Consider the following 57,047-nt stretch of genomic DNA (forward strand, 5'->3'; position numbering starts at 1 on the left):
GGGGCCGGCCGCCGGGCGGGGGGGCGCGGGGCCCCCCCCGCGCCCCCCCGCCCCCCCCCCCCCCCCCCCCCCCCCCCCCCCCCCCCCACCCACCCGCACCCGAAAAGCAACGAACTCACCCGGTGAACGCCTCGGCGAAATCCCCGGCCCCCTGGTCAACCCCACTGCAATTCGTCGACGCGTCATCCGAAGACGCGTCGTCCCCCTCGCACGGCTGGTCCCGGAACGTCGACCACATCGACACCCACGCGACCCCCTTCTCCTCCGCGAACGAGCGAACCTGGGCCGCGTCGGACAGGGAGAACGTCTCGTTGTCCACGTCGTTGACGCCGATCATCGAGGTGAGGGCGAGCCCCTTCCAGGCCCCGTCGTCCGACAGCCCGAAGACGTCCTCCAGCTGATCGTGGGCGGCCTCGGCCGACGTCTCGGCGTAGTCGCCCATGTCCTCGTCGTACGAACTGCCGTAGTTCATGGTCATGATGTTGACCGTGGAGACCTGGACGCCGTTGTCGTTGGCGGACTCCAGCAGCGCCAGGCTGTCGTCGTCGAGCCCGGACGGCATCACGGGCAGCGTGAAGGTGACCGCGAGATCGGAGCGCTCCTTCTGGAGCAGGGCGATCGCCTCGGAGCGCAACGCGACCGAGTCGGAGTCGGTCAACTGCTTGCCCTCGATGTCGAAATCGGCCTCCGTCGCCCCGGCGGCGTCGAGCGCGGCTCCGTAGGCCTCGGCCAGCTCGGAGGCGCTGTCGCACGTCGAGGCCAGCTCCTTGCCGGAGGCGCCGCCGAAGGAGACGCGCACGGCACCGCCGGACTCCGTGAGCGCCGATATACGGGACTTGACCGCCGAGTCGCCGATGGCCGTCGTGCCGTTCCACTTCGGCGTGCAGCTGCTGCCGCCCGCGATGACGAAGGCCAGGTTGTACGTGGCCGGGGAGCCGGCCGAGTCGTTGTCGGAGGCGGTGGTGGCGCTGACGTACGGGGCGTACGTGGTGGCCGACACCGCCGAGGCCGAGGCCGACGGCGACTGCGAGGCCCCCGCCGCCGATGGCTGTGAGGACGACGATGACGACGACTCCGAGTCCGGTTCCGAGGAGCACCCGGCGCAGGTCAGGGCCGCCAGACAGACGAACCCTGCAGTCGGCTTGAGGAAACTCCGCATTGCGTATGCACCGCTCTCTGGTTCACGTCGTGGACTGAAAACGTCTCACAGGCGACCGCGGTCCACGAAGCCGAGCGGAACTCTCTCAGGGAAACGACAGGATCAGGCATTTCTCATGGCCCACTCACAAGGAAATCAGAGTTTCGGACACATAAAGGCTGCCTAATATCCGGGGAATGCATTCCGAGCCTGCCATCGAATCCCGCGCCGCTGGGCGTGGCCGCCGCCGCAAACGCGGCAACGGGTCCAACGGGTCCGAAGACGGTCCCGTGTTCGTTGACAACTCCGGGCGCAGAGCGAAGCTGCTGCGCCGGATCGGCCTCCTCCTGGGCGTCGTCTGCATCGGGTACGCGGTCGTGCTCGGCATGGCGTTCATGGGCTGGGGCCCCTCACTCTCCCCGTCCTCGCTGCTGCCCTTCGGGGGCGGCGGCCCGGGCAACCAGAACTCCCGGCCCGGCGGCGGTGCCCAGCCGCAGGGCGGCACCGGCAGCCCGCCCGCGCAGCCCACCGGCGTCCCGCCCACGGGCGTCGCCACCGGCGCCCCGCCGGCCGGAGCCGCGCCCACCGCCGCCCCGTCGGCATCCGCTGACCCCGCCTCCGTCTCCGCTCCGTCCGCATCCGCCTCGGCGGCCGCGGACGCCAACTGACCGGAACGCACTCACACTCATGGCTACCACGACGCCCTCGCGCGGCCGCAGGCGCGCCCCGTCCCGCATGACACGGGCTGCGGGCAAGGCCGCGGCGCTGCAGAAACCGCGTGTCATCCTCGCCCTGTTGCTCCTTCTCGCACTCACCAGCGTGATGCTGCTCGACGGCTATCTGCGTGCCGAGGTCGGCGGCGACGAGCGCGTACGCAGCAACGCCAGTTCGAGCAAGGTCCCCGACAAGGTCCTCGACGGCGGACCGATCCTCTCCTTCCGGGGCGGAGAGGCCCAGAGCCAGTCCGTCCCCGACAAGACCATCGCGCTGACCTTCGACGACGGTCCCAACCCCACCTGGACTCCGCAGATCCTCAAGATCCTGGAGGCGAACGACGTCCCGGGCACGTTCTTCGTGGTCGGCTCGATGGTCTCGCGGTATCCGAGCATCGTGAAGGACCTGGTGGACCAGGGCAACGAGATCGGCATCCACACCTTCACGCACGTCGACCTCTCCTACCAGAGCGACGACCGGATCGCCCGCGAGATGGACCAGACGCAGCTCGCGCTCGCGGGTGCGGCGGGCATCACGACCACGTTGTTCCGCGCTCCGTACTCCTCCGAGGCGGACGCCATCGACAACTACAGCTGGCCCGTCTACAAGAAGCTCGGCGAGGAGGGCTACACCAGCGTCTTCGTCGACACCGACAGCGACGACTGGAAGCGGCCGGGCGTCTCGAAGATCATCAAATGGGCCACGCCGTCGAAGAACAAGGGCGCCTCGGTCCTCTTCCACGACGCGGGCGGCGAGCGTTCCCAGACGGTCAAGGCGCTCGGGACGTACATCAAGAAGATGAAGGCGAAGGGCTACACCTTCACCACCATCAGCGGCGCGATCCGGCAGGGGAACGGTCAGAACGCCGAGAACGCCGAGAACGCTCAGAGCGGCCAGGCCGCCCAGAACGGTCAGCAGCCCGGCAGCGAGCAGAGTGAGCAGGCGGGCGGTCAGGTGCCCGGCGGCCAGCAGGGCCAGCAGGGTCAACAGCCGGGGCAAGAAGGTCAGTTGGGCCAGGCGGGTCAGGCGGGGGGAGTCAACAGTCTCCAGGCCGCCCACCGCACCGCCACCGGCACCACTCTCTACGAAGGCAAGGCCCTCGTCGCGGCCGTCGCCGTCGCCGAGTGGACCGTACCGGGGCTCGCGGCCGGGCTCGCCGTCGTCGGCGTCGCCGTCATGGGCCGCTTCGGGATGATGCTGATCCTCGCCCGCAGGCACTACCGGCAGCGCAACAAACGCCGGTTCAGCTGGGGGCCGACCGTCACACAGCCCGTCAGCGTGATCGTGCCCGCGTACAACGAGAAGGAGTGCATCGCCAACACCCTTGAGTCGCTGGCGAAGAGCACCCATCCGATCGAGATCATCGTGGTCGACGACGGCTCGACTGACGACACGTCCCAGATCGCGCGCGATGCGGCACGGTCCTTCGGCATGACGAACGTCCGGGTCATCCGCCAGGAGAACGCGGGCAAGCCCGCCGCCCTCAACAACGGTGTCCGCAGCGCCAGTTACGACATCGTCGTGATGATGGACGGCGACACCGTCTTCGAGCCGGACGCCGTGCACCAGCTCGTCCAGCCCTTCGCTGACCCGGAGGTCGGCGCGGTCGCGGGCAACGCCAAGGTCGGCAACCGCAACACGATCATCGGGGCCTGGCAGCACATCGAGTACGTGATGGGCTTCAACCTCGACCGCCGCATGTACGACCTGCTGCGCTGCATGCCCACCATCCCGGGCGCGATCGGCGCGTTCCGCCGGGACGCCGTCCTGGAGGTCGGCGGCATGAGCGAGGACACGCTCGCCGAGGACACCGACATCACCATCGCGATGCACCGCGGCGGCTGGCGGGTCGTCTACCAGGAGCACGCCAGGGCCTGGACGGAGGCGCCCGCCTCGCTCAAGCAGCTCTGGTCACAGCGCTACCGCTGGTCGTACGGGACGATGCAGGCACTGTGGAAGCACCGCAAGTCCCTTACGGACAAGGGCCCTTCGGGCCGCTTCGGCCGGGTCGGCATGCCGCTGGTGGTGATCTTCCAGATCGTCACGCCGGTCTTCGCCCCGCTCATCGACGTGTTCACCGCCTACTCGATGATCTTCATCGACTTCAAGGCCGCCCTGCTCGCCTGGCTGGCCGTCCTGGGCATCCAACTCGTCTGCGCGGCCTACGCGTTCCGGCTGGACCGCGAGAAGTACCGCTACCTGCTGATGATGCCGCTGCAGCAACTCGCGTACCGGCAGATGATGTACCTCGTCCTCATCCACTCCTGCATCACCGCCCTCACCGGCGGCCGTCTGCGCTGGCAGAAGCTGAAGCGCACGGGCGAGGTCGGCACGCCGGCGGGGGTCGGCTGATGAGCTGGGGGACGGATCAGCCGGGCTACCCGCAGGAGCAACCACAGGGACACGGCTACGGCTACGGCCACGGGTCCGGTTACGGGTCCGGCCAGCAGCAACAGCCGTACGGGCAGCCGCAGTACGGTGGGCTGCCGTACCCCCAGCAGTACGCCGGCCAGGAGCAGCAGGGGTACGCACCGGAGTACGTACCGGAGTATGCGTCGGCGGATTACGCGGCGTACCCCGCGCCGGAACCGGAACCGGAACCGGAACCGGAACCGGAACAGGTGTCGGGCGACACGGCGCAGCTGCCGCCGGTGGAACCAACGCCGTTGGAACCACCGCCGGTGGAACCGGAGTTCGCGGCCGCCCCCGAGGCACAGGCCAAGCCCCGCGATCGCTACTTCGACACCCTGCGCGCGGTCGCCCTGGTCCGCGTCGTCACGTACCACACCTTCGGCTGGGCCTGGGCGGGCATGGTCTTCCCCTCCATGGGGATCATGTTCGCGCTGGCCGGCACGCTGATGGCGAAGTCGCTGGAGCGGCCGGCCCTCAAGGTGATCAGGAGCCGGATCCGCAGGCTCCTGCCGCCGTTCTGGTTCTGGGGCTTCTTCGTCGTGGTCGCGATGCTGATCCACGACTGGATGCCCGGCTGGCAGATCGTCTACTGGATCGTGCCGCTCGGCGACCCGCCCGGCAACGCGTGGGGCGAGCAGGCCTGGGAGATCCTCTGGTACCTGCGGACGTACCTGTGGTTCGTCCTGCTCTCGCCCCTTCTCCTGAGGGTGTTCCGGCTGGCCCCGGTCGCGGTCCTCGTCCTCTCCCTCGCCCCGATCCTGGTCGTCCACTTCCTGTGGGAGCCGCCGGACAACCGCTTCGGGAGCGCGCTGACCGACCTGGCCACCTTCCTCTTCTGCTGGATCCTCGGCTTCGCGCACCGCGACGGCGTCCTGCAGCGGCTGAAGCCGTTCGCCGTCGTCGTCCTCTCGCTCGCCGCGATCGGCTACGCCGGCTGGTACGCCTTCACCCACCAGGCCGAGACGGGCTCGTACGACCTCGACGACATCCCGCTCGCGCAGGCCTTCTGGTCGGCGGGGTTCGTGACGCTCCTGATGTACGCGAAGGCGCACTTCCGGATCGACTTCGCCGGGCTGGCCCGCTTCAAACGCCTCGACCGGATCGTGACGATCTTCAACGCCCGCGCCGTGACCCTCTACCTCTGGCACGAGATCGCACTGATCCTGGCCGTCCCGCTGATCGACCAGTTCTGGAACGTGCCTGCCTTCGAGACGTATCTGCCGCTGGAGAGCCAGTGGTTCATGTTCGGCATCGGCTGGCTCCTCATCGCCGTGTTCATCCTGCTCTGCGGCTGGGTCGAGGACGTGGCGGCGAAGAAGAAGCCGAGGCTGCTGCCCTGAGGGGCTTGGGGGCTTGGAGGGCTTGAGGGTCTTGTGAGAGCCGTCCTCGCGGCGGCGTTCTGACCGGCGTACGGGCCGGGTGCTGGAGAGTCACCCGGCCCGTACTGCCACAATGGGGGCGTGACCCGCGCATCCCTGAACAAGCAGCCGCACGAAGTCGCCTCGATGTTCGACGACGTGGCGGAACGCTACGACCTGACGAACGACGTGCTGTCGCTCGGCCAGGACCGGGTGTGGCGCAAGGAGGTCGCGAAGGCGGTCGACGCGCGGCCCGCGCAGAAGATCCTCGACCTGGCGGCGGGCACGGCCACCTCGTCGCTGCCGTTCGCGCGCACGGGTGCGTACGTCGTTCCCTGCGACTTCTCGCTCGGGATGCTTCGGGTCGGCAAGAAGAACCACCCCTGGCTGCCGCTCACGGCCGGGGACGCCACGAAGCTGCCGTTCAAGGACGACACCTTCGACGCGGTGACGATCTCCTTCGGCCTGCGGAACGTACAGGACACGGACACCGCGCTGCGCGAGCTGTACCGGGTGACCAAGCCCGGCGGACGCGTCGTGATCTGCGAGTTCTCGCACCCGACCTGGGCGCCCTTCCGCACGGTCTACACCGAGTACCTGATGCGCGCCCTCCCACCGGTCGCCCGCGCGGTCTCCTCCAACCCCGACGCGTACGTCTACCTCGCCGAATCCATCCGCGACTGGCCCAACCAGCCCGCCCTCGCCGACCGCCTCACGAAGGCAGGTTGGTCGAGGGTGGCCTGGCGCAACCTGACGGGCGGGGTAGTGGCCCTGCACAGGGGCTACAAGCAGACCCCGTAAGCCGCTACTTCCAGGGGCACGGGGAGCTTTAAGGGGCGCGGGGAACGGCGCAGTCTTTTGTCTTTCAGGGGCGCGGGGAACTGCGCAATCTTTCGTCTTTTAGGGGCGCGGGGAACTGCGTGACCAGCCCCCACCGGCCCGCGGTGTCACCACAACCCGCAGCCCCCGGCAACTACCGCAGCACCACAAACGGATCCCCCGGCTCATCAAGCTCCCGATACAACCCCCCGGCCGGCGGCCCACCCCGCCGAGGCTCCCGCACACCCGCCCCGCCCCCGCCTTCCCCCTCGCCGAAGTCGAACCACACAGTGACGACCGCCCCCCGAGGCACCTCGGACCCCGGCAACGGATACTGCCGTACGACGTAATCGACGACGGTCAGATGGAAGTCGGGCCGATCCGGCGCGGCGAGCAGCACCCCACGGGCCTCGGCCGTCTCGCGCGCGTCCACGGCCATCAGACCGACGAGCCGCGGTACGCGCACTTCGGGTGTCTTGGGTGTTATGCGCACAGACGTCACCCCCAGCGGTACCGGCAGGGTAAGCCCTGCCGAGCCGTGCCGGAAGGTGTCGGAAAGCCCGGCCGAACGCCCCCGGCAGCCCCCGAGAACCGAACGGGACCCAGTCGGGAACCAGGCGGGACTCAGGCTGGAATCAGGCGGGCGCCCGGCCGGAAACCGTCAGAGAGCCAGCCGGTAGCAGTGCCCCAGCTGGTCCGACGTCTCCGTCGTGAACGTCTCGGCGAGTTCCATGCCGAGGCGTCTGGTCACCGCGATCGAGCGCTCGTTGCGGGAGTTGACCATGGCGACCACGCTGGGCACGCCCGTCGCGCGGACCCGTTCGAGCGTGATCCGCGCGGCCGCGGTGACGTACCCCTTGCCCCAGTGCCTGCGCCCGAGCCGCCAGCCGATCTCGATCTCGCCCTTCGGCCCCCACTCGCGCGGCCACGGCTGGGCGCCGGTGAAGCCGATGACCTGGCCCTCCTCGTCGAGCATGGTCCAGAAGCAGAATCCGTACTCGGCATCGTGCCGGCGCTGCCTGGCGGTCAGTTCCTCGTAGAAGGACAGCTCGGCCGGCTTTCCGCCGTGGAACTCCATCACGTCCGGGTCGTCGAAGACCCGGTGCCAGGCGAACGCGTCCTCGTCGGTCGGGACGCGCAGGTGTACCACGGGGAGAGCTCGGTTCACGGGGCAGCCCTTCAGCCAGGTGATCAGTACCGCTGCATAGACTGCCCATGTCGCGTGCCCCTCAGCACGCGGATTTCGAGACTTCGCACTTCGAGACCTAGAGACCTAGAGCCTTCGAGACTTGGGGAGAACCCGCCGTGACCGAGTCCCAGCCCCTCTCCGAACACACCGCCGATGTGATCGTCGTCGGGGCCGGGCCAGCCGGTTCCACCACCGCCTACTACCTGGCCAAGGCCGGACTGGACGTCCTGCTCCTCGAAAAGACCGCGTTCCCGCGGGAGAAGGTGTGCGGTGACGGGCTGACGCCGCGCGCCACCAAACAGCTCGTCTCCATGGGCATCGACATCTCGGAGGAGGCGGGCTGGCTCCGGAACAAGGGGCTCCGCATCATCGGCGGCGGCGTCCGCCTCCAGCTGGACTGGCCGGATCTCGCCGCCTACCCCGACTACGGACTCGTACGGAAGCGGGACGACTTCGACGAGCAGCTGGCCCGGCAGGCGCAGAAGGCGGGTGCGCGGCTGCACGAGCGCTGCAACGTCGGCGCCCCGATCATCGACGACCGCACGGGCCGGATCACCGGTGTGCACGCGAAGCTGGGCGACGCCGACTCCAAGGAGAAGCGCGAGGTCACCTTCCACGCGCCCCTCGTGGTCGCCGCCGACGGCAACTCGACCCGGCTGTCGCTGGCGATGGGCCTGCACCGCCGCGAGGACCGTCCGATGGGCGTCGCGGTCCGTACGTACTTCACGTCCCCGCGTCACGACGACGACTACCTGGAGTCGTGGCTGGAACTGTGGGACAAGCGCGGCCCGGGCGAGGACCGGCTGCTGCCCGGCTACGGCTGGATCTTCGGCATGGGCGACGGCACGTCCAACGTCGGCCTGGGCGTCCTCAACACCACGTCCTCCTTCAAGGAGCTGGACTGGCGCGAGGTCCTGAAGGCCTGGTGCGCCTCGATGCCCGCGGACTGGGGCTACACCCCGGAGAACATGACGATCCCGATCCGGGGCGCCGCTCTCCCGATGGCCTTCAACCGCCAGCCCCACTACACGAAGGGCCTGTTGCTCGTCGGTGACGCGGGCGGCATGGTGAACCCCTTCAACGGCGAGGGCATCGCGTACGCCATGGAGTCCGGCCAGATCGCCGCCGACGTCATCGTCCAGGCGCACGCCCGCGCGACCCCCGCCCAGCGCGAACTCGCACTCCAACGCTACCCGAAGGTCCTCAAGGACACCTACGGCGGCTACTACACGCTGGGCCGCGCCTTCGTGAAGCTCATCGGCAACCCGAAGGTCATGAAGATCGCCACGCAGCGGGGTCTCACGCACCCCGTTCTGATGAAGTTCACGCTGAAGATGCTGGCCAACCTGACCGACCCGACGGGCGGCGACGCGATGGACCGCATCATCAACGGCCTCTCCAAGGTGGCCCCGAGGGCGTGACCCACCGACAGGGTCGTACTGCCGCGCCCCGAAGGGGCGCGGGGAACTGCGCGATCAGCCACGACGGCGCCGCAGACGACAGCCGGCCTTCTTCGGTACTCCCAGCGGGGCCGGCCGCCCGCTGGGGCTGACGAGGCCCCTGAGGCGCGCCTGAGGGCCGCTTCCCCTTCTCGGGGAAGCGGCCCTCACGTTGCGCGGCCGAGAGCCGGAGAGGCCCGGCCAATGGCCTGGAGAGCCCGGCCGGAGGTCAGAGCACGCGTACCGCGCCGCTCGCCGGGTAGCCCGACAGGTCCTGGATGACGACACCCTTCGAGGGGTTCGCGGCGTCCAGGTACTGACCGTTACCGATGTAGACGCCCACGTGGTACGCCGAGCCCGCGCCACCCCAGTACAGGATGTCGCCGACCTGGACGTTGGACAGCGAGACCGGGGTGCCGGCCACGGACTGGTCCTGGGAGACGCGCGGCAGGTCCACGCCGACCTGCTTGTACGCGGCCTGCACCAGGCTGGAGCAGTCCCACGCGTCCGGGCCGCTGGCGCCCATGACATAGGCGTCGCCGAGCTGCGCCTTGAGGAAGTTGATGACCGTACCGACGCTGCCGCTCGCGGGGGCGGGGACGTCGCTGTCGGCCGACGTCGACGTGAGCGTGGTCCGCTCGGAGGACCGGGTGGCGCGCTCGGCGGCGGCCTTGCGGGCGTCCTCGGCCTTCTTCTTGGCCTCCGCCTTCTTCTTCGCGTCGGCGAGGTCCGCCTTGGCCTGCTTGGCGGCCTTGGCGGCGGCCGCGTCACGCTCGGCGCGCAGCTGGTAGTCGGCCGCGGCCTGCTGGGTGACCTCCGCGGACTCGGCGACCTGAGCGGTCATGTCGGACGTGAGGGTCGGCAGCTCCATGGTCTGGGTGACCGGCTCGGCAGCGTTCGCCGATCCGGCCGCACCCGCCACTGCCAGGGTGCTGAGGACGCCACCGGCAACTCCGGCGCGCATCGCGAGCGCTGAGCTGCTGCGAGGCCGGGGTTTCCGGTGGCTGCGTATGTGAGCGGTGTGGGACATAGGGACAACCGGTATCAGGGGCTCCTCCATACCTTCAAGAAACGTGTGGTGCGCCACAGTTGTTCAACGGGTCGCCCGAATCCCGGGCGTGGCGTTCCTTATTGACGCCGTAACGGGCATTGCGGACACCGGCCGTCAAGCCTGTGATCACGGCGTTTCCCTGTTACGCCCGAATTGCCCGCGACCTACCACTCGTTGGAGCGGTTGGCCAAGCCCGGTTGTTTCCCGGCTGTTACCAATGTGACGCACGTCACGGAACGGTTGCCCCTGCGGCGGTGTCGCGCGCGTGGGGCGGGGGAGCTGTGAAGGTCGGGCCGACGGGCGCGTTCCGCTCGTGAACGGATGCACGCGCGATGCGTGCACCCGGGTCGTCCACACCGGGCACTCCAACTCCCCCCGAAGTGTGAACGAGTTCCTCTACCAAGCGCCGATGTCCAAAGCCAATTTGCCTTGGATCTCGCCGCCTTGATAGTGCGCCGAAGCCCGGACCAGCGATGACGGGCGAAAATGTCACCTCTGGTGATCACTCGGACGCTTCTCGTGCGAAGATCGGCACTCATCCGACTTCATGATCCTTCGCCGGGTGGTGGAGATCACAAAGACGTTGTCGTACCCCGTGTCGCAGATCACAGACCCGCAGGCATAAGATGCGGGGCAGTTGGGCTTGTGACCTGCTTCACATGTTCGCGATCTTCGTGGAGCCGCACGAGGCTCGTGGGCCTCATGAGGTTCATGGGGTACGTGGGGCAGGGGGCAACGCCTGATGCAACCGCCAGCAGTCAATGCCGACTGAGAGGAGCGAGGAGCGGTGAACGCGTATGCGCCCATCCTCGTACTGGGAGCCCTCGGGGCAGGCTTTGCGATCTTCTCCGTGGTCATGGCCACGCTTATCGGTCCAAAGCGATACAACCGGGCCAAGCTCGAAGCCTACGAGTGCGGTATCGAGCCGACCCCCACGCCGGCCGGCGGCGGGCGGTTCCCCATCAAGTACTACCTGACGGCGATGCTCTTCATCATTTTCGATATCGAGATCGTCTTCCTCTATCCCTGGGCCGTCACGTTCGACGCACTCGGGGTATTCGGGCTCGTGGAGATGTTGCTCTTCGTGCTCACCGTCTTCGTCGCGTACGCGTACGTGTGGCGGCGAGGCGGCCTGGAATGGGACTGAAACCCGCATGGGACTGAACCCCGCAAGGGACTGAGCCCCGTATAGGGGACAGAGGAGCCACTGAGCATGGGACTCGAAGAAAAGCTGCCGAGCGGCTTCCTGCTGACCACCGTCGAGCAGGCCGCGGGATGGGTGCGCAAGTCGTCCGTCTTCCCCGCCACCTTCGGCCTCGCCTGCTGCGCCATCGAGATGATGACGACGGGCGCGGGCCGCTACGACCTGGCGCGCTTCGGCATGGAGGTCTTCCGCGGCTCGCCGCGCCAGGCCGACCTGATGATCGTCGCCGGACGCGTCAGCCAGAAGATGGCGCCGGTCCTGAGGCAGGTCTACGACCAGATGCCGAACCCCAAGTGGGTGATCTCCATGGGGGTTTGCGCCTCGTCGGGCGGCATGTTCAACAACTACGCGATCGTGCAGGGCGTCGACCACATCGTCCCTGTCGACATCTATCTGCCCGGCTGCCCGCCACGGCCCGAGATGCTGATGGACGCGATTCTCAAGCTCCACCAGAAGATCCAGTCCTCGAAGCTCGGCGTGAACGCCGAGGAGGCGGCCCGCGAGGCGGAGGAAGCGGCGCTCAAGGCGCTCCCCACCATCGAGATGAAGGGCCTGCTGCGGTGAGCGACGCGAACGGCAACGGGGTGAACCCCGAGAAGGACCTCGGCGCCTCCAACCTCCCGGGCCAGCGGGGCGACGGCGGCGAGGAGATCCGCGTCCAGCGCGGCATGTTCGGCGCCAACAACGGCGGGGACACCTCCGGCTACGGCGGCCTGGTCCGCTCGATCCGGCTGCCGGGACCGGCCTCCCGCCCGTACGGCGGCTGGTTCGACGAGGTCGCCGACGAGCTCGAAGGCGCCTTGGAGGAGCAGGGTCTCGTCCCCGAGAACGCGATCGAGAAGACGATCGTCGACCGCGACGAGATGACCTTCCACATCGACCGCGAGCACCTGCTCCAGGTCGCCCAGACCCTGCGCGACGACCCTGCCCTGCGCTTCGAGCTCTGCACCGGAGTGAGCGGGGTCCACTACCCGCAGGACAAGGGCCGCGAGCTGCACGCCGTCTACCACCTGCGCTCGATCACCCACAACCGGCTGATCCGCCTGGAGGTCAGCGCCCCGGACAGCGAGCCGCGCATCCCGTCCCTGGTGACGGTCTATCCGACGAACGACTGGCACGAGCGCGAGACGTACGACTTCTTCGGCATCGTCTTCGAGGGCCACCCGGCACTGACGCGGATCATGATGCCGGACGACTGGCAGGGCTTTCCGCAGCGCAAGGACTATCCCCTCGGCGGCATCCCCGTCGAGTACAAGGGCGCCCAGATCCCGGCTCCGGACCAGCGGAGGTCGTACTCATGAGCACGTCGCACGCATCTGCCGCATCTGCCCGCGAGACCACCGAGGGCACCGTCTACACCGTCACCGGCGGTGACTGGGACGAGGTCGTCCAGACCGCGGCCAAGGCCGACGACGAGCGCATCGTCGTCAACATGGGCCCCCAGCACCCGTCCACGCACGGCGTGCTCCGGCTCATCCTGGAGATCGACGGCGAGACGGTCACCGAGGCCCGCTGCGGCATCGGCTATCTGCACACCGGCATCGAGAAGAACCTCGAGTTCCGTACGTGGACACAGGGCACGACCTTCGTGACGCGCATGGACTACCTGACGTCGTTCTTCAACGAGACCGCGTACTGCCTGGCCGTCGAGAAGCTCCTCGGCATCGAGGACCAGATCCCGGACCGCGCGACGATCATCCGGGTGCTCCTGATGGAGCTGAACCGGCTCTCCTCGCATCTGGTGTGCATCGCCACCGGCGGCATGGAGCTCGGCGCCACCACGATCATGATCTACGGCTTCCGTGACCGTGAGCTGATCCTCGACATCTACGAGCTGATCACCGGCCTGCGCATGAACCACGCGTACATCCGGCCCGGCGGCCTCGCCCAGGACCTGCCCCCGGGTGCGGTGGACCAGATCCGCGAGTTCGTGAAGAAGATGCAGAAGAACCTTCCCGAGTACGACAAGCTCGCCACCGGGAACCCCATCTTCAAGGCCCGTATGCAGGGCATCGGCCATCTCGACCTGGCCGGCTGCATGGCCCTCGGCGCCACGGGCCCGATCCTCCGCTCGGCCGGCCTGCCGCACGACCTGCGCAAGGCGCAGCCGTACTGCGGCTACGAGACGTACGACTTCGACGTGCCGACCACCGACACGTGCGACGCGTACGGGCGCTTCCTGATCCGTCTGGAGGAGATGCGCCAGTCGCTGCGGATCGTCGAGCAGTGCCTGGACCGGCTGCAGCCCGGCCCGGTCATGGTCACCGACAAGAAGATCGCCTGGCCCGCCCAGCTCGCGCTCGGCCCCGACGGCCTCGGCAACTCGCTCGACCACATCAAGAAGATCATGGGCACCTCCATGGAGGCCCTGATCCACCACTTCAAGCTGGTGACGGAAGGGTTCCGCGTGCCGCCGGGACAGGCGTACGCGGCCGTCGAGTCGCCGAAGGGCGAACTCGGGGTGCACGTCGTGTCCGACGGAGGCACCCGCCCCTACCGGGTCCACTACCGGGACCCGTCCTTCACCAATCTGCAGGCCATGGCGGCGATGTGCGAGGGCGGCCAGGTCGCCGACGTCATCGTCGCCGTCGCGTCCATCGACCCCGTGATGGGAGGCGTCGACCGGTGACCACGACCCCCGAGGGCGTCAGCCTGGGCATGCCCCAACTGCCCGCGCCCGATTACCCGGACGACGTTCGAGCCAGGCTGGAGGCGGACGCGCGCGAGATCATCGCCCGCTACCCGGACTCCCGGTCCGCCCTCCTGCCGTTGCTGCATCTCGTGCAGTCGGAGGAGGGCCACGTCACGCGCACCGGGCAGCGGTTCTGCGCGGAGATGCTGGACCTGACCACGGCCGAGGTCACCGCGGTCGCGACCTTCTACTCCATGTACCGGCGCAAGCCGAGCGGTGACTACCAGGTGGGTGTCTGCACCAACACCCTGTGCGCGGTCATGGGCGGCGACGCGATCTTCGAGTCGCTGCAGGACCACCTCGGTGTCGGCAACGGCGAGACCACCGACGACGGCAAGGTCACCCTGGAGCACATCGAGTGCAACGCGGCCTGCGACTTCGCGCCGGTCGTGATGGTCAACTGGGAGTTCTTCGACAACCAGACCGTGGCGAGCGCGAAGCGCCTCGTCGACGACCTGCGCGCGGGAACACAGGTCGAGCCGACGCGCGGTGCCCCCTTGTGCACGTTCAAGGACACCTCCCGCATCCTGGCGGGCTTCCCCGACGAGCGCGAGGGCGCGGTCGAGGCGAGCGGCGCCGCGGGCCCCGCCTCGCTGATCGGCCTCCGGCTGGCCAAGGGGGAGACGGGCCCCGCGCGCGTGGTGCACCCACGAGGGTCCGGCGCTCCCCAGGACGAGCCGCCGCACGACCCGTCCCCGTCCGAGCACCTCAGTTCGCACGACGCGCCGCAGGACACGTCGGCCTCAGACCCGGACCACCCGGCCGGGCCCGTAGCCGAGGAGGGGGAGTGATGACCGTGTCCACTCAATATGGGGGCACCTCCCAGCCCGAGGCTGGGGGGGAGACGAGCCCCGAGAAGCTGCTCTCACCGGTGCTGTCGGCCTTCTGGGACGAGGACAAGTCCTGGTCGCTGGACGTGTACCGGAGGCACGACGGGTACGAGGGCCTGCGCAAGGCGCTCGCGATGTCGCCGGACGACCTCATCGCGTATGTGAAGGACTCCGGTCTGCGCGGCCGTGGCGGCGCGGGATTCCCCACCGGAATGAAGTGGCAGTTCATTCCCCAGGGGGATGGAAAGCCTCACTATCTAGTTGTCAACGCCGACGAATCAGAGCCGGGGACTTGTAAGGACATCCCGCTCCTCTTCGCGAACCCGCACAGCCTCATTGAGGGCATTGTCATCGCCTGTTATGCGATCCGGTCGTCGCATGCATTCATCTATCTGCGTGGTGAAGTCGTCCCCGTGCTCAGGCGGTTGCACGAGGCCGTACGCGAGGCCTACGCGGCGGGCTACCTGGGCGAGAACATCCTGGGCAGCGGGCTCGATCTCCAGCTCACCGTGCACGCGGGCGCGGGCGCGTACATCTGCGGTGAGGAGACCGCACTGCTCGACTCGCTCGAAGGCCGCCGTGGACAGCCGCGACTTCGTCCCCCTTTCCCTGCCGTCGCGGGCCTCTATGCCTGTCCAACTGTTGTGAACAACGTCGAGTCCATCGCGTCGGTTCCCGCGATTCTGCACAAGGGCAAAGAATGGTTCCGGTCGATGGGAAGCGAGAAGTCCCCGGGCTTCACGCTCTACTCCCTCAGCGGCCATGTCACCAGCCCCGGCCAGTACGAGGCCCCGCTCGGCATCACACTCCGTCAGCTCCTCGACATGAGCGGCGGCATCCGGAAGGGACACCGCCTCAAGTTCTGGACGCCGGGCGGCTCCTCGACCCCGATGTTCACCGACGAGCACCTCGACGTCCCTCTTGACTACGAAGGAGTGGGCGCCGCGGGTTCCATGCTCGGCACAAAAGCACTCCAGTGCTTCGACGAGACGACCTGCGTCGTCCGTGCCGTCACGCGGTGGACCGAGTTCTACGCCCACGAGTCCTGCGGCAAGTGCACGCCCTGCCGCGAAGGGACGTACTGGCTCGTGCAGTTGCTGCGCGACATCGAGGCCGGCAAGGGCGTCATGTCCGACCTCGACAAGCTGAACGACATCGCCGACAACATCAACGGCAAGTCCTTCTGCGCCCTCGGCGACGGCGCCGCCTCGCCGATCTTCTCCTCGCTCAAGTACTTCCGCGCGGAGTACGAGGAGCACATCACCGGCCGGGGCTGCCCCTTCGACCCCGCCAAGTCGACGGCCTGGGCCGACAAGGAAAAGCACACGGAGGTGAACGCATGACGGTAACCACGAGCGCTCCCTCCGGAGGCGGGGAGGCGGCCGTTCCGCCGGAGGATCTCGTCTCGCTGACCATCGACGGCGTCGAGATCAGCGTGCCCAAGGGCACCCTGGTCATCCGCGCGGCCGAACAGCTCGGCATCGAGATCCCCCGCTTCTGCGACCATCCGCTCCTCGACCCGGCCGGCGCCTGCCGTCAGTGCATCGTCGAGGTCGAGGGCCAGCGCAAGCCCATGGCGTCCTGCACGATCACCTGCACGGACGGGATGGTCGTCAAGACCCATCTCAGCTCTCCTGTCGCCGAGAAGGCCCAGAAGGGTGTGATGGAGCTCCTGCTCATCAACCACCCGCTGGACTGCCCGGTCTGCGACAAGGGCGGCGAGTGCCCCCTGCAGAACCAGGCGATGTCGCACGGCCACTCCGAGTCCCGCTTCGAGGGCAAGAAGCGTACGTACGAGAAGCCCGTGCCGATCTCCACCCAGGTGCTGCTCGACCGCGAGCGGTGCGTGCTGTGCGCCCGCTGCACCCGGTTCTCCAACCAGATCGCGGGCGACCCGATGATCGAGCTGATCGAGCGGGGCGCGCTCCAGCAGGTCGGCACCGGTGAGGGCGACCCGTTCGAGTCGTACTTCTCCGGGAACACGATCCAGATCTGCCCGGTCGGCGCGCTGACCTCGGCGGCGTATCGCTTCCGCTCGCGGCCGTTCGACCTCGTCTCGTCGCACTCGGTGTGCGAGCACTGCTCCGGCGGTTGCGCGACCCGCACCGACCACCGGCGCGGCAAGGTCATGCGGCGCCTCGCCTCCCCGGACCCCCAGGTCAACGAGGAGTGGCTCTGCGACAAGGGACGGTTCGGCTTCCGGTACGCCCAGCAGCGGGACCGGCTCCAGACCCCGCTGGTACGCGGCGAGTCCGGTGAGCTGGAGCCCGCTTCCTGGCCGGAGGCTCTGGAGGCCGCGGCCCAGGGGCTGCTGGCCGCCCGCTCCCGCGCCGGTGTCCTCACCGGCGGCCGGCTGACCGTCGAGGACGCCTACGCGTACAGCAAGTTCGCGCGCGTGGCCCTCGACACGAACGACATCGACTTCCGCGCGCGCGTGCACAGCGGCGAGGAGGCCGAGTTCCTGGCCGCCCGGGTCGCCGGACGCGGACGTGACCTCGACGGTACGGGCGTCACGTACACCGCGCTGGAGAAGGCACCCGCCGTCCTGCTCGCCGGATTCGAGTCCGAGGAGGAGGCGCCCGGAGTCTTCCTGAGGCTGCGCAAGGCCTGGCGCGGACACGGGCAGAAGACCTTCTCGCTGGCCACGCACGCGACCCGCGGCCTGGAGAAGGCGGGCGGCACGCTGCTGCCGGCCGCCCCCGGCACCGAGACCGAGTGGCTGGACGCGCTCGCCTCCGGGGCCGGCCTGGAGGGCGACGGGGCGAGGGCCGCCGAGGCGCTGCGCACCGAGGGCGCCGTGATCGTCGTCGGCGAGCGGCTGGCCGCCGTGGCGGGCGGGCTCACCGCCGCCGTACGGGCCGCCACCGCGACCGGCGCTCAGCTGGTGTGGATCCCGCGCCGGGCCGGGGAGCGCGGCGCGATCGAGGCGGGGGCGCTGCCCTCGCTGCTGCCCGGCGGACGCCCGGCCACCGACCCGCGCGCGCGGGACGAGGTCACGCTGGCCTGGGGACTCGCGGCTCTGCCGCACCGCCACGGTCGTGACACCGGACAGATCGTCGAGGCCGCCGCCACCGGTGAGCTCTCCGCGCTCGTCGTCGCGGGCGTCGAGGTCGCCGACCTTCCCGACCCGGCACGCGCGCGTGAAGCACTGTCCGCGGTGGGCTTCCTGGTGTCGCTGGAACTGCGCCCCAGTGAGGTCACCGAGCAGGCGGACGTCGTCCTCCCGGTGGCCGCGGTCGCCGAGAAGGCGGGCACCTTCCTCAACTGGGAAGGCCGCGCACGCCTCTTCGAGTCCGCGCTCAAGCCCGAGCAGCTGACCCGCCGGGTGTCGCCCACCGACGGGCGCGTCCTGCAGATGCTGGCCGACGCCATGGATGTACACCTGGGGCTGCCGGACCTGCGCACCGCGCGCGTGGAGCTGGACCGGCTCGGCACCTGGGACGGGGCGCGGGCCGGCGAACCCATGGAGACCGCGGCTGTGCTGCCGCGGCCCGCCTCGGGTGAGGCCGTGCTCGCCGGACACCGGCTGCTGCTCGACCAGGGCCGTCTCCAGGAGGGCGACGAGGCACTCGCCGGTACGCGGCACGCCGCACACGCGCGCGTGTCGGCCGCCACGGCCGCCGAGGCGGGCGTCAAGAACGGCGACCTGCTCGCCGTGACCGGCCCCTCCGGAGTGGTCGAACTCCCGCTGCAGATCACCGAGATGCCCGACCGCGTGGTCTGGCTCCCGCTGAACTCCGCCGGGGGAGGCGTCGCCTCCGACACGGGCGCGCTGCCCGGCGCACTCGTCCGCATCGGCCCGGCGACGCTCGCCGCCGAGACCCCCAAGGAGGTGGAGGCATGACCGGAAACCTCGCCGCGCCCGTGTACCTGGCCGCTGAGGACCTCTCCATGTTCGGCCGCGACCCCTGGTGGCTCGTCGTCATCAAGGCGGTCTTCTGCTTCGCCTTCCTGATGCTCACCGTGCTGTTCTCCATCGTGTGGGAGCGCAAGGTCGTCGCCTGGATGCAGCTGCGCATCGGCCCCAACCGGCACGGCCCCTGGGGCATGCTCCAGTCGCTCGCCGACGGCATCAAGCTGATGCTCAAGGAAGACCTGATCGTCAAGCGCGCCGACAAGGTCGTCTACATCCTGGCGCCCATCGTGGCCGCCATCCCGGCCTTCATGGCGATCGCCGTGATCCCCTTCGGGCCGGCCGACAACCAGATCTCGATCTTCGGCCAGCGCACCACGATGCAGCTCACCGACCTCCCGATCGCGATGCTCTACATCCTCGCGGTCGCCTCGGTGGGCATCTACGGGATCGTGCTCGCGGGCTGGTCCTCCGGGTCGACGTATCCGCTCCTTGGCGGTCTGCGCTCCTGCGCGCAGATGATCTCGTACGAGATCGCCATGGGCGCCGCGTTCGCGTCGGTGTTCCTGTACTCGGGCTCGATGTCGACCTCGGAGATCGTCGCCCAGCAGCAGGACCGCTGGTACATCATCCTGCTGCCGGTGTCGTTCCTGATCTACATCGTGACGATGGTCGGCGAGACCAACCGCGCCCCCTTCGACATGCCGGAGTCCGAGGGCGACCTGGTGGGCGGTTTCAACACCGAGTACTCGTCCATCAAGTTCGCGCTGTTCATGCTCGCCGAGTACGTGAACATGGTGACCGTCTCGGCGGTCTCCGTGACGCTCTTCCTGGGCGGCTGGCGGGCTCCCTGGCCGGTCAGCACCTTCTGGGAGGGCGCGAACCACGGCTGGTGGCCGATGCTCTGGTTCGTCATCAAGGTGCAGCTGCTGCTGTTCTTCTTCATCTGGCTGCGCGGCACGCTGCCCCGCGTCCGCTACGACCAGCTGATGAAGCTCGGCTGGAAGGTCCTCATCCCGGTCTCCGTGGTCTGGCTGATGTGCGTCGCGACCGTACGGACCCTGCGGAACGAGAACTACGACTTCGCCGACATCGCCCTGTACGTGGCGGGCGCGGTCCTTGTGCTGCTGTTGCTCTCCTTCATCGCCGACATGTACCGCGACCGCAAGGACGCCCAGGAGACGCCGGACGAACCCGTCGCCTTCGACCCGATGGCGGGCGGATTCCCCGTACCGCCGCTGCCGGGACAGGAGCTGCCGCCGGTGCCCCGGCGACGTCCGCGCCGGGAGCGGGAGTTGATTGTCAGTGGTGGCGTGAATACTGACAGTGACGGATCCGATGGACCTCGTGACGGAAAGGAGGCGTCCGATGGCTGATGAGCAGAAGGAGACCAAACCCGGTTTCCAGAATCCCGTCGCAGGCTTCGGCGTGACCTTCAAGGCCATGTTCAAGAAGCGGCTGACCGAGCAGTATCCGGAGCAGCAGAAGACCACCGCCCCGCGGTTCCACGGCCGGCACCAGCTCAACCGCCATCCGGACGGCCTGGAGAAGTGCGTCGGCTGCGAGCTGTGCGCCTGGGCCTGTCCCGCGGACGCCATCTATGTGGAGGGCGCGGACAACACCGAGGAGGAGCGCTACTCCCCGGGCGAGCGGTACGGCCGCGTCTACCAGATCAACTACGCCCGCTGCATCCTGTGCGGCCTGTGCATCGAGGCGTGCCCCACGCGCGCGTTGACGATGACGAACGAGTTCGAACTGGCCGACAGCAGCCGCGCCAACCTCATCTACACCAAGGAGCAGCTGCTCGCCGGCCTGGAGGAAGGCATGGTCGAGTCACCGCACTCGATCTTCCCGGGCATGGACGAGGGCGACTACTACCGGGGCCTGGTCACGGAGGCCGCCCCCGGCACGGTGCCCCAGGTGGCCGTCTCCAAGGGAGAGAAGCCCGAGGACGAGGGGGCGGACGCATGAGCGCGCAACTCGCCGCCCACGCCAACTCCCTCGCGGCCTACTCGACGTCCACCGGCGAGGCCTTCCAGTTCTGGATCCTCGGCACCGTCGCGGTGATCGGCGCCCTGTGCACCGTCTTCATGAAGAAGGCCGTGCACAGCGCGCTCTGCCTCGCCGGAACCATGATCATCCTGGCGGTGTTCTACCTCGCCAACGGCGCGTACTTCCTGGGCATCGTCCAGGTCGTCGTCTACACCGGCGCGATCATGATGCTGTTCCTCTTCGTGGTCATGCTCGTCGGTGTCACCGCGGCGGACTCCCTGAAGGAGACCATCAAGGGCCAGCGCTGGCTGGCCCTCCTGTGCGGCCTCGGCTTCGGAATCCTGCTCTGCGCGGGCATCGGCAACGCGTCGCTGTCGGAGTTCAACGGCCTGACCCAGGCCAACTCCGGTGGCAACGTGGAGGGCCTGGCGGCCCTCATCTTCACGAAGTACGTCTTCGCCTTCGAGATCACCGGCGCCCTGCTCATCACGGCCGCCGTCGGCGCCATGGTGCTCACCCACCGCGAGCGCACCGAGCGTGCCAAGACCCAGCGCGAACTGGCCGGGGAGCGTGTACGGGCGAACAAGCAGCTCCCGCCGCTGCCCGCCCCCGGCGTCTACGCCCGGCACAACGCGGTGGACATCGCCGGTCTTCTCCCGGACGGCACCCCGTCCGAGCTCACCGTCATCAAGACACTGCGTGACCGCGGGCAGATCCGCGATGTGTCGGACGAGGCGATCAAGGACCTCAAGGCCCTGGAGCAGCGTTCCGAGGAGCGGCTCGGCCGCGAAGAGCGGGAAGAGGAGGCCGCGAAGTGAACCCCGTCAACTACCTCTACCTCGCCGCCCTGTTGTTCACGATCGGCGCCACCGGCGTCCTGATCAGGCGCAACGCGATCGTGGTGTTCATGTGCGTCGAGCTGATGCTCAACGCCTGCAACCTCGCGTTCGTCGCCTTCTCCCGGATGCACGGCAATCTCGACGGCCAGATCATCGCCTTCTTCACGATGGTCGTCGCCGCCGCGGAGGTCGTGGTCGGGCTCGCGATCATCGTGTCGCTGTTCCGTTCCCGCCACTCGGCCTCGGTCGACGACGCCAGCCTGATGAAGCTGTAAGGGGTCGCTGAATCGTGGAGAACCTGATTGCGCTGCTTGTGGCGGCGCCTCTGCTCGGAGCGGCCGTACTGCTGTGCGGCGGCCGGCGACTGGACGCCGTCGGCCACTTGATCGGTACGGCTCTCGCGTCCGTCTCCTTCGTGATCGGCGCGATCCTCTTCGCCGACATGCTGGGGAAGGACGCCGAACACCGGGCCATGGGCCAGCATCTGTTCAGCTGGATCCCCGTAGAGGGCTTCCAGGCGGACGTGGCCTTCCAGCTCGACCAGCTGTCGATGACGTTCGTGCTGCTGATCACGGGCGTCGGCTCGCTGATCCACCTGTACTCGATCGGGTACATGGAGCACGACGAGCGGCGCCGCCGCTTCTTCGGCTATCTGAACCTGTTCCTCGCGGCGATGCTCCTGCTCGTCCTCGCGGACAACTACCTGCTGCTGTACGTCGGCTGGGAGGGCGTCGGCCTCGCCTCGTACCTCCTGATCGGCTTCTGGCAGCACAAGCCCAGCGCCGCCACCGCCGCGAAGAAGGCCTTCCTGGTCAACCGCGTCGGCGACATGGGCCTGTCGATCGCGATCATGCTGATGTTCACCACCTTCGGGACCTTCGCCTTCGGGCCGGTCCTGGAGGCCACCGGTGAGACCGGTGAGGGCAAGCTGACCGCCATCGCCCTGATGCTGCTGCTCGCCGCCTGCGGCAAGTCCGCCCAGGTGCCGCTGCAGTCCTGGCTCGGGGACGCGATGGAGGGCCCGACCCCGGTCTCGGCCCTCATCCACGCCGCGACCATGGTGACCGCGGGCGTGTACCTGATCGTCCGCTCCGCCGACATCTTCAACGCCGCGCCGGACGCCCAACTGGTCACCACCGTGGTCGGAGCGGTCACGCTCCTCTTCGGTGCGATCGTCGGTTGCGCCAAGGACGACATCAAGAAGGCGCTTGCCGGTTCGACCATGTCGCAGATCGGCTACATGATCCTCGCGGCGGGCCTCGGCCCCATCGGCTACGTCTTCGCGATCATGCACCTGGTGACGCACGGCTTCTTCAAGGCCGGGCTCTTCCTCGGCGCCGGTTCGGTCATGCACGGCATGAACGACGAGGTCGACATGAGGAAGTACGGCGGCCTCAGGAAGTACATGCCGGTCACCTTCGTGACGTTCGGTCTCGGTTACCTGGCCATCATCGGCTTCCCGGGCCTGTCCGGCTTCTTCTCCAAGGACAAGATCATCGAGGCGGCCTTCGCCAAGGGCGGCACCGAGGGCTGGATCCTCGGCAGCGTGGCCCTGCTCGGCGCGGCCATCACCGCGTACTACATGACGCGCGTGATGCTGATGACCTTCTTCGGAGAGAAGCGCTGGCAGCCCGACGAGAACGGCCACGAGCCGCACCCGCACGAGTCCCCGAGGTCCATGACGATCCCGATGATCGTGCTGGCCTTCGGATCGGTCTTCGCGGGCGGGTTCTTCAGCATCGGCGACCGCTTCGTGCACTGGCTGGAGCCCGTCACCGAGCACGCGCACGGCCACCCGCCGGTCAGCGCGACGACGGTCACGCTCGCCACCATGGTCGTGCTCGTCATCGGCGTCGCTCTCGCCTACGCCCAGTACGGGCGCCGTCCCGTTCCGGTGCTCGCCCCGCGCGGCTCCCTGCTCACCCGGGCCGCCCGGCGCGACCTCCTCCAGGACGACTTCAACCACGTCGTCCTCGTACGCGGCGGAGAGCACCTCACGCGCTCCCTGGTGTACGTCGACCACACCCTGGTCGACGGGGTCGTGAACGGCACGGCGGCCTCGATGGGCGGCCTCTCCGGACGGCTCCGCAAGCTGCAGAACGGCTATGCGCGGTCGTACGCGGTCTCCATGTTCGGCGGTGCTGCGATCCTCATCGCCGCGACCCTGCTGATGAGGGCGGTCTGATACCGATGTCCTTTCCTCTGCTGACAGCGACGGCGGTGCTCCCGGCGATCGGGGCCATCGCCACGGCCGCAGTGCCGGCCGCGCGCCGCACCGCCGCCAAGTGGCTGGCGCTGATCGTCTCGCTCGCCACCCTGGTACTCGCCCTGGTCGTCCTGATCCGCTTCGACCCGGACGGCGACCGCTACCAGCTCACCGAATCGCACGCCTGGATCGCGGACTTCGGGGTGCGGTACGAACTGGGCGTGGACGGCATCGGGGTGGCGCTGGTCGCGCTGACCGCGCTGCTGATCCCGTTCGTGATCCTCGCGGGCTGGCACGACGCCGACCCCCTGGAGACCAACAGCAGCCGGTGGCGCCCGACCCAGGGCTTCTTCGCCCTGATCCTCGGCGTCGAGGCGATGGTGATCATCTCCTTCGAGGCCACCGACGTCTTCCTCTTCTACATCTTCTTCGAAGCCATGCTCATCCCGATGTACTTCCTCATCGGCGGCTTCGGAGACCGTGCCCACGCGGGCTCGGACGAGCACGCGGCGGCCCAGCGCTCGTACGCGGCCGTGAAGTTCCTCCTCTACAACCTGGTCGGCGGCCTGATCATGCTGGCCGCCGTGATCGGTCTCTACGTAGTGGCCGGAAACTTCTCGCTCCAGGAGATCGCCGAAGCCCGGGCCAACGGCACGCTGGACATGGCGACCAACACCGAACGATGGCTCTTCCTGGGCTTCTTCTTCGCTTTCGCGGTGAAGGCGCCCCTGTGGCCGCTGCACACCTGGCTGCCCAACGCCATGGGTGAGGCCACCGCCCCGGTCGCCGTCCTCATCACGGCGGTCGTCGACAAGGTCGGCACCTTCGCGATGCTCCGCTTCTGCCTCCAGCTCTTCCCGGAGGCCTCGAAGTGGGCGACGCCGGTCATCCTCGTACTCGCCCTGATCAGCATCATCTACGGGGCGCTGCTCGCGGTCGGCCAGCGGGACATCAAGCGGCTGGTGGCGTACGCGTCGATCTCCCACTTCGGGTTCATCATCATGGGCATCTTCGCCATGACGAGCCAGGGCCAGTCGGGCGCGACGCTCTACATGATCAACCACGGGATCTCGACCGCCGCGCTGATGCTGGTGGCGGGCTTCCTGATCTCGCGGCGCGGCTCGCGCCTGATCGCCGACTACGGAGGGGTGCAGAAAGTCGCCCCGGTGCTCGCCGGCACCTTCCTGATCGGCAGCCTCGCGACGCTGTCCCTGCCGGGGCTCGCGCCGTTCGTGAGTGAGTTCCTGGTCCTGGTCGGCACGTTCACGCGCTACCCGGCCATCGGGATCATCGCCACGTTCGGCATCGTCCTCGCCGCGCTCTACACGCTCGTGCTCTACCAGCGGACGATGACCGGCCCGGTGAAGCCCGAGGTCTCCGCGATGCCTGACCTCCGGGTGCGGGAGCTCGTGGTGGTCGCCCCGCTGATCGCTCTGTTGATCTTCCTCGGCGTCTACCCGAAGCCGATCACCGACATCGTCAACCCGGCGGTCAAGCAGACCATGTCCGACGTACAGAAGAAGGACCCCCAGCCCGAGGTGGAGGCCGCACCGTGAGCGCAACAGCCGTCCACAGCCTGTGGACAACGGCGGCGGATCCGATCACCAAGATCGACGCGCCGAAGATCGAGTACGGGCAATTGTCGCCCACCCTGATCGTCATCGGTGCGGCGATCATCGGGATCCTGGTCGAGGCCTTCGTGCCCCGGAAGTCCCGCTACTACGTCCAGTTGTTCGTGTCCGTCGTCGCCCTCGCCGCAGCCTTCGCCGCGGTCGTGGGACTCGCGGCCGGCGGATACGGCACCACCAAGGCCGGTATCGCCGCGATGGGCGCCATCGCGGTCGACGGGCCCGCGCTGTTCCTGCAGGGCACGATCCTGCTGGCCGGTGTGCTCGGCGTGTTCACGTTCGCCGAGCGGCGACTCGACCCGGTGGCGCACGGAAACCGCGTCGACTCGTTCGCCGCGCAGGCCGCGTCCGTGCCGGGCAGCGACAGCGAGCAGGCCGCGGTCAAGGCCGGGTTCACCACGACCGAGGTGTTCCCGCTGCTGCTCTTCGCGATCGGCGGCATGCTCGTCTTCCCGTCGGCGAACGACCTGCTGACGCTGTTCATCGCCCTGGAAGTCTTCTCGCTGCCGCTCTACCTCCTCTGCGCCGTGGCCCGCCGCAAGCGGATCATGTCGCAGGAGGCCGCGGTCAAGTACTTCCTGCTCGGCGCCTTCGCCTCCGCGTTCACCCTCTTCGGCATCGCCCTGCTGTACGGCTACGCCGGTTCGGTGTCGTACGCGACGATCGCGCAGGTCGTCGACGGCACCATCGGGACGGTGAACCCGGCACTCGCCGGCACCATGGGCAACGACGCGCTGCTGCTCATCGGCGCCGCGATGGTCGTTATGGGCCTGCTCTTCAAGGTCGGCGCCGTGCCGTTCCACATGTGGACCCCGGACGTCTACCAGGGCGCGCCGACCCCGGTCACCGGCTTCATGGCCGCCGCGACCAAGGTGGCCGCCTTCGGCGCGCTGCTGCGGCTGCTGTACGTCGTGCTGCCGGGCCTGCGCTGGGACTGGCGGCCGGTGATGATGGGCGTCGCGGTCGTCACCATGCTGGGCGGTGCGATCGTCGCGATCACCCAGACCGACATCAAGCGGCTCCTCGCGTACTCGTCGATCGCGCACGCGGGATTCATCCTCGCGGGTGTCATCGCGACCACGCCGGACGGTGTCTCGTCGGTGCTCTTCTACCTGGGCGCGTACTCGTTCGTGACGATCGGCGCGTTCGCGGTGGTCACCCTCGTACGGGACGCGGGCGGCGAGGCCACGCACCTGTCCAAGTGGGCCGGCCTCGGACGCAGGTCACCCCTGGTGGCCGCCGTGTTCGCGGTCTTCCTGCTGGCCTTCGCGGGCATCCCGCTGACCTCCGGCTTCGCCGGGAAGTTCGCCGTGTTCAAGGCGGCGGCCGAGGGCGGCGCGGGCGCGCTGGTCGTGGTCGGTGTGATCTCGTCGGCCATCGCGGCCTTCTTCTACATCCGCGTGATCGTGCTGATGTTCTTCAGCGAGCCCCGTCCGGAGGGGCCGACGGTCGCCGTGCCGTCGCCGCTCACGATGACGGCGATCGGGGTGGGCGTGGCGGTCACGCTGGTACTGGGTGTGGCGCCGCAGTACTTCCTTGATCTGGCCGGTCAGGCGGGCGTCTTCGTTCGCTGACCTGGTGTTCTTCGGGCCCCGGTTCCTTTGGGAGCCGGGGCCCGAAGCGTTTTTCGGGGCGAGATGGAGGAGTTTCGCGGCGCGTCGGCGGGTGCGGTGCGCAGATACTCCGTCGCAGCCTGTGGATAACTCTGAGGCTGTCGGTGCGGACCCCTATCGTGGGGGCAGTGGTCGAGGCACGACGTACGGGGGACGGGACGATGGGCGGGACGGGTGTGATGACAGAGGTGGCGGAGAGCGAAGCGCTCGGCACGCTCCACCGGGTCTTCGGTTACGAGGCCTTCCGAGGCGAGCAGGAAGCCGTCATCGAGCATGTGGTGAGCGGCGGGGACGCGGTCGTCCTCATGCCCACCGGCGGCGGAAAGTCGCTCTGCTACCAGATCCCGGCCCTGGTCAGACCGGGTACGGGCGTGGTGGTCTCACCCCTCATCGCGCTGATGCAGGACCAGGTGGACGCTCTGCGGGCGCTCGGCGTGCGCGCCGGGTTCATGAACTCCACGCAGGACTTCGACGAGCGGCGCACCGTAGAGGCCGAGTTCCTCGCGGGCGAGCTCGACCTGGTCTACCTCGCGCCGGAGCGGCTGCGCCTGGAGTCCACGCTCGACCTCCTCAAGCGCGGAAAGATCTCCGTCTTCGCGATCGACGAGGCGCACTGCGTGTCTTCGTGGGGCCACGACTTCCGCCCCGACTATCTGTCGCTCTCGCTGCTGGGCGAGCGCTGGCCGGACGTACCGCGGATCGCGCTGACCGCGACGGCCACGCACGCCACGCACCAGGAGATCACCCAGCGCCTGGGCATGCCGGACGCCCGTCACTTCGTGGCGAGCTTCGACAGGCCCAACATCCAGTACCGGATCGTGCCGAAGGCCGACCCGAAGAAGCAGCTCCTGTCCTTCCTGAAGGAGGAGCACGCGGGCGACGCGGGCATTGTGTACTGCCTGTCGCGCAACTCGGTCGAGAAGACGGCCGAGTTCCTCGCCCGCAACGGCATCGCGGCGGTGCCGTACCACGCGGGTCTGGACTCCGGCACGCGCGCCGCCCACCAGTCGCGGTTCCTGCGCGAGGACGGCCTGGTGGTGTGCGCGACCATCGCCTTCGGGATGGGCATCGACAAGCCGGACGTCCGGTTCGTCGCCCACCTCGACCTGCCGAAGTCGGTCGAGGGCTACTACCAGGAGACCGGCCGCGCCGGCCGAGACGGACTGCCGTCCACGGCATGGATGGCCTACGGCCTGAACGACGTCATACAACAGCGCAAGATGATCCAGTCGAGCGAGGGCGACGAGGCGTTCCGGCGCCGGGCGGCCGCGCATCTCGACGCGATGCTCGCGCTGTGCGAGACGGCCCAGTGCCGACGCGGTCAGCTGCTCGCCTACTTCGGCCAGGACCCGGAGGCCCCGGCCTGCGGGAACTGCGACACGTGCCTGCTCCCGCCCGAGACCTGGGACGGCACGGTCGCGGCCCAGAAGGTGCTGTCCACGGTGGTGCGGCTGCAGCGTGAGCGGGGGCAGAAGTTCGGGGCGATCCAGATCGTCGACATCCTGCTCGGACGCAGGAGCGCCAAGGTCATCCAGTTCGACCACGACCAGCTCTCCGTGTTCGGCATCGGCGAGGAACTGGCCGAGGGCGAATGGCGCGGTGTCGTCCGGCAGTTGCTGGCCCAGGGGCTCCTCGCGGTCGAGGGTGAGTACGGCACGCTGGTGCTGACCGAGGCGAGCGGGACCGTGCTGCGGCGCGAGCGGGAGGTGCCGCTGCGCAAGGAGCCGCCGAAGCCGGTGACTTCCCGTTCCTCGTCCTCCTCGTCCGGTTCCGGTCGGAGCGAGCGCAAGGCCAAGGCGGCGGCCGCGGCGGCCGAGCTTGCTCCGGAGCTGCTTCCCGCCTTCGAGGCCCTGCGTGCCTGGCGGGCCGGCCAGGCCAAGGAACAGGGCGTTCCGGCGTACGTCATCTTCCACGACGCCACGCTGCGGGAGATCGCCACGGTGTGGCCCGGCTCCGTCGCGGAGCTGGGCGGGATCAGCGGGATCGGCGAGAAGAAGCTGGTGACTTACGGGGAGGGTGTGATCGGGGTGCTCGCTTCCTTGGAGCGGCCCTCGGGCTCCGACTCGGGCTCCGACTCCGGTTCCGGTTCCGGCCCGGGCTCCGGCTCGGGCCCTGGCGCTGGGCGAGCGGGGGATTCGGGGAGCGGCGAGAGGTCGGTCCCGGCGCCCCGGAGCGACGGCGACCCCGGGTTGTACTGGCCCGAGATGGAAGCGGAGCCTGAGCCGGAGGACTGGACATAGGTCCGGCTCCGGGTGCGGGGCGGTGGGGGCTGGTCGCGCAGTTCCCCGCGCCCCTGAAGAGCGGGGCTGCGCCCCAGCTCTTCAGCCTGTCCCGCTGTCCTAGCCTGTCCCGTGTTCCGAGAGTTCGTCGTGCTCGCTGGCTGCAGTTGGCCGCGTACGTGGGACGAGTGCCAGAACGGGGGCACCTGCCCGAGGGAGCCGCCTCGGCAGGCGCCCCTTAAGCAGGCGCCCCTTAAGGGGCGCGGGGAACTGCGCGACCAGCCCCCACCGCCCCGCAGATCCGAACAACCCCGCGTCAGCGAACACCAACACCGACGCGCCCCACCACAAAGGCCGCCCCGGCCAGGCAGGGCAGGCAGGCCCGCAGCCGAACGCGCCCGCAGCCGAACGCGCCCGCAGCCGGACGCGCCCGCGGGCGCATCCGCTACGCGCCCGCCGCCACCCGCCCGCTCACCTCGCCGAGGCCCACCCGCGTGCCATGCGCCCCGGGAGCCCACGCGGTCAGCGTCACCGTGTCTCCGTCCTCCAGGAAGGTGCGCTTGCCGTCGGGGAGGTCGAGGGTGTCCCGCCCGTTCCAGGTCAGCTCCAGCAGCGAGCCCCGCTGGTCGTCCGAGGCCCCGCTCACGGTGCCCGACCCGTACAGGTCGCCCGTGCGCAGCGACGCGCCGTTCACCGTCATGTGGGCCAGCTGCTGGGCGGCCGTCCAGTACATCGTCGAGAAGGGCGGCTCGGAGACGACGTGGCCGTTGATGGCGACGGAGATGCGCAGGTCATAGCCGCCGGGGTCCTCCGAGGCGTCGTCGGAGTCGTCCAGATACGGCAGCAGCGGATGCGTACGTGTCGGGGGCGCGACCCGGGCGTCGTCCAGGGCGTCGAGCGGTGTGATCCAGGCCGACACCGAGGTGGCGAAGGACTTGCCGAGGAACGGGCCGAGGGGGACGTACTCCCAGGCCTGGAGGTCGCGGGCGGACCAGTCGTTGAGGAGGCAGAGCCCGAAGACGTGGTCGCGGAAGTCGCTCAGCGGGACGGCCGTGCCCATCGCGGAGGGCGTGCCGACCACGAAGCCGACCTCCGCCTCGATGTCCAGCCGGACGGACGGCCCGAAGACCGGCGCCGGATCGGCCGGGGCCTTGCGCTGGCCCGAGGGACGTACGACCTCGGTCCCGGAGACCACGACGGTGCCCGACCTGCCGTGGTAACCGATCGGCAGATGCTTCCAGTTGGGGGTGAGGGAGTCCTCGGCGTCGGGGCGGAAGATCTGGCCGACGTTACGGGCGTGGTTCTCGGAGGCGTAGAAGTCGACGTAGTCGGCGACCTCGAAGGGGAGGTGGAGCGTCACCTCGGAGAGCGGGTGCAGCAGGGGCGCGATCGTCTCGCGGTGGGCCGGCACCGTCACCCACGCCGTGATCGCGCGCCGCACGTCCGACCAGGCCGTGCGGCCGGCCGCGAGCAGTGGGTTCAGGGAGGGGCGGGCGAGCAGGGCGGCGTACGGGGAGCCGAGTTCCACGGCCGCGGCCCCCGCGTCCAGCACGTGGTCGCCCAGCCGGACGCCCACGCTCCGCCGGCCGGAGCCGCTGTCGGAGCCGCTGACGGGCCCGCTGTTGGAGCCGTCGAGGGAGAACACGCCGTACGGAAGATTGTGCGGGCCGAAGGGATCGCCCTCGGTGACATCGAAGGGGGGCATGGGGTGCTGCCTCGCTTTCCGTGTGGGTGGGGCACACGTTACGGGGGAGTTGCCCTTCTTGGGCAGTGTCTAAAGGGTTCGCAATGTCCGTTCTAAGGGGTTCGCAAGAGTTCGCAATGTCCGATTGGGGCCCGGGGCGGAGTGGTCGATTCCGGCTTAGCGTCCATGCGGGGGACACGGGCGAGTTGGGTCCGCGTCCGTAGGGGGACACGTGGGGGGACCCGTGGCCAGAAGCTCCGCAGGCATGCCTTTCGACGTGCCTTTCGACCTGGACCGGGATGTGCCGGGCCTGATCGTGAAGTTCGGCGACTACCCGCTGCACCACGGCGGAGTGGGCGCGATCCGCAGTCTCGGGCGCCTGGGCGTACCGATGTACGCGATCACGGAGGACCGGTACACGCCCGCCGCGGCCTCGCGGCATCTGCGGCAGGCGTTCGTCTGGCCGACCACGGGGACGGAGCGGCCGGAGCGGCTCGTCGAGGGGCTGCTGCGCGTGGGGCGCCGGATCGGCCGGCCCACCGTGCTGATCCCGACCGACGAGGAGGCCGCGGTGCTGATCGCCGAGCACCAGGCGGAGCTCGCGGACCGCTTCCTGTTTCCCAGAGTGGAGGCCGGCCTTCCGCGCCGCCTCGCCAGCAAGCAGGGCCTGCGCGAACTCTGCCTGGAGCACGGCATACCCAGCCCGGAGTCCGCCTGCCCGGAGTCGTACGAGGAGATCGAGGACTTCGCCGCGAAGGCGGTCTTCCCGCTCGTGGTCAAGAACCGCGAGGCCTTCGTGCGCCGCGCACGACCCGCCGTGAGCGGGACGACCCGTATCGAGACCCGCGAGGGGCTGCTCGCGCTCGCGCGCGACTGGGGCGAGCACCCCGGGGTGATCCTCCAGGAGTATCTGCCCAGGGAGGACGCCGAGGACTGGATCGTGCACGCGTACTTCGACGCGGACTCGACGCCGCTCGCGATGTTCACCGGCGTCAAGGTCCGCTCCTGGCCGCCGCACGCGGGGATGACGGCGAACGCGTACGTGGTCGACAATCCGGAACTCGCGGACATCGCCGCGCGTTTCATCAAACAGATCGGCTTCAGCGGCGTCATCGACCTCGACCTGCGCTTCGACCGGCGCGACGGCCAGTACAAACTGCTCGACTTCAACCCGCGGATGGGCGCACAGTTCCGGCTCTTCGAGAACGAGTCGGGGATCGACGTCGTCCGTGCCATGCATCTGGACCTGACCGGCCGCACGGTTCCGGAGGGGGAACAGCTCGCGGGCCGGCGGTACATCGTGGAGAACATCGACCTGCCCGCCCTGCTCGCGTACCGCCGCAGCGGCTACACGACACCGCACGCCCCGGCCCACGCGAGCGGCACGGAGCTGGCCTGGCTGGCGGCGGACGACCTGCGGCCCTTCTTCACCATGCTCGCGCGCTTCGTGCGGCCCGGAGTGAAGCACATGTACCAGCTGTGGCGGACCAGCCGCCGGAGCACCCGTCCGAGCACGGGGTGAGGGCCTCTTCGGCCACGAGCCAGCAGTACACAGCACACGCACGGCAGTACACAGCACACGCACGTTGGTGTTGACCACGAAGTGACGAAGCAGCGTCCTGGGGAGGGGACTTCGTGATGGAGCCGGTGGCAGTGATCGGTGCCGGGCCCTTCGGCCTGTCCACCGCCGCGCATCTGCGAGCGCGCGGCATTCCGGTACGGGTGTTCGGTGAGCCCATGGTGAGCTGGCGTGCGCACATGCCTGAGGGGATGCTGCTGAAGTCGACCCCGGCCGCCTCGAACATCGACGCCCCGCAGCCCGGGCACAACCTCGTCGACTACTGCGACGCGGCCGGCATCCGCCGACTCGTCACGGACGAGGACATCGTCCCGGTCGAGACGTTCGTCGCCTACGGGGAGTGGTTCCGGCAGAAGCTCGTGCCGGACCTGGAGCGGGTGCGGGTCGTCTCGGTCGACCGGCGGGGCGACCAGGGGGATGCCGGGCGGGGCGCTCATCGGGGTGGCCCGGGGGGCGGTCGGCGCGGCTCGGGCGGCTTCGAACTCAAGCTGGACTCCGGGGAGTTGTTCACCGCGCGGGCGGTCGTCGTCGCGACCGGGCTGTCGGGGCTGGCGCATCTGCCGCCCGAGCTGGCCGCGGCCGCGCCCGACGGACCGACCCCCACGGGGCCCGTCTCGCACAGCTCGCAGCTCCACGACCTGTCCCGGTTCTCCGGCAAGGAGCTGATCGTCGTGGGCGCGGGCCAGTCCGCCCTGGAGACGGCGGCGCTCGCGGCGGAGGCGGGCGCGCAGGTGCGCGTGGTGGCGCGCGGCAAGGGATCGGTCGCCTTCGGCGCGCCCCCGTGGTCGCAGCCGCGGCTGCGACCCGAGTCGCCCTTCGGCCGGGCCTGGTCGCTGTGGGCCCTCAGCTACTACCCCCACCCGTACCGCCATCTGCCGCCGCAGGCCCGGCACTTCCTGGTCCGCAGGGTGCTCGGCCCTCTCGGTGCCTGGTGGCTGCGGGAGCGGTTCGAGGGGAAGGTACGGGTGAGCGAGGTGTCGCGGATCGTCCGCTCCGGATCGGCGGGCGGCCACCCGGCCCTCGCCGTCCAGACCCTCGCCGGACGCGTCGAGGAACTCTCCGCGGACCACGTCGTCGCCGCGACCGGATACCGCGTCGACCTCGCCGCGATGGACTTCCTCGGGCACGAACTCCGTACGGAGCTGGCGGTGAGCCGGGGGACACCGAAGCTGGGCGCCGGGTTCAGGTCCTCCGTACCCGGGCTGTACTTCACGGGGCTGCCGGCGGCGGCTTCGTACGGTCCCGTGATGCGGTTCGTGTGCGGGACGGAGTTCGCCTCACCGCGGTTGGTCCGGCATCTGGTGGGGGCGCGCGGCTGAACGGAACCTCCGCTTCGTGCGCGCACGCATCGACCCGTCGCCGACGCCGCCGAGCGGCACGAAGGGCGCGCGGGTGCCGCGTCCGTGGGACGGGGCGGGGCACCGGGAGATGGGACCCGGCGGCGGGCGACGGGCCGGTTGACCGGGGGCGGGGGAGCGGGCAGGGCATGGCCAACTGTTCGCCTTCGCCTGCGATTTGCCTCCGATCGGCCGACGGATGGTGCCTGTGACGACCTCTGTGCCTGACGAGATACCGGACGACGTCCGGTTCCCGTCGAGTCGTTGGGGCGTTCGATCCGTATTCTCTGATCATGGCCGCACCGATCGCATATTCACTCATCGCCACTGACCTGGACGGGACGTTGTTGCGAGGCGACGACACCCTTTCGGACAGGTCACGCGCCGCGCTGGCGATGGCAATCGGGAGAGGTGCCAGGCACCTCGTGGTGACGGGGCGCCCGGCACCTCGCGTACGCCCCCTGCTGGACGAACTGGGCAGCCGGGGACTGGCGGTGTGCGGTCAGGGGGCGCAGTTGTACGACGCAGGCGCCGAGCGCATGGTGTGGTCGGTCACCCTCGACCGTGAGCTGGCCGAGACGGCGCTCGGCAAGATCGAGGCAGAGGTCGGGGACCTGTACGCCGCGGTCGACCAGGACGGGGTCGACGGCCTCACGCTCATCGAGCCGGGGTACGAGATGCCGCACCCGACGCTCCCCGCGGTACGGGTCCTGCGCCGCGACGACCTCTGGACGGAACCCATCAGCAAGGTGCTGTTGCGCCATCCCCTGCTGTCCGACGACGAGTTGGCGTCCGCGGCCCGCGGAGCGGTCGGTTCCCTCGCCACGGTCACGATGTCCGGCCCCGGCACAGTCGAACTCCAGCCATGTGGAGTGACCAAGGCGACGGGTCTCGCCCTGGCGGCCGAACACCTCGGCCTCACTCCCGCCACCACGATCGCTTTCGGTGACATGCCCAACGACATTCCGATGTTCGACTGGGCGGCCCACGGCGTCGCGATGGCCAACGCCCACCCCGAACTCCAGGCGGTGGCCGACGAGGTGACCCTCTCGAACGAGGAGGACGGCATCGCGGTGGTACTGGAACGGCTCTTCGGCTCGCGGTCCTAGTTCTGCGTCAGGGGTCTGCGTCAGGAGAAAGCCGGGCGTGCCCGCGGAGAGGTCGGTCTCCCTCGCCGCGGGCACACCCGGCACCGTTTCCCTGGCCACGGGCACGCCCGGCACCGGTCGGCCCGATACCGCCCCGGTACCGGCCCGAAACCGGCCCGCTCAGTAGGCCCCGAAGACGTTGTCGATCGAGCCGTACCTCGCGGCGGCGTAGTTGCACGCCGCCGTGATGTTGGCGACCGGGTCGAAGGGGTCCATCGAGGTGCCGGCCACGTGGTAGGCGTTGAAGGTCGGGTCGATGGTCTGGAGGAGCCCCTTCGACGGCGTACCCGCGGCCGCGTTGGAGTCCCAGTTGTTCATGGCCCGCGGGTTGCCCGACGACTCGCGCATGATGTTGCGGTAGATGCCGTCGTACGACCCCGGGATGCCCTGCTGGGCCATGATGTCCAGCGACTCCCTGATCCAGCCGTCGAGGTCGTTCGTGTACGTCTTCGCGGCGGCGGGGGTGACGGCGGACGCGGTGGACGCCTTGGTGGCAGTGGCCGTCTTTGCCGAGCTCTGGGCGTTTTTCGTGCCGACCGTCAGCTTGAGGCCTGGGCGGATGACCGCCGGGTCGTCGCCGATGACCGCGCGGTTGGCCTTGTACAGGTTCTGCCAGCCGCCGCTCGTGGAGTGCTTCTTGGCGATCTTGGTCAGGGTGTCGCCCGCGACCACCTTGTAGGTGATGAGCGAGACCTGCGGGACCGCGGCTGGTGCGACCTGGGCGGCCTGCGTCGGCTGTGCGGCGTGGGCGCCGGTCGCGCCCACGATGGGGAGCGCGAGCGCGGCTCCGCCGGTTCCCGCGGCGACGATGCCGCGCGTGAGGGTGTTCATTCTGGTGCGGCGGTGCTTGCCTCGTGCGGCCATGGCGCGTTTCCTCTCCGACGCCTGCGAGGTGAGCTGTCGGGTTCGGGCGGGAGTTGCCCGGCCGCATGGTGCACGCGGCTTCACCCCGAGCCGTTCCGGAATCCGGACCGGCGGCCTACCTGGGTCCCCCGCTCCTGCCGTACGCGAGTGAATGGGTGGTTGGGATCTCCGGGCGGCGGCAGGATTAGGCGGTCCATCCGGAGTGACGTGAACGTATGCGAGAGCACATGCCGTGAACAAGCCCAGAATTCACATGGAGATGCCATTTGCCTGTTCGGGGCAGATGGTAATTCTTGATCCATTCGGAAGGTGAAGTTCAACTTGCTTTGAGCAAAGGTGAATCGACCGGCTCCGCAAAGCGGCCGTCCCGAGCGGACGTGACCCAATTCACGTGCACAGGTGGGGAATTAGGTGCGCCACGTGCCTAATACGGGCAAGTCGGGCGGAGTCGGGATGTCCGCCCAGTCGGCATAAGGGACTACTTGTCCAGAAACGTTCTCTCTGCTCTTCGAGGTGCCGGAGAGTTCAGCCTTCTGGGTTCCAGAGAGTGAGTACGTCACGCAGTTTCTGCCGGTGGCTGTCGATCCAGTTCCGGGGAAGATCGACGGGAACGCACACCGGGGCCATGGAAATCGTGTCGTCCTCCACGATCACCTTGTGGCAATCCCGTTCTCCCGTGAGCCGAATGGGAATCGACGGGTCCTCGCTCCACCGTCATCAGCGGGTGCCGGCCGAGGACCGTGATCCTGACCGAATTGCCCTCCTCGTCGGCGAGGAGCGCGAGGTCCGTCGGGCCGGTGCGGTGGTCGGCCGGGAGGTCGGCGTCGCAGAGGGCACAGACGAAATGGGCGTCCTGTACGGAGTTCCACTCGGCGCAGGACGCGCAGCGGCGGTAGGTGACGGGTTGCTCGCGTACGTGACCGCCCGGCCGGACGAGGTCCTCGCGAAGCCCAACTTCCCGGCGGCGCGCACCGGTTTCCCGTCCGCGCAGGCCACGTGCTCGGAGCGGCGTGGGGCCAGGCGCAGGGTCACGGAGGCGTCGACGACGAAGGTGAACGGCTCGTCGAGTTCGTCGGCGGGGCTGGCGGACAGGAAGGCGTCGAGGTCGGCCCGGGTCCGGATCCGGGTGCCGCCCGCGCCGGGCCGGACGGCCTCCCTTATGTCTTCGGGCCCCACATAGACGTACGCGGTCATGGGGCCCGCACACGCGTTCTCGGTCATTCGGGGAGCGTACGAGTTCACCCCGCGGTCCGCGGAATCCTTTTCTCCCAGGTGCGGTGGAACACCACCTCGTCACCGTCCTTGCAGATCACCTCGTTCGAGGTGATGAAGTCCGCCTCGTCGCAGGTGGTTTCGGAGTGCGCCTCGACGCTCGCGTCCCACGGCAGGTCCGGCCGGTGCAGCCGGACGAACCAGTCCGAGCGGGCCCGGGCCGACAGTGGGTCCGACTCGACGATCGTGTACGTGTCCAGGGCCTCCTCGGTGAATTCGAGGCCGTCGGGATACACACGGGTGCCTCCGTAGCGCGGGTCCACCTCCAGACGCCACTCGCCCTTGGCGACATCGCGGACGACGAGACGCTCGGGGCGCGGCTCGTCCAGTGTCGCGGGGAAGTTGACCCCCATGGGCGCCGCCTGCTCCGGCTCCTCGAAGGAGATGGACGGGTCCGACTCCTGTACGCGGAGCGGGAGTTCCAGCACGCTCCCCGAGGGCGTGAGAGTGAAGCCCGCCTCCGAACCCGGCTGGGGCCAGATCCAGGGCCAGTACGCGGAGGAGACGGCGAGACGGACGCGATGGCCCGGAGGGAAGGCGTGCCCGATCGCGTTCAGGTCGAAAGCCACATCCTCCGTAGAGCCCGGTTTCCACGGAACCACCTGGTCGCGGCCATGACGGGCTGACAGGTTCAGGACGCCCCGGGTGACGAGGGTCGAGGACCCGTCGGGAGCCACGTCGCAGATTCGGGCCACTACTTGTCCACGCGCCGCCTCCGTAGTGAGCCTCAACCTCACCCGCGGGCGGCCCAGCACCCAGATCTCCTCCGGGACCTCGAAGTCGAAGCACGCCGATCTCGCGTCCTCGTCCCGCTGGTCGGGAGGCAGGTCCGCGTCGTTGCCGAAAGGGAAGAAGCGGCCCGCGTCCACCCCCGTGTGCTGAGGCGACCGCACCACCACGGGCTCGCCCTGAAGGGCGTACGTCACCGGGGCCACCAGAGGAGAGGGCCAGGCCGGATCGCCCACCCAGCGGCCCGGCAGCGTCGGGTACACCGTGGCGGGCGGGTGGGAGTCGCTGACGTACGAGCGCAGGAGCGGCTCGGACATGACTCCGGTCTCCTTGCCCTTGAGCCAGTGGTCCCACCAGCGCAGCGTCTCCTGGAGGAAACCGATCGCCGGGCCGGGCGGCAGCCCCCGGTCGGGGTACTGGTGCGACCACGGCCCGACGATCCCCCGTACGCGGTCCGCCGGGAGGTGTTCCACCAGACGCAGGACCGCGTCCCGGTACGGGTCGTGCCAGCCGCCGACCGCGAGCACCGCCGCCCGGACCGCCGAGTAGGCCTCGCACACGCTGCCGCGGCGCCAGTGGTCGTCCCTCGTCTGGTGCGCAAGCCAGGTGTGCAGGAACGGATCGACGGTCTCCAGTCGTTTGACCCACAGGTCGTGCCAGACCTCGCCCGCGTAGACCGGATCCGGCGGGCGGGAGACGAACGCGAGCATGGTCGCCGCCCACGCGTGCATGTCGACGGCGAGCACGGAACCACCCATGTAGTGCACGTCGTTGTCATAGCGGTCGTCCGTCGAGCAGACCGTGACGACCGCCTTGAGCGGCTCGGGCGCGAGGGCCGCGATCTGGAGGGAGTTGAAGCCGCCCCAGGAGATGCCGAACATGCCGACCTTGCCCGAGCACCAGGGCTGGGCCGCGAGCCAGTTGACGACCTCGACCCCGTCGGCCAGCTCCGTCGCCGAGTACTCGTCGCCGGGCATGCCCTCGGAGTTCCCGTGCCCCCGGATGTCCACGCGTACGGAGGCATAGCCGTGTCCCGCGTACCAGGGGTGGCGCTGCCAGTCGCGCGGGGCCGTCCAGTCGGTCAGGCGGTAGGGCAGGTATTCGAGCAGGGCCGGTACGGGTTCGTCGGTGAGCGGGCGCCACACGCGCGCGTAGAGCTTGGTTCCGTCCGGGAGGGGAACGCGGAGGTCCTGGTGAGTCGTCTCGTAGGGGAAGGACGTACGGATGCGCATGGCGGTGACCTCCAGGGCCTGTGGGGTCTCAGTGGACCGGGTGCATCGTGCGGCGCAGCCAGGGCGCGGCGGCGATCACGAGCAGACCGGCGGCGACCGCGATCGCGCCGTTGACGCCGAAGTAGGCGGGCTTGGAGACGTCGTCGTAGAGCTTCACTGTCTGGGCCTGGATGCCGTTGGCGAGGGCCAGCGAGAGGAACCAGAGGGACATCGTCTGGCTGGCGAAGGCCCGTGGGGCCAGCTTCGTGGTGGCCGACATGCCGGAGGTCTCCAGGAGGATGTCGCCGAGCCCCAGCAGGAAGTACGAGCCGACGATCCACCAGGCCGACATCAGGTAGTCGTCGTTGTCGTGGCCGGAGGTCGGCAGGACCATCAGGAGGAAGGACAGGCCTCCCAGCACCACCCCGAACGCGATCTTGTTGGAGGCGTGCGGCTGGCTGTGCCCCATCCGGACCCACAGCGCGGCCACGACCGGGGCGAGCGCCACCTCGAAGGCGCCCAGTGCCGACGCGTACCAACTGGCGGGGAAGTCGAAGCCGAGGATCGTCGTCTCGGCGTTGGACGCGGCCAGCAGCATCATCGTCGAGTACGCCTGGAAGAGGATGAAGTTGAAGACCGTGGAGGCCAGGAACAGCACGATGTACGGGCGCAGCCGGCCCCGTTCCCCGGGCGTCACCCGGGGACTCCTGAACATCACCGCGAAGTAGACCACCGGAGCGATCACCGAGACCAGGGTCAGCAGGTCCACGAAGCGGCCCATGGTCAGCCATCCGGCGGCGGCCGACAGGACCGCGAGGACGGCCACCGCCGGCAGGCCGAGGACGATCAGGCGGACGGTCCTGCGCATGGACGCGGGCGGCAGTGCGAATTCGGCCGCGTTCCTGCGCCCGGCCAGGTGACGGCGGCCCGCGACGTACTGGATCAGACCGAGGGTCATACCGACCGCGGCCGCCGAGAAGCCCCAGTGCCAGCCCCGGTGGTCGCCGAGCCAGCCGGTGATCAGCGGGCCCGCGAAGGCGCCGATGTTGATCGCCATGTAGTACACGGCGAAACCGGCGTCGCGGCGGTCGTCGTCGGTGCGGTACAGCTTGCCGACCATGGTGGCGACGTTCGGCTTCAGCAGGCCCGTGCCCGCGCTGATCAGGCCGAGTCCCGCCCAGGTCATGGCCGCGGTGGGCACCGCCATCGCGTAGTGGCCGCAGGCGATCAGGACGCCGCCCCACAGGACCGCCCGGTACGAGCCGAGGATGCGGTCGGCCAGCCAGCCGCCGGCCACCGAGACCAGATAGACCAGCGTCCCGTACGCGGCCGAGACGGACGCGGCCGTTCCGGCGGACATGCCCATGCCGCCGTGGGCCACCGTGTCCGCGAAGTACAGGACGAGGATCGCCTGCATCCCCAGGAACGAGAACCGCTCCCAGACCTCCAGGCCCGAGAGGGTGAGCAGGCCCCTGGGCTGGCCGAAGAAGGCATGGTCGTCGGCGGGGTCCAAGGGCGGACCACCGGGCTCCGGATCGGGCTCCGGATCAGGGTCGGACTCGATCGTGTCGCGGGACAAGAAGCATCACTTCCTGAAAAATTGCTCGCTTTCAGGACGTACCGCATGTGTCGGCTGTATCGGATCTATCGGCTGTATCAGCAGATCAAGAACATACCTTCCGTGATCGGATACCGCCCGGCTGGAGGGTGGGGGCAAAAGGGGGCAGGTGGAGCGTGTCAGGCAGGGTGGTGGCAGGTGACGGGCGGGCGCTCACTCTGATCGAAAGGCGACCGGATACGCTGACTTGAGTGCCAGCAGCGACACATCGACAAACACCCACAGCATTCGCACCACCTGTAGTACCCAGCAGGCCCAGCACACTCAGAGCATCCAGAGACCGCCGCTGAGAGCGTCAGCAGACAGGAGACCCTCGTGACCGTCGTCGGGCCGTTCGGGCTGAGCGTGCGGGACCAGGCTCTCGAAGCCGATGTCCAGGCCGGATTGGCGGCTGTCGAGGAGGGACTGCTCGAGGCCACCAAGAGCGAGGTCCCGTTCATCACGGAGGCCGCGCAGCACCTCGTGCGCGCCGGCGGCAAGCGCTTCCGGCCGCTGCTCGTGACGCTCGCCGCGCAGTTCGGCGACCCTTACGCGCCGGGTGTCGTGCCCTCGGCCGTGGTCGTCGAGCTGACCCACCTCGCCACGCTGTACCACGACGACGTGATGGACGAGGCGGACGTGCGCCGCGGAGTGCCCAGCGCCAACAGCCGCTGGGGCAACTCGGTCGCGGTCCTCACCGGCGACTTCCTCTTCGCGCGGGCCTCGCACATACTGGCCGACCTCGGCCCCGAGGCCGTACGCATCCAGGCGGAGGCGTTCGAGCGGCTGGTCACCGGCCAGATCCTGGAGACGGCGGGCCCGCGTGACGGGCGAGACCCGATCGACCACTACATGGACGTGCTCAGCGGCAAGACGGGCTCGCTCATCGCTGTGGCGGGACGATTCGGCGCGATGATGTCGGGCGCCGACGAGACGGTCGTCGACGTGCTGACGCAGTACGGCGAGCGGCTCGGCGTCGCCTTCCAGCTCGCCGACGACGTGCTGGACATCGCCAGCGACACGCGTGAGTCCGGCAAGACGCCGGGCACCGACCTGCGCGAGGGCATTCCGACGATGCCCGTGCTGCGGCTGCGCGAGCGCGTGGAGCGGCTGGGGCTCGCCGAGGACATCGCGCTGTCGGAGCTGCTCGCCTCGGACCTGTCCGACGACGCGCGGCACGCCGAGGCGCTGGCCAGGCTGCGGGTGCACCCCGCTCTGGACCAGGCCCGCCGCGACACCGTGCGGTATGCGGAGGACGCCCGTGCCACGCTGGCGCCGCTCCCGGAGTGCGACGCGAAGGCGGCGCTGGTGGAGCTGTGCGACGCGGTGGTTCACCGGGCGGGCTGACCTGCTCGTTTCCCCGTTTTTCCCAAGATTCCCTCGGGCTTTTCTCCGAGATCCCCCTTGCATGTGACTCAGGTCACAGACCTGGAACGAGTCCAATTTCGGATTCGGTCCGTAGTCCCCCATAGAAGCTGACGCAGGGGGCGTCAGTGGAACTACGGGGAGAAAAAGAATCATGGGGACAATCGTTACGTTCGCGCATCGTCGTAAGAAGCTCGTCATGACCGGCGTCGCGGTGGCCACCGCGGCCGGAGTCGCCGCCGCCGTCATCCCGGCGGTCGCCGACAGCGGGAACTCCGACAAGGGTTCGAGCGCGAGTGAGAGTACGAGCGCGGGCCACTCGGGGCACGGGGGCCAGTCCATCGAGGTACAGAGCGGCGCTCTCGCCGGCGGCAGCGGCGGTACCATCCTCGCCGCCAGCCTGAACGGCGCCAACGAGGTGCCGGTGCAGGGCGGCCCCGCCGTCGGTGACAAGGACGGCGCGGCACTCGAGTTCGTCAAGGTCAAGGGCGACAAGGTGTCCGTCGCCGTCAAGTGGCGCGGCACCGGCAAGCCGACCCTGCTCCACATCCACCAGGGCGCCAAGGGGGTCAACGGCGGTGTCAAGGTCGACTTCACCAAGCTGCTGGACAACGCCAAGGGCCGCACGGTCACCGGCACGGTCAAGGTCAAGGACGCCGCCCTGCTCAGCCAACTGAAGGCGGACCCGGGCAGCTTCTACGCCAATCTGCACACCGCCGAGTTCCCGGGCGGGGCCGTCCGCGGCCAGCTCCACAAGGTCACCACGAAGTTCGACTTCCGGCACGCGCTGAACAACTTCCAGGCGTCCGTCATCAAGGGCAAGCAGATCTACGAGTGCAAGAAGGCGGCCGACGGCACCACGTCCTTCGCCCAGCGTGACGTGGCCGCCGTGCTCGGCGGTCCCATCGCGCACTCGTTCGTGAAGCCCAACTCGGGTACTCCGCAGTGGATCGCGGCCGACCGCAGCGCCGTCACCGGCGCGCTGATCTCCAAGACCCCGAACGGCGACAAGAACATCCCCGAACTGGACCTCAGGGCCACGCAGTCCGGCAAGCACCGGGGGCTGCTCGCGGACACCGCGGAGATCCTGCGGCTGAACACCGTGGGCGGGGTCGCTCCGGCCGGGTCCTGCAAGGTGGGCAAGATCGTGGGAGTTCCGTACGGGGCGGACTACGTGTTCGTGAACCGGTGAACAGCCCGCTGACCACCGGCTGATCCGCCGGATCGCGAAGCCCTCCACCCGGATCGGGACGCCGTCCACCCAGGATCGGAAAGCCGTCCACCCGGGATCAGGCTGTGATCCCCCCGGATCTGAAAGGGTTTCACCCGGCTCCGGCGAGATACACGGACGGCGTCTTCCCCGCACGACCCCTACGGGTCGGGGGAGCCGCCGTCCACCCATGTCATACCCCAGGTGTACGCGGAGTTGGCTCCGAGGTCTGACGCTTTCCGCCGGCCGATTTGGTCAGATTGGACACACCACTTCACAGGAGTTCGGGTGACAATGGCGGCCAGGGGTGGACGAGTGCATCAGCCGCCGACAACGGAGGTAGGGCACACATGGCACCGTACGAATCCGACGACAACACGAACGAGGACCTGCGCACCGGCCGACGCAAAGCCGCGCGGTACGTCGTCCCCGTCGCGGTGCTGGGGGTGGCAGCGGCGACCATCGGGCTGGTCCCGGCGTTCGCCGGTTCCGGCGACCCGGACCTGCCGGACATCACCGCCCAGCAGCTCATCGAGAAGATCGCCGCGTCGGACGTACAGCAGCTGTCCGGCACGGTGAAGATCAGCACGGACCTCGGCCTGCCGAACCTCGGCGGCCTGGAGAGCAGCCTCGGCGGCGGAATGGGCAGGGGCGGCGACGACTCGGGTTCCTCCGCGGACCCCTCGTCCAAGCTGCTTGAACTGGCGTCCGGTACTCACACGTTGCGAGTCGCGTCGGACGGCGAGGACAAGCAGAAGCTCTCGCTGCTCGACAAGGCCGCCGAGTACAGCGTGATCCACAACGGCGACGAGGTGTGGGCGTACGACAGCGCGTCGAACGAGGCGTACCACATGAAGGACTCCTCCGGCGCCGCCGAGAAGGGGACGAAGGACAAGGCCGACGACGTGCCTGCCACGCCCAAGGAGATGGCCGAAGAGGCACTGAAGGCGGCCGACGACACGACGTCCGTGACCGTCGACGGTACGGCGCAGGTCGCGGGCCGCGACGCCTACAAGCTGCTGATCAAGCCCAAGGCGTCCGGTTCGACGGTCGGCGCGATCTCCATCGCGGTGGACTCGAAGACCGGTCTGCCCCTGAAGTTCACGCTGACCCCGGCGAGCGGCGGCGCGGCCGTCATCGACGCGGGCTTCACCAAGGTCGACTTCTCCAAGCCGGCCGCGTCCACCTTCGACTTCAGCCCGCCCAAGGGCACGAAGGTCACCGAGGGCGACGAGGCGAAGGCCGAGGACAAGGCGGACCGGGCACAGCCCAAGGGCGGCGAGGACCTGGGCAAGGAGTTCCAGGGCCTGAACGTCATCGGTGAGGGCTGGAGCTCGATAGCCCAGTTCGACACCGGTGGCGAGGGCATGCCGTCGGAGTCCTCCGGCGCGGGTGACGCGGGTCGCTTCCTCGACTCGCTGGGCGACCACGTGACCGGCAAGTTCGGCTCGGGCACGGTCTTCTCGACCCGCCTGGTCAACGCGCTCATCACGGACGACGGCAAGGTCTACGCGGGCGCGGTCACCAAGGACGCGCTGGTGAAGGCGGCCAACGCGGCGAAGTAGCGCACGCGGTCCCGGAGCCCCTTGTGGGAAAGGCGAAGTGAGGGAGTCGATGGCGGAACTGTCCACCGCGGACGGGGACATGGCGGGTGAGCGCGGCACGGCCGACGTAGGTGACACCGCGGAGGCCGGGCACACGGCGACCGCCGGTGACACGGCGGCGGACACGGCAGCGACCGCGGACACGGGTGACACCGTGATCGCCACCCGCGCCCTCACCAAGCGCTACCGCGGCGGACAGCTCGCCGTCGACAGCCTCGACCTGGCCGTCCCGGCGGGCAGCGTCTTCGGCTTCCTCGGGCCGAACGGCTCCGGCAAGACGACCACCATCAGAATGCTGATGGGCCTCATCGAGCCGACCTCCGGCACGGCGCGCGTGCTGGGTCAGCCCATGCCGCGCGCCACCAGCACCGTTTTGCCGCACGTCGGCGCGCTGATCGAGGGACCGGCTCTCTACGGTTTCCTCTCCGGCCGCGACAACCTCCTGCGATACGACTCGGCCGACCCGACCGCCGACCCGCGCACCCGGCGTACGCGCGTCGCGGCCGCGCTGGACCGCGTCGGGCTGACCGCCGCCGCGGGCAAGAAGGCGAAGGCGTACTCCCTGGGGATGAAGCAGCGGCTCGGGCTGGCGGCGGCGTTGCTGCAACCCCGTCGGCTGCTCGTGCTGGACGAGCCGACCAACGGGCTCGACCCGCAGGGGATGCGGGAGATCCGTTCCCTGGTGCGGGAGTTGGCGTCGGACGGCACGACCGTCTTCCTCTCCTCGCATCTGCTGGACGAGATCGAGCAGGTCTGTACACACGTGGCGGTGATGGCCCAGGGGCGGCTGATCACCCAGGGGCCGGTGGCCGATCTCGCGGCGGGAGCGCGCGGCCGGCTCGTCGTGACGACACCGGATCCGGGTGATGCGGCCCGGGTGCTGAAGGAACAGGGCGTGAGCGATGTCGTGGTCGCCGAGGACCGGGTGACCGCCGAGCCACCGGACCGCGAGCTCGCCGAGGTGAACGCGGCGCTGGTGAGGGCAGGCGTCCGCGTCCGGGGCTTCGGGGTCGAACGGGCCTCGCTGGAGGACGCGTTCGTGGCGCTCACGGGGGAGGGATTCGATGTCGCGGGCTGAACTCGCCGAGCCGTCGCCCGGCGCCGCGGAGACGGCCGTCGGCACGCGGGCACCGACCCCTCTGTGGACCCTCGGGCTGCTGCGCAACGAGCTGGGGACCACACTCCGGCGGTGGCGGACGATCGCGTTGCTCGGCGTGCTGGCCGCGGTGCCGGTGCTGGTCGGGATCGCGGTCAAGATCGAGACGAGCGACGGCTCGTCGGCCGGAGGCGGCGGAGGCGAGGGGCCCGCCTTCATCGCGCAGATCACCAACAACGGACTCTTCCTGGTCTTCACCGCGCTCGCCGCCACACTGCCGTTCTTCCTGCCGATGGCGGTCGGCGTCGTCGCGGGCGACGCGATCGCGGGCGAGGCCAACGCGGGGACACTGCGCTATCTGCTGGTCGCCCCGGCCGGCCGCACCCGCCTGCTGATCACCAAGTACGCGACCACGCTGGCCTTCTGCGTCATCGCGACCCTGGTGGTGGCGGTCTCGGCGCTCATCGTGGGCGCGCTCCTGTTCCCACTGGGCGAGCTGACGACGATCTCCGGCACGCGGATCAGTTTTGGCGAAGGGCTCGGGCGGGCGTTGCTGATCGCCCTGGCCGTCGCCGCGTCACTGATCGGGATCGCGGCCCTCGGCCTGTTCGTCTCGACCCTGACGAACAGCGGGATCGCGGCGATGGCGACGACCGTCGGCCTCCTCATCACCGTGCAGATCCTCGACCAGATCCCCCAGCTCCACGCGATACAGCCGTACTTCTTCTCGCACTACTGGCTGTCCTTCGCCGACCTCATGCGCGACCCGGTCTACTGGGACGACCTGATACGCAACCTGCAGCTCCAGGGCCTGTACGCGGCGGTGTTCGGAGCGGCCGCGTGGGCGCGGTTCACGGCGAAGGACATCACCGCGTAGGGCGCACGGCAGCCTCGGGGACGGAGGCCCGCTGGTGACGGGGGTCCCAGCCGTCGTAGCTCAGCCGTCTCGTAACTCAGCTGTCGTAACTCAGCTGTCGTACGGGAAGCGGGCGAGCGGGGGCTCCTGCGCGAAGAACGTCTTGGCGCGGGCCAGGGCGGCGGAGTCGGTCAGGACGTCTCCGGGCCTGCTGCCGTTGCCGAGGAGGACTCCGCCGAATCGCATCCCCATGTACGCGGCCGAGTGGTTGAGCGTGCCGATCAGCGGGTCGGCGACCTCTTCCTCCTCGTGCGCGAGGGCGGTGACGCCCCACAGGGTGCGCCCGGCCATCGTCTTCTTGAAGTCGAGTCCCGGGGTGCGCAGCCAGCCCGACCAGTGGTCCAGGTAGCGCTTGGTGTGCGCGGACACGGAGTACCAGTACAGCGGGGAGGCGATGACGAGGTCCGTCGCCGCGAGTGTGGCGTCGAGGAGCAGGGCGGTGTTGTCGCCGGACGGCCGGACATGGTCGCTGTCGTGGCGCAGGTCCTCGAAGTCGGGCACCGGGTGCTCGGCAAGACTCAGCCATTGCTGTGTGACGCCGGCCGGCAGCTGTTCCGCGGCCCTGCGGGCCAGCAACTCGGTGTTGCCGCTGTCGCGGGCGCTGCCCAGGAGGAAGAGGAAATGGCGGGTCATGAGCGGCTCCGTCATGGAAGGCGTACGACGACTGCATGCGTACGCAGTATATGCACACGCATGCAGTCGTCGGCTACCCCGGAAGACGGACGGGTCGCGGTGGGCCGGAGCAGACCGGGCGGGTCGGAGTCGGCCGGGGTGGGCCGGAGCTGCCGGAGCCGGCCGGAGCGGGTCCGGTTACTCCGAGAGTTCCCACACGGCGTACGCCAGGGCGTCGCTGTTCCGGTTCAGGGCGGTGTCGTTGATGTTCGACGTCGTGTCGCACGAGGAGTGGTAGCAGCGGTCGAACGACTGGCCCGCCGTGCCGCCCCACTTGGCGGCCTGGGCCGCGGACTTGGTGCTGCTGGCGCCGGTGAAGACGCCGCCGACGGGGATGCCCGCGCTCTTGAATGGGGCGTGGTCCGAGCGGCCGTCGCCCTCGGTCTCGATCTCGGTGGCGACGCCTATACCCGCGTAGAAGTCCTTGAAAGTCTTCTCGATGGCCGGGTCGTCGTCGTAGACGAAGTAGCCGGGGTTCGGCGATCCGATCATGTCGAAGTTGAGATAGCCGCTGATCTTGGCGCGGTTGGCGGTGGTGAGACCGTTGACGTAGTTGCGCGAGCCGACCATGCCCAGCTCCTCGGCTCCCCACCAGGCGAACCGCAGATGCTTTGTGGGCTGGTACTGGGTGCGGGACACGGTCAGCGCGGCTTCCAGCAGGGCCGCCGAGCCCGAGCCGTTGTCGTTGATGCCGGCCCCCGAGGCGACGCTGTCGAGGTGGGAGCCCGCCATGACGACCTGGTTGGCGTCGCCGCCGGGCCAGTCGGCGATCAGGTTGTAGCCGACGCGGCTGGACGCGGTGAACTGCTGGATCGTCGTGGTGAATCCGGCGGCGTCCAGCTTGGCCTTCACGTAGTCGAGGGACGCCTTGTAGCCGGTGCGGCCATGGGCGCGGTTGCCGCCGTTGGCGGTGGCTATGGACTGGAGTTGGGTGAGGTGGGCCTTGACGTTGGCGACGGGTATGTCCGGTGCGGCGGCCACGCGCGCGGGCGCGGCGTCGGCTATCGCGCTCGTGGTGAGGAGTGCGGCGACGGCTATGACCGCGGCACCCGTGACACGTCCGGGAACAGAGAGCTTCATGTGGGGGGCTCCGAATTCCATGTGGGAATGGGTGCCTGATGGTGAAGCTGAGGTTGACGTTCCGTCAAGAGCACAATCCGGTCAGGGGTGTTCGGATAGCGGATCCCTGGAGTTCACCTGGCCGCGGGCCGCTCGTGACAGTACGGGTGAGCTGTGGAAGAGGGCTGTTCCCTGTCGCTGCGGACGGGTGGGTGGGTGGTCAGGTGGTTGGGCGGGTGGACCTCCGTGGTTGCCGTGTACTGACGGGCACCCCGGTCGCCGCGGGCCCCCGCGTGTCAGTGCACGCAGAAGGTGTCAGTGCACGCAGAACTCGTTCCCCTCCGGGTCCGTCATCACCACCCACTCGCCGCCCTGCTCCTTCACCTCCCGGAACACCGCCGCCCCCAGCCCGGTCAGCCGCGTGACCGCCGCCTCGCGCTGTCCGTCCCCGGTGTGTACGTCGATGTGCAGCCGGTTCTTGACCGTCTTCGGCTCCGGTACGCGCTGGAAGAGCAGCCGGCGGCCGAGTCCGGTGCCGCTGTCCTTGTCGTACGGGTCGTCGGGGTGGCGTACGGCCGCGGCGTCCCGCCAGGCCCGGCGGCCGTGCGACTCGACGGTGATCTCGGGCGGTACGGCGCCGAAGCCGAGCAGGCGCTCGACCAGGACGCTGTGGTCCTCGACCAGATAGCCGAGGGTGGCTGCCCAGAAGTCGGCCTGGGCGTGTGGATCGGCGGCGTCGACGACGAGTTTCCAGTGCAGGGGCGCCGGGGCTGACGAGGGTGTCTGGGGCTGGTTCTGGGGCTGTGTTTCTGTCATGGTAACCACTTATAGTGGTTACGTGAGTGAGCGTGCAATGAAATCGCCCGGACTGACTCTCGTGTCGTACGGGGGGAAGTCGTTCCGCTTCGATCCCGGTGCGCTGTGCCTGGAGCTCGTGACGACGGGCGGGCCGGGGGAGTTCGCGCGGTTCGAGGTGCTGCACGAGCCTGCGGATCTGGTGCGGTGGGTGGAGCGGAGCCGTTTGCCCGGCGGGCTCGAAGTGACCGTCACCGAGGGGGAGTTGGCGCAAACGCGAGCCTTGCGGGACGCGGTTTTCCTGCTGGCCGCGGACCGGGCTCATGGGCGGCCTCTCCAGGCCCGTCATCTCGATGTCGTCAACGCCGGCGCGGCCGGGGCGCCGCTTGCCGCCCGGGTCGAGGCGGACGGGTCGCGCGGGTGGGCGCCGGGGGCCACCGGGGCGCGGTTGCTGGCCACCGTCGCGCGTGACGCGGTGGAGTTGTTCACCGGGCCGTTTGCGGAGCGGATCCGTGAGTGCGGGTCCCACAACTGTGCGTTGCTCTTCGTCGACACGTCGCGGCCCGGGCGGCGGCGCTGGTGCGCGATGGAACACTGCGGCAACCGCGAGAAGGCCCGATCGCATCGGGCCCGGCTGGCCGGGGAGGGGGCTGGCTGAGGAGTTTTCTCGCCCCCGCCGCCCCTACCCATTCCCGTCACTACTCAGGGGCTCCGCCCCCGAACCCCCAAAAGATTGCGCAGTTCCCCGCGCCCCTAGGTTGGTCTTTAGGGGCGCGGGGAACTGCGCGATCAGCCACAGCGGGCCCGCACCCAACAACGCACCCCCACGGGGTCTGGGGCGGAGCCCCAGAAGGACGGGAATGGGTAGGGGCGGCGGGGGCGAAAACCGCCCGCCCACTCAACCCGCGGCCCCCACCCGCTCGTCATAAGCCTCCCGGGCCGCCGCGATCTCCCCCTGGTGGGCCTCCGTCCAGGCCACCAGCGACCGGATGGTCGAGTGGAGGGTCCCGCCGAGGGGAGTGAGCTCGTACTCCACCCGAGGCGGCACCACAGCATGCACGGTCCGCTTCACGAGCCCGTCCCGCTCCAACTGCCGCAGCGTCACCGTCAGCATCCGCTGACTCACCCCGTCGATCTCCCGCCGCAACTCGGTGAACCGCAACCGCCGGTTGTCGAGCAGGGCGATCACGAGGAGCGACCACTTGTCGGCCACCCGGTCGAGGATCTGCCGCACCTGGCAGTCCTCCCGGGTGTCCCACTGGAACGGATCGGTGTCCTCGCCGTCCATGGTTACCGCGCACTTACTCGGTGACTCCAAAGTGCCTTCTTCCATGTCCGCCGATGCTGCCGCAGGCTGGCACCGGTTACAAGAGGGAACCGACCCTCATTCGGGTAACCGCCCCTTCGCCGACCCAAGGAGTCGTGATGGGCACCCGTGCCTGGGCCCTGCTGTTCGTCCTCTGCGGAACGATCTTCCTGGAGGGCATCGACGTCGCCATGCTGGCGGTGGCGATCCCCTCCATCAGATCCGACCTCGACCTGCCGACCGACACCGCGGCCTGGGTGATGAGCGCGTACGTACTCGGCTACGCCGGCTTCACCCTGCTCGGCGGTCGCGCGGCCGACCTGCTGGGCCGCCGCCGGATGTTCCTGACCTGGCTGACGGTCTTCCTCGCCTTCTCGGGCCTGGGCGGCTTCGCCACGGAGGGCTGGACGCTGATCGTGGCCCGCTTCGTCACCGGCGTCTCGGCGGCGTTCATGACCCCGGCCGCGCTGTCCCTCATCACGACGTCGTACGAGGAGGGCGAGCAGCGCAACAAGGCGCTGCTGGTCTTCGCGGGCACGGCGGCAGGCGGCTTCTCGCTCGGCCTGGTCATCGGCGGCCTGCTCACCCAACTGGGCTGGCGCTGGGTCTTCTTCGCCCCGGTCCTGCTCGCGGGCGCCCTGCTCGTGGCGGCGATACGCCTGATCCCGCACCGGCCGCGCACCGAGGAACCCGAGAACGCGGAACGCACGCACGCGGAACCCGACGCGAACGCGGAACCCGAGAAGAGCGCCGGGCGCCCCCGGCGGCGTACCGAAGGGTCCGACGTCCTCGGCGCCGGCACCGCCGCAGCCGCCATGCTGCTCGCCGCCTTCGCCGTCATCCGCCTCGAACACGGCCTGGACGGCTGGCAGTTGACCGCGGGCGCGGCGGCCGCGGCCATCACCCTGCTCGTCGTCTTCGTCGCCGTCGAACGCCGCACCCCCACTCCCCTCGTGCGCCTCGGCATCTTCCGCACCGGCTCCGTCGTACGGGCCGACCTCGGCGCGCTCCTCTTCGTGGGCGCCTTCTTCGGCTTCCAGTTCGTCCTGACGCTCTACCTCCAGGAACTGCGCGGCTGGTCCTCCCTGCAGACGGCGATCGCCCTGGTGGTGCTGGGCTGCGACGCGATCCTCGCCCCCACACTCACCCCGCGCCTGGTCACCCGCTTCGGCCACGCCAAGGTGATCCTCGGCGGCTTCGTCCTGGCGGTCGTCGCGTACGGGCTCTTCCTTCCCGTGGGCATGGACTGGTCGTACGCGGCGATGTTCCCAACCCTGATCATCGCGGGCACCGCCTTCGCGCTGGCCTACGGGCCGCTCACGATCGCGGCGACGGACGGTGTGGCGGAGTCCGAACAGGGCCTGGCGAGCGGTCTGTTGCACACCTCCACCCAGTTCGGCTCGGCGATCGGCATCTCGGCGGTGACGGCGGTGTACGGTCTCGCCTCCTCCGGCGCCTCCACGGGCTCCGACCCGGACGCCGCCCTCTCCGCCTTCCGCGCGGCCCTGATCGTCCCGGTGGGGATGGTGACACTGGGCGCGCTGCTGTCGTCCTTCGGCCTCGGAAGCCGTACGAAGCCGCCGACGGCCGGAGCGCCCATCGGACCCGCCGCACCCACCACGGCCGCGGCCACCGTCATCGCCCCCGCCCCCGCCGACGCCGTCCCCGACCCGTCCGCCAACCCCACCCGACCGGCTTCGAGTTGACGATCGGGCCACACCGGATTCGCCATACTGTTCGCATGACCGCAGACGCCTCCGCTCCGTCCGCTCCCGACCCTGGTCCCGCCCCCGCCCACCCGCAGCGCACCCGCGTCGTCATCGTGGGGGCGGGGCCCGCGGGACTGACCCTCGCCAACATCCTCCGGGCAGCCTCCGTCGACTGCGTGGTGCTGGAGAACGAGAGCAGGGCGTTCATCGAACAGCGGCCGCGCGCCGGCTTCTTGGAGGAGTGGGCGGTCCGCGCGTTGGAGGAGCGGGGCCTGGCGGACCGGCTCCTGGAGAACACCGTGGCGCACACCGAGTGCGAGTTCCGGTTCGCCGGGGAGCGCCACAGGTTCCCGTACGCCGATGTGTCGGGTCACCGGCACTACGTGTACCCGCAGCCGCTGCTGGTGACGGACCTGGTGCGGGAGTACGCGGACGTCCGGGGCGGCGACATCCGGTTCGGCGTCCGCGCCGTCGAGCCGGCCGGGATCGACACGGACCGGCCCTCGGTGGCGTACACGGATCCGGAGACGGGCGAACGGGTCCGCCTGGACTGCGAGTTCATCGCGGGCTGCGACGGCGCACGCGGGGTGACCCGGGACCGTATGCCCTCGGAGCATGTCACCGTCGCCCGGTACGACTTCGGCGTCGGCTGGTTGGCGCTGCTGGCCGAGGCGCCGCCGTCCTCCGACTGTGTCGTCTTCGGCATCCATCCGCGCGGGTTCGCCGGTCACATGGCCCGCAGCCCGCAGGTCACCCGCTACTACCTGGAGTGCCCGCCGGACGACGACCCGGAGAACTGGTCGCACGAGCGCGTATGGGCCGAACTCCATGCACGCCTCGGGGCGGAGGGAGCCAGGCCGCTCAACGAGGGCAAGCTGATCGAGAAGCGGGTCCTGGCCATGCACAACTACGTGGTGGAGCCGATGGCGCACGGGCGGCTGTATCTCGCCGGCGACTCGGCGCACCTCCTCGCGCCGATCGGCGCGAAGGGAATGAACCTCGCGATCCACGACTCCCTGCTGCTCGGCGACGCGCTCGTCGCGTACTACGGCAAGGGGGACGACAGCGGGCTGCGCGGCTACTCGGCGGCCTGTCTGCGGCGGGTGTGGCAGTACCAGGAGTTCTCGCAGTGGCTCTCCGACGTGTACCACGGCGCCTCGTCCGGCGATCCGTTCAAGGCGGGCACATCGATGGCCAGGCTGCGGCGGATCCTCGCCTCACCCGCCGCGGCGACCGGCTTCGCGGAACTGTTCCTCGGCAAGGACACGGATTACTGACGCCGCCCATTGCTGGACGCCGTCACCGACTACGTGTTCGTGCCGCCGGCGGTGGTCGGGTTCGCGGCCGCCGCCTCCCGGGCCGCTTCCACGGCGGCGGTCGCGGCGACGGTCGCGGCGGTTGCTGCGGTCGCTGCCGTCGCTGCGGTCGCCACCGCGGCAGCCTCACGCAGAACCGTGCGCGACTTCCGCGCAGTCCGCAGCGCATCCCACGTCAGCAGCGACAACGCGGCCCACACCAGCGCGAACCCGGCCCACCGCTCGGCGGGCATCGCCTCGTGGAAGTACAGGATGCCGAGCAGGAACTGCAGCACGGGTGCCAGGTACTGCAGCAGGCCCAGCGTCGACAGCGGTACCCGGATCGCCGCGGCCCCGAAGCACACGAGTGGCACCGCGGTCACCACACCGGTCGCGGCCAGCAGCGCCGCGTGCCCGGCGCCCTCGCCGCCGAAGGTCGCGTCGCCCCGGGACGACAGCCACAGCAGATAGCCGAGCGCGGGCAGGAACTGGATCGCGGTCTCCGCGGCCAGCGACTCCAGACCGCCGAGGTTGACCTTCTTCTTGACCAGCCCGTACGTCGCGAAGGAGAAGGCGAGGCAGAGGGAGATCCACGGCGGTTGGCCGTAGCCGATGGTCAGTACGAGCACCGCGGCGAAGCCGATGCCGACCGCCGCCCACTGCGCGGGCCGCAGCCGCTCCTTCAGGAGCAGGACGCCCATCGCGATGGTGACGAGCGGGTTGATGAAGTAGCCGAGGGACGCCTCCACCACATGGCCGGCGTTCACGGCCCAGATGTAGACGCCCCAGTTGACCGTGATGGTGGCCGCCGCGACGGTGATCAGGCCCAGTCTGCGCGGCTGCCGCAGCAGCGGACCCGCCCAGGCCCAGCGTCGCATCACCACGAGCGCGATCACCACGATGCCCAGGGACCACACCATGCGGTGGGCGAGGATCTCCGCCGCTCCCGCGGGTTCGAGGAGCGGCCAGAACAGGGGCACGAGCCCCCACATGCCGTACGCCGCGAAGCCGTTCAGCAGACCGATCCGCTGCTCGCCCTTGGAATCCAGACCTATGTGCTGTTCGCCCTTGGACTCCACCGGCACGGCCCCTCCCTCTCCCCAGGCTGCGGACGCGTGACGTCCGCCGCGGACGCGCGGCGTCCGAACCACGCGCAACCTCCAAGAAGGTAACGCCGAGCACCCCCGCCTGTCATGCCCGTATCGCCATACGGTCATTACAAACGGGGGCGCTTCCTGCGGATCGCAAACGGGGGTGCTTCCCGCAGGTCGCGAACGGGAGCGCTTCCGGTGGGTCGGAGGTCAGCCCTTCAGTGCCGCCGCGATCGACTCCGCGATCGGCGTGGTCGGCCGGCCGGTCAGCCGGGACAGGTCACCGGTGGCGACGACCAGCTCGCCCTTCTCGATCGACGCGTCGACGCCGGCCAGGATCGCGGCGAAGGGCTCGGGCAGCCCGGCGCCGGTCAGGATGTCCTTGAACGCCTCGACGGGGACGGAGTTGTAGGTGATCTCCTTGCCGGAGGCCTTGGCCACCTCGGCCGCGTACTCGGCGAAGCCCCACGCGGTGTCGCCGCCCAGCTCGTACGTCTTGTTCTCGTGGCCCTCACCGGTCAGTACGGCCACGGCGGCGGCCGCGTAGTCCGCGCGGGACGCCGAGGAGACCTTGCCCTCACCGGCGGCCTGGACGACGGCGTTGTACTCCAGGACGGGGGCCAGGTTCTCGGTGTAGTTCTCGTTGTACCAGCCGTTGCGCAGCAGCGCGTACGTCACGCCGGACTCCAGGATCGCCGCCTCGGTGCCGCGGTGGTCGTCGGCCAGCGCGGCGGACAGGCTGCCGGGGGCGCTGGTGTACGCGAGGAGCGCGACGCCCGCGGCCTTGGCGGCGTCGAGGACGACCTTGTGCTGGGCCACGCGGCCCTTGTCGAACTCGTTGCCCGAGATGAGCAGCACCTTGTCGCCGGCGGAGAAGAGGCCGTCGAAGGTTTCGGGAGCGTTGTAGTCGGCGATCGCGAGCTTCACGCCGCGGGCCGCGAAGTCCGCCGCCTTCTCCTCGCTGCGGACGACGGCCGTGATCCGGTCGGCCGGGACCTTCTCCAGCAGTCCCTCGATGACGAAACGGCCGAGGTGTCCGGTGGCTCCGGTGACGACGATGCTCATGGTGGAAACAACTCCTTGTGAGTGGGTACGCCGCTAACCATAGGAGTGGCACTAACTCTGCGAAAGTACCCACTTTGAAGTAAGGTACTGGCATGGCCGTAAGCACCGAAGCAGTCAGCAAGGCAGCAGCAGTCAGCAAGGAAGCGGTCGGAAAGTACGACACCGGCGAGGCGATGTGCCCGTACCGCCTCGTTCTGGAGCACGTCACCAGCCGCTGGGGCGTCCTCGTGCTGATCGAGCTCCTCGACCGGCCCTACCGCTTCAGCGAGCTGCGCCGCGCGATCGGCAGGGTCAGCGAGAAGATGCTCACCCAGACCCTGCAGACCCTGGAGCGCGACGGTCTCGTGAACCGGGACGCCAAACCGGTCATCCCGCCGCGCGTCGACTACTCGCTCACGGACCTGGGCCGCGAGGCCGCCGACCAGGTGAAGGCCCTCGCCGGCTGGACCGAGGAGCGGATGGACGCCGTACTGGAGGCGCGCCAGGCATACGACGAGGCCCGGTCCTGAGGAAGCGGGACCGGGCCTCGCGGAGTGTCGCTGTTCAGCCGACGACCGTCCAGGTGTCCCCGCCCGCGAGCAGTGCCGACAGGTCGCCCTTGCCGTTCTGTTCGATGGCCGCGTCGAGCTGGTCGGCCATCTGTGTGTCGTAGACCGGGCGGTCGACGGCCTTGAGGACGCCGATCGGCGTGTGGTGCAGCGTGTCCGGGTCGGCGAGCCGGGAGAGCGCGAACGCCGTGGTGGGGGACGCGGAGTGCGCGTCGTGGACGAGGATCTGCGGCTCGTTGTCCGGAGTGACGGTGACGACCTTCAGGTCACCGGTCGCGGCGTCGCGCACGACGCCCTTGGATCCGAGACCGCTGTCGAGCGGTGCCCCGAAGCGGATCTGCTGTCCGTGTTCCAGGCGGATCACCGCCTCCTCGGCCTGCTGCCGGTCCTTGAGGACTTCGAAGGCGCCGTCGTTGAAGATGTTGCAGTTCTGGTAGATCTCGACGAGGGCGGTGCCCCGGTGGGCGGCGGCCTGGCGCAGGACCTCGGTGAGGTGTTTGCGGTCGGAGTCGACGGTCCGTGCCACGAACGAGGCTTCCGCGCCGATGGCCAGTGACACGGGGTTGAAGGGTGCGTCCAGGGAGCCCATCGGTGTGGACTTGGTGATTTTGCCGACCTCTGAGGTGGGGCTGTACTGGCCCTTGGTGAGTCCGTAGATGCGGTTGTTGAAGAGGAGGATCTTGAGGTTGACGTTGCGTC

At 69.3% G+C, this 57,047-nt stretch carries 49 protein-coding genes and 1 riboswitch (1 of these 50 running past the window's edge); of the genes, 33 read left to right on the forward strand and 16 right to left on the reverse strand.

What is annotated here, in order from left to right:
• Window positions 1-115 precede the first annotated feature (115 nt).
• Window positions 116-1,159, reverse strand: coding sequence for a chitinase (locus ACIBEI_RS44925; RefSeq protein WP_398896880.1), 1,044 nt, complete (start codon window positions 1,157-1,159; stop codon window positions 116-118).
• A gap of 176 nt (window positions 1,160-1,335) precedes the next feature.
• Between ACIBEI_RS44925 and ACIBEI_RS44930 the strand changes: the two genes are divergently transcribed.
• The 4 genes from ACIBEI_RS44930 to ACIBEI_RS44945 all read left to right on the forward strand — a co-directional run bounded on the left by ACIBEI_RS44930 (window position 1,336) and on the right by ACIBEI_RS44945 (window position 6,423).
• Complete coding sequence (locus tag ACIBEI_RS44930; RefSeq protein ID WP_398896882.1) at window positions 1,336-1,806, forward strand: hypothetical protein; 471 nt, start codon at window positions 1,336-1,338, stop codon at window positions 1,804-1,806.
• Window positions 1,807-1,825: 19 nt separating this feature from the next.
• Window positions 1,826-4,204 (forward strand): bifunctional polysaccharide deacetylase/glycosyltransferase family 2 protein, encoded by a 2,379-nt coding sequence (locus ACIBEI_RS44935; RefSeq protein WP_398896883.1) that lies wholly within the window; start codon window positions 1,826-1,828, stop codon window positions 4,202-4,204.
• A complete protein-coding gene (locus ACIBEI_RS44940) occupies window positions 4,204-5,604 on the forward strand; it encodes an acyltransferase (protein ID WP_398896885.1) in 1,401 nt (466 codons plus the stop codon). The genes ACIBEI_RS44935 and ACIBEI_RS44940 overlap by 1 nt, the downstream gene beginning before the upstream one ends.
• A 120-nt stretch (window positions 5,605-5,724) precedes the next feature.
• Window positions 5,725-6,423: a demethylmenaquinone methyltransferase gene (locus ACIBEI_RS44945; RefSeq protein WP_398896886.1), complete on the forward strand. Its 699-nt coding sequence runs from the start codon at window positions 5,725-5,727 to the stop codon at window positions 6,421-6,423.
• 172 nt (window positions 6,424-6,595) lie between these two features.
• Here ACIBEI_RS44945 and ACIBEI_RS44950 read toward each other — a convergent pair whose 3' ends face one another.
• Together ACIBEI_RS44950 and ACIBEI_RS44955 are read right to left on the reverse strand one after the other, a co-directional pair.
• Window positions 6,596-6,934 (reverse strand): PASTA domain-containing protein, encoded by a 339-nt coding sequence (locus ACIBEI_RS44950; RefSeq protein ID WP_398896887.1) that lies wholly within the window; start codon window positions 6,932-6,934, stop codon window positions 6,596-6,598.
• A 168-nt stretch (window positions 6,935-7,102) separates the two neighbouring features.
• Window positions 7,103-7,609, reverse strand: coding sequence for a GNAT family N-acetyltransferase (locus tag ACIBEI_RS44955; protein WP_398896888.1), 507 nt, complete (start codon window positions 7,607-7,609; stop codon window positions 7,103-7,105).
• Window positions 7,610-7,746: 137 nt separating this feature from the next.
• Here ACIBEI_RS44955 and ACIBEI_RS44960 point away from each other — a divergent pair, with 137 nt between their 5' ends.
• A complete protein-coding gene (locus ACIBEI_RS44960; RefSeq protein ID WP_398896889.1) occupies window positions 7,747-9,051 on the forward strand; it encodes a geranylgeranyl reductase family protein in 1,305 nt (434 codons plus the stop codon).
• Between the two features lie 247 nt (window positions 9,052-9,298).
• Here the strand turns inward: ACIBEI_RS44960 and ACIBEI_RS44965 are convergent, their stop codons facing one another.
• Window positions 9,299-10,129: a C40 family peptidase gene (locus ACIBEI_RS44965; protein ID WP_398896890.1), complete on the reverse strand. Its 831-nt coding sequence runs from the start codon at window positions 10,127-10,129 to the stop codon at window positions 9,299-9,301.
• A 778-nt stretch (window positions 10,130-10,907) separates the two neighbouring features.
• Between ACIBEI_RS44965 and ACIBEI_RS44970 the strand changes: the two genes are divergently transcribed.
• The 15 genes from ACIBEI_RS44970 to recQ all read left to right on the forward strand — a co-directional run bounded on the left by ACIBEI_RS44970 (window position 10,908) and on the right by recQ (window position 29,217).
• Complete coding sequence (locus ACIBEI_RS44970) at window positions 10,908-11,267, forward strand: NADH-quinone oxidoreductase subunit A (protein ID WP_033319564.1); 360 nt, start codon at window positions 10,908-10,910, stop codon at window positions 11,265-11,267.
• A 66-nt stretch (window positions 11,268-11,333) separates the two neighbouring features.
• Entirely contained in the window at window positions 11,334-11,888 is a 555-nt protein-coding gene (locus ACIBEI_RS44975; protein ID WP_018528252.1) for an NADH-quinone oxidoreductase subunit B family protein, read from the forward strand.
• Window positions 11,885-12,625, forward strand: coding sequence for an NADH-quinone oxidoreductase subunit C (locus ACIBEI_RS44980; protein WP_361054996.1), 741 nt, complete (start codon window positions 11,885-11,887; stop codon window positions 12,623-12,625). Before ACIBEI_RS44975 ends, ACIBEI_RS44980 begins: the two co-directional genes overlap by 4 nt.
• On the forward strand, window positions 12,622-13,953 hold the full coding sequence (locus ACIBEI_RS44985) for an NADH-quinone oxidoreductase subunit D (protein WP_398896892.1): 1,332 nt from the start codon (window positions 12,622-12,624) through the stop codon (window positions 13,951-13,953). Before ACIBEI_RS44980 ends, ACIBEI_RS44985 begins: the two co-directional genes overlap by 4 nt.
• Window positions 13,954-13,982: 29 nt before the next feature.
• Window positions 13,983-14,807, forward strand: coding sequence for an NADH-quinone oxidoreductase subunit NuoE (gene nuoE / locus ACIBEI_RS44990; RefSeq protein WP_398896986.1), 825 nt, complete (start codon window positions 13,983-13,985; stop codon window positions 14,805-14,807).
• Window positions 14,807-16,189, forward strand: a complete 1,383-nt coding sequence (gene nuoF / locus ACIBEI_RS44995) for an NADH-quinone oxidoreductase subunit NuoF (RefSeq protein ID WP_398896895.1) — start codon at window positions 14,807-14,809, stop codon at window positions 16,187-16,189. The genes nuoE and nuoF overlap by 1 nt, the downstream gene beginning before the upstream one ends.
• A complete protein-coding gene (locus tag ACIBEI_RS45000) occupies window positions 16,186-18,690 on the forward strand; it encodes an NADH-quinone oxidoreductase subunit G (RefSeq protein WP_398896896.1) in 2,505 nt (834 codons plus the stop codon). Before nuoF ends, ACIBEI_RS45000 begins: the two co-directional genes overlap by 4 nt.
• Window positions 18,687-20,075 (forward strand): NADH-quinone oxidoreductase subunit NuoH, encoded by a 1,389-nt coding sequence (nuoH, locus tag ACIBEI_RS45005; RefSeq protein ID WP_398896898.1) that lies wholly within the window; start codon window positions 18,687-18,689, stop codon window positions 20,073-20,075. Before ACIBEI_RS45000 ends, nuoH begins: the two co-directional genes overlap by 4 nt.
• Window positions 20,068-20,670, forward strand: coding sequence for an NADH-quinone oxidoreductase subunit NuoI (gene nuoI, locus ACIBEI_RS45010; RefSeq protein WP_398896900.1), 603 nt, complete (start codon window positions 20,068-20,070; stop codon window positions 20,668-20,670). The genes nuoH and nuoI overlap by 8 nt, the downstream gene beginning before the upstream one ends.
• Complete coding sequence (locus ACIBEI_RS45015; RefSeq protein WP_398896901.1) at window positions 20,667-21,509, forward strand: NADH-quinone oxidoreductase subunit J; 843 nt, start codon at window positions 20,667-20,669, stop codon at window positions 21,507-21,509. Before nuoI ends, ACIBEI_RS45015 begins: the two co-directional genes overlap by 4 nt.
• Window positions 21,506-21,805 carry an NADH-quinone oxidoreductase subunit NuoK gene (gene nuoK, locus ACIBEI_RS45020; protein WP_004927567.1) on the forward strand — a complete coding sequence of 100 codons (300 nt, stop codon included), beginning with the start codon at window positions 21,506-21,508 and terminating at the stop codon, window positions 21,803-21,805. The genes ACIBEI_RS45015 and nuoK overlap by 4 nt, the downstream gene beginning before the upstream one ends.
• Before the next feature lie 14 nt (window positions 21,806-21,819).
• Window positions 21,820-23,715, forward strand: coding sequence for an NADH-quinone oxidoreductase subunit L (nuoL, locus tag ACIBEI_RS45025; RefSeq protein ID WP_398896902.1), 1,896 nt, complete (start codon window positions 21,820-21,822; stop codon window positions 23,713-23,715).
• A 5-nt stretch (window positions 23,716-23,720) separates the two neighbouring features.
• Window positions 23,721-25,292 carry an NADH-quinone oxidoreductase subunit M gene (locus tag ACIBEI_RS45030; RefSeq protein ID WP_398896903.1) on the forward strand — a complete coding sequence of 524 codons (1,572 nt, stop codon included), beginning with the start codon at window positions 23,721-23,723 and terminating at the stop codon, window positions 25,290-25,292.
• Window positions 25,289-26,938, forward strand: a complete 1,650-nt coding sequence (gene nuoN, locus ACIBEI_RS45035; protein ID WP_398896905.1) for an NADH-quinone oxidoreductase subunit NuoN — start codon at window positions 25,289-25,291, stop codon at window positions 26,936-26,938. The genes ACIBEI_RS45030 and nuoN overlap by 4 nt, the downstream gene beginning before the upstream one ends.
• Before the next feature lie 200 nt (window positions 26,939-27,138).
• Window positions 27,139-29,217 carry a DNA helicase RecQ gene (gene recQ / locus ACIBEI_RS45040; protein ID WP_398896987.1) on the forward strand — a complete coding sequence of 693 codons (2,079 nt, stop codon included), beginning with the start codon at window positions 27,139-27,141 and terminating at the stop codon, window positions 29,215-29,217.
• Window positions 29,218-29,641: 424 nt separating this feature from the next.
• On the opposite strand, the gene fahA is transcribed toward recQ, so the two are convergent.
• A complete protein-coding gene (gene fahA, locus ACIBEI_RS45045; protein WP_398896906.1) occupies window positions 29,642-30,901 on the reverse strand; it encodes a fumarylacetoacetase in 1,260 nt (419 codons plus the stop codon).
• A gap of 244 nt (window positions 30,902-31,145) precedes the next feature.
• On the opposite strand from fahA, the gene ACIBEI_RS45050 reads away from it, so the two are divergent.
• From ACIBEI_RS45050 to ACIBEI_RS45060, 3 genes are all read left to right on the forward strand, one after another.
• Window positions 31,146-32,402, forward strand: coding sequence for an ATP-grasp domain-containing protein (locus tag ACIBEI_RS45050; RefSeq protein ID WP_398896907.1), 1,257 nt, complete (start codon window positions 31,146-31,148; stop codon window positions 32,400-32,402).
• A 113-nt stretch (window positions 32,403-32,515) separates the two neighbouring features.
• The gene (locus ACIBEI_RS45055; RefSeq protein WP_398896909.1) at window positions 32,516-33,778 is read left to right on the forward strand and encodes an FAD-dependent oxidoreductase; all 1,263 of its coding nucleotides are present in this window, start codon (window positions 32,516-32,518) and stop codon (window positions 33,776-33,778) included.
• Between the two features lie 311 nt (window positions 33,779-34,089).
• Window positions 34,090-34,905: an HAD family hydrolase gene (locus ACIBEI_RS45060; RefSeq protein WP_398896910.1), complete on the forward strand. Its 816-nt coding sequence runs from the start codon at window positions 34,090-34,092 to the stop codon at window positions 34,903-34,905.
• 159 nt (window positions 34,906-35,064) lie between these two features.
• On the opposite strand, the gene ACIBEI_RS45065 is transcribed toward ACIBEI_RS45060, so the two are convergent.
• On the reverse strand, window positions 35,065-35,808 hold the full coding sequence (locus ACIBEI_RS45065; protein WP_398896912.1) for a transglycosylase SLT domain-containing protein: 744 nt from the start codon (window positions 35,806-35,808) through the stop codon (window positions 35,065-35,067).
• Window positions 35,809-35,811: 3 nt separating this feature from the next.
• Window positions 35,812-35,976: riboswitch (cyclic di-AMP (ydaO/yuaA leader) on the reverse strand.
• A gap of 357 nt (window positions 35,977-36,333) precedes the next feature.
• Window positions 36,334-36,462 carry a DUF5959 family protein gene (locus ACIBEI_RS45070; protein WP_398896913.1) on the reverse strand — a complete coding sequence of 43 codons (129 nt, stop codon included), beginning with the start codon at window positions 36,460-36,462 and terminating at the stop codon, window positions 36,334-36,336.
• A gap of 22 nt (window positions 36,463-36,484) precedes the next feature.
• Between ACIBEI_RS45070 and ACIBEI_RS45075 the strand changes: the two genes are divergently transcribed.
• A complete protein-coding gene (locus ACIBEI_RS45075; protein ID WP_398896914.1) occupies window positions 36,485-36,988 on the forward strand; it encodes a hypothetical protein in 504 nt (167 codons plus the stop codon).
• Between the two features lie 58 nt (window positions 36,989-37,046).
• Here ACIBEI_RS45075 and ACIBEI_RS45080 read toward each other — a convergent pair whose 3' ends face one another.
• Together ACIBEI_RS45080 and ACIBEI_RS45085 are read right to left on the reverse strand one after the other, a co-directional pair.
• Window positions 37,047-39,041 carry a CocE/NonD family hydrolase gene (locus ACIBEI_RS45080; protein ID WP_398896915.1) on the reverse strand — a complete coding sequence of 665 codons (1,995 nt, stop codon included), beginning with the start codon at window positions 39,039-39,041 and terminating at the stop codon, window positions 37,047-37,049.
• A gap of 28 nt (window positions 39,042-39,069) precedes the next feature.
• The gene (locus tag ACIBEI_RS45085; protein WP_398896916.1) at window positions 39,070-40,599 is read right to left on the reverse strand and encodes a peptide MFS transporter; all 1,530 of its coding nucleotides are present in this window, start codon (window positions 40,597-40,599) and stop codon (window positions 39,070-39,072) included.
• A 354-nt stretch (window positions 40,600-40,953) separates the two neighbouring features.
• Here ACIBEI_RS45085 and ACIBEI_RS45090 point away from each other — a divergent pair, with 354 nt between their 5' ends.
• The 5 genes from ACIBEI_RS45090 (at window position 40,954) to ACIBEI_RS45110 (ending at window position 46,769) form a co-directional block, all read left to right on the forward strand.
• Window positions 40,954-41,964 (forward strand): polyprenyl synthetase family protein, encoded by a 1,011-nt coding sequence (locus ACIBEI_RS45090; RefSeq protein ID WP_190231051.1) that lies wholly within the window; start codon window positions 40,954-40,956, stop codon window positions 41,962-41,964.
• A 172-nt stretch (window positions 41,965-42,136) separates the two neighbouring features.
• On the forward strand, window positions 42,137-43,174 hold the full coding sequence (locus ACIBEI_RS45095) for a CHRD domain-containing protein (protein WP_398896919.1): 1,038 nt from the start codon (window positions 42,137-42,139) through the stop codon (window positions 43,172-43,174).
• Window positions 43,175-43,542: 368 nt separating this feature from the next.
• A complete protein-coding gene (locus tag ACIBEI_RS45100; RefSeq protein ID WP_398896921.1) occupies window positions 43,543-44,757 on the forward strand; it encodes an outer membrane lipoprotein carrier protein LolA in 1,215 nt (404 codons plus the stop codon).
• A 49-nt stretch (window positions 44,758-44,806) separates the two neighbouring features.
• Complete coding sequence (locus ACIBEI_RS45105; RefSeq protein ID WP_398896922.1) at window positions 44,807-45,874, forward strand: ABC transporter ATP-binding protein; 1,068 nt, start codon at window positions 44,807-44,809, stop codon at window positions 45,872-45,874.
• Window positions 45,861-46,769, forward strand: coding sequence for an ABC transporter permease (locus tag ACIBEI_RS45110; RefSeq protein WP_398896923.1), 909 nt, complete (start codon window positions 45,861-45,863; stop codon window positions 46,767-46,769). The genes ACIBEI_RS45105 and ACIBEI_RS45110 overlap by 14 nt, the downstream gene beginning before the upstream one ends.
• Window positions 46,770-46,859: 90 nt before the next feature.
• Here the strand turns inward: ACIBEI_RS45110 and ACIBEI_RS45115 are convergent, their stop codons facing one another.
• The 3 genes from ACIBEI_RS45115 to ACIBEI_RS45125 all read right to left on the reverse strand — a co-directional run bounded on the left by ACIBEI_RS45115 (window position 46,860) and on the right by ACIBEI_RS45125 (window position 49,355).
• Window positions 46,860-47,441 carry a flavodoxin family protein gene (locus ACIBEI_RS45115; protein WP_398896925.1) on the reverse strand — a complete coding sequence of 194 codons (582 nt, stop codon included), beginning with the start codon at window positions 47,439-47,441 and terminating at the stop codon, window positions 46,860-46,862.
• 177 nt (window positions 47,442-47,618) lie between these two features.
• The gene (locus ACIBEI_RS45120) at window positions 47,619-48,560 is read right to left on the reverse strand and encodes a M28 family metallopeptidase (RefSeq protein WP_398896927.1); all 942 of its coding nucleotides are present in this window, start codon (window positions 48,558-48,560) and stop codon (window positions 47,619-47,621) included.
• Between the two features lie 294 nt (window positions 48,561-48,854).
• Window positions 48,855-49,355, reverse strand: a complete 501-nt coding sequence (locus ACIBEI_RS45125) for a VOC family protein (protein WP_398896928.1) — start codon at window positions 49,353-49,355, stop codon at window positions 48,855-48,857.
• Between the two features lie 37 nt (window positions 49,356-49,392).
• Between ACIBEI_RS45125 and ACIBEI_RS45130 the strand changes: the two genes are divergently transcribed.
• Window positions 49,393-49,992 (forward strand): CGNR zinc finger domain-containing protein, encoded by a 600-nt coding sequence (locus ACIBEI_RS45130; protein WP_398896989.1) that lies wholly within the window; start codon window positions 49,393-49,395, stop codon window positions 49,990-49,992.
• Window positions 49,993-50,232: 240 nt separating this feature from the next.
• On the opposite strand, the gene ACIBEI_RS45135 is transcribed toward ACIBEI_RS45130, so the two are convergent.
• Window positions 50,233-50,667, reverse strand: coding sequence for a winged helix-turn-helix transcriptional regulator (locus ACIBEI_RS45135; protein WP_398896929.1), 435 nt, complete (start codon window positions 50,665-50,667; stop codon window positions 50,233-50,235).
• 92 nt (window positions 50,668-50,759) lie between these two features.
• Between ACIBEI_RS45135 and ACIBEI_RS45140 the strand changes: the two genes are divergently transcribed.
• Both ACIBEI_RS45140 and ACIBEI_RS45145 read left to right on the forward strand, forming a co-directional pair.
• Window positions 50,760-52,346 (forward strand): MFS transporter, encoded by a 1,587-nt coding sequence (locus ACIBEI_RS45140; RefSeq protein ID WP_398896930.1) that lies wholly within the window; start codon window positions 50,760-50,762, stop codon window positions 52,344-52,346.
• 35 nt (window positions 52,347-52,381) lie between these two features.
• Complete coding sequence (locus tag ACIBEI_RS45145; protein WP_398896931.1) at window positions 52,382-53,626, forward strand: 4-hydroxybenzoate 3-monooxygenase; 1,245 nt, start codon at window positions 52,382-52,384, stop codon at window positions 53,624-53,626.
• A 29-nt stretch (window positions 53,627-53,655) separates the two neighbouring features.
• On the opposite strand, the gene rarD is transcribed toward ACIBEI_RS45145, so the two are convergent.
• Both rarD and ACIBEI_RS45155 read right to left on the reverse strand, forming a co-directional pair.
• Complete coding sequence (gene rarD / locus ACIBEI_RS45150) at window positions 53,656-54,699, reverse strand: EamA family transporter RarD (protein WP_398896990.1); 1,044 nt, start codon at window positions 54,697-54,699, stop codon at window positions 53,656-53,658.
• 246 nt (window positions 54,700-54,945) lie between these two features.
• Window positions 54,946-55,800, reverse strand: coding sequence for an SDR family oxidoreductase (locus ACIBEI_RS45155; RefSeq protein WP_398896933.1), 855 nt, complete (start codon window positions 55,798-55,800; stop codon window positions 54,946-54,948).
• A 92-nt stretch (window positions 55,801-55,892) separates the two neighbouring features.
• On the opposite strand from ACIBEI_RS45155, the gene ACIBEI_RS45160 reads away from it, so the two are divergent.
• Window positions 55,893-56,309, forward strand: coding sequence for a winged helix-turn-helix transcriptional regulator (locus ACIBEI_RS45160; RefSeq protein WP_398896935.1), 417 nt, complete (start codon window positions 55,893-55,895; stop codon window positions 56,307-56,309).
• 34 nt (window positions 56,310-56,343) lie between these two features.
• Here ACIBEI_RS45160 and ACIBEI_RS45165 read toward each other — a convergent pair whose 3' ends face one another.
• On the reverse strand, window positions 56,344-57,047 hold the 3' portion of the coding sequence (locus ACIBEI_RS45165; RefSeq protein ID WP_398896936.1) for a 2-oxoacid:ferredoxin oxidoreductase subunit beta. 391 nt of this gene lie beyond the right edge of the window; only the last 704 of its 1,095 coding nucleotides appear in the window; its start codon lies beyond the right edge, outside the window; it ends in the stop codon at window positions 56,344-56,346.

The sequence above is a fragment of the Streptomyces sp. NPDC050988 genome (assembly GCF_044456225.1).
Classification (GTDB): Bacteria; Actinomycetota; Actinomycetes; order Streptomycetales; family Streptomycetaceae; genus Streptomyces.

What these genes read in the sequence shown, in the direction of transcription:
- ACIBEI_RS44925 (WP_398896880.1), bottom strand. Translation starts at nt 1,159, where the DNA reads ATGCGGAGTTTCCTCAAGCCGACTGCAGGGTTCGTCTGTCTGGCGGCC.
- ACIBEI_RS44930 (WP_398896882.1), top strand. Translation starts at nt 1,336, where the DNA reads ATGCATTCCGAGCCTGCCATCGAATCCCGCGCCGCTGGGCGTGGCCGC.
- ACIBEI_RS44935 (WP_398896883.1), top strand. Translation starts at nt 1,826, where the DNA reads ATGGCTACCACGACGCCCTCGCGCGGCCGCAGGCGCGCCCCGTCCCGC.
- ACIBEI_RS44940 (WP_398896885.1), top strand. Translation starts at nt 4,204, where the DNA reads ATGAGCTGGGGGACGGATCAGCCGGGCTACCCGCAGGAGCAACCACAG.
- ACIBEI_RS44965 (WP_398896890.1), bottom strand. Translation starts at nt 10,129, where the DNA reads ATGGAGGAGCCCCTGATACCGGTTGTCCCTATGTCCCACACCGCTCAC.
- ACIBEI_RS44975 (WP_018528252.1), top strand. Translation starts at nt 11,334, where the DNA reads ATGGGACTCGAAGAAAAGCTGCCGAGCGGCTTCCTGCTGACCACCGTC.
- ACIBEI_RS44985 (WP_398896892.1), top strand. Translation starts at nt 12,622, where the DNA reads ATGAGCACGTCGCACGCATCTGCCGCATCTGCCCGCGAGACCACCGAG.
- nuoE (WP_398896986.1), top strand. Translation starts at nt 13,983, where the DNA reads ATGCCCCAACTGCCCGCGCCCGATTACCCGGACGACGTTCGAGCCAGG.
- nuoF (WP_398896895.1), top strand. Translation starts at nt 14,807, where the DNA reads ATGACCGTGTCCACTCAATATGGGGGCACCTCCCAGCCCGAGGCTGGG.
- ACIBEI_RS45000 (WP_398896896.1), top strand. Translation starts at nt 16,186, where the DNA reads ATGACGGTAACCACGAGCGCTCCCTCCGGAGGCGGGGAGGCGGCCGTT.
- nuoH (WP_398896898.1), top strand. Translation starts at nt 18,687, where the DNA reads ATGACCGGAAACCTCGCCGCGCCCGTGTACCTGGCCGCTGAGGACCTC.
- nuoI (WP_398896900.1), top strand. Translation starts at nt 20,068, where the DNA reads ATGGCTGATGAGCAGAAGGAGACCAAACCCGGTTTCCAGAATCCCGTC.
- ACIBEI_RS45015 (WP_398896901.1), top strand. Translation starts at nt 20,667, where the DNA reads ATGAGCGCGCAACTCGCCGCCCACGCCAACTCCCTCGCGGCCTACTCG.
- ACIBEI_RS45030 (WP_398896903.1), top strand. Translation starts at nt 23,721, where the DNA reads ATGTCCTTTCCTCTGCTGACAGCGACGGCGGTGCTCCCGGCGATCGGG.
- recQ (WP_398896987.1), top strand. Translation starts at nt 27,139, where the DNA reads ATGGGCGGGACGGGTGTGATGACAGAGGTGGCGGAGAGCGAAGCGCTC.
- fahA (WP_398896906.1), bottom strand. Translation starts at nt 30,901, where the DNA reads ATGCCCCCCTTCGATGTCACCGAGGGCGATCCCTTCGGCCCGCACAAT.
- ACIBEI_RS45050 (WP_398896907.1), top strand. Translation starts at nt 31,146, where the DNA reads ATGCCTTTCGACGTGCCTTTCGACCTGGACCGGGATGTGCCGGGCCTG.
- ACIBEI_RS45060 (WP_398896910.1), top strand. Translation starts at nt 34,090, where the DNA reads ATGGCCGCACCGATCGCATATTCACTCATCGCCACTGACCTGGACGGG.
- ACIBEI_RS45065 (WP_398896912.1), bottom strand. Translation starts at nt 35,808, where the DNA reads ATGGCCGCACGAGGCAAGCACCGCCGCACCAGAATGAACACCCTCACG.
- ACIBEI_RS45080 (WP_398896915.1), bottom strand. Translation starts at nt 39,041, where the DNA reads ATGCGCATCCGTACGTCCTTCCCCTACGAGACGACTCACCAGGACCTC.
- ACIBEI_RS45095 (WP_398896919.1), top strand. Translation starts at nt 42,137, where the DNA reads ATGGGGACAATCGTTACGTTCGCGCATCGTCGTAAGAAGCTCGTCATG.
- ACIBEI_RS45100 (WP_398896921.1), top strand. Translation starts at nt 43,543, where the DNA reads ATGGCACCGTACGAATCCGACGACAACACGAACGAGGACCTGCGCACC.
- ACIBEI_RS45105 (WP_398896922.1), top strand. Translation starts at nt 44,807, where the DNA reads ATGGCGGAACTGTCCACCGCGGACGGGGACATGGCGGGTGAGCGCGGC.
- ACIBEI_RS45110 (WP_398896923.1), top strand. Translation starts at nt 45,861, where the DNA reads ATGTCGCGGGCTGAACTCGCCGAGCCGTCGCCCGGCGCCGCGGAGACG.
- ACIBEI_RS45115 (WP_398896925.1), bottom strand. Translation starts at nt 47,441, where the DNA reads ATGACCCGCCATTTCCTCTTCCTCCTGGGCAGCGCCCGCGACAGCGGC.
- ACIBEI_RS45120 (WP_398896927.1), bottom strand. Translation starts at nt 48,560, where the DNA reads ATGAAGCTCTCTGTTCCCGGACGTGTCACGGGTGCCGCGGTCATAGCC.
- ACIBEI_RS45125 (WP_398896928.1), bottom strand. Translation starts at nt 49,355, where the DNA reads ATGACAGAAACACAGCCCCAGAACCAGCCCCAGACACCCTCGTCAGCC.
- ACIBEI_RS45130 (WP_398896989.1), top strand. Translation starts at nt 49,393, where the DNA reads ATGAAATCGCCCGGACTGACTCTCGTGTCGTACGGGGGGAAGTCGTTC.
- ACIBEI_RS45135 (WP_398896929.1), bottom strand. Translation starts at nt 50,667, where the DNA reads ATGGAAGAAGGCACTTTGGAGTCACCGAGTAAGTGCGCGGTAACCATG.
- ACIBEI_RS45140 (WP_398896930.1), top strand. Translation starts at nt 50,760, where the DNA reads ATGGGCACCCGTGCCTGGGCCCTGCTGTTCGTCCTCTGCGGAACGATC.
- ACIBEI_RS45145 (WP_398896931.1), top strand. Translation starts at nt 52,382, where the DNA reads ATGACCGCAGACGCCTCCGCTCCGTCCGCTCCCGACCCTGGTCCCGCC.
- ACIBEI_RS45155 (WP_398896933.1), bottom strand. Translation starts at nt 55,800, where the DNA reads ATGAGCATCGTCGTCACCGGAGCCACCGGACACCTCGGCCGTTTCGTC.
- ACIBEI_RS45160 (WP_398896935.1), top strand. Translation starts at nt 55,893, where the DNA reads ATGGCCGTAAGCACCGAAGCAGTCAGCAAGGCAGCAGCAGTCAGCAAG.